This is a genomic window from Humibacillus xanthopallidus (assembly GCF_044793955.1).
Taxonomy (GTDB): Bacteria; Actinomycetota; Actinomycetes; order Actinomycetales; family Dermatophilaceae; genus Humibacillus; species Humibacillus xanthopallidus_C.
The window spans coordinates 57672-114407 of the sequence record NZ_CP084995.1; the positions used below are offsets into that span (position 1 = coordinate 57672).

Here is a 56736-nt window from a genome sequence, read left to right on the forward strand (position 1 = left end):
GACCTGGCTCTCGGTGGCTCTCGGGCTCGTCAGCAAGAGCGTCGAGACGGCGAGCAACCTGCCGATGTTCCTCATCTTCCTGCCCTTCCTCGGCAGCGGCTTCGTGCCCGTGGAGTCGATGCCGGCGGGGCTCGCGTGGTTTGCCGAGCACCAGCCCTTCACGCCGATCATCGAGACCGTGCGCGGCCTGCTCGCCGGCGAGCCGGTGCCGGCGTCGACCGCCTGGCTCGCGGTCGGGTGGTGCCTCGCGATCGCGCTGCTCGGCTACCTGTGGTCCCGGCGGCTCTATGCGACGCGCGCCATGGCGCCGTCGGCTGGCTGACGGGGCAGGGCCTCAGGGCCGCAGGGCCGCAGGTCACGATCGGGTCGCGTCTTCGCGACGGGGTGGCGGTTTCGGGTGATCTGCGGGTGACACTCGGGTGATGAGCGACCTCCGACGTGCCGTTCACCTGTCCACCACCGCCCGGGTATGCCGCGTGGTTGCTGCCACGGGACTGGTGGCCGCCCTCGCCGGGGCGTGCTCCACGGGCAGCCAGGCCCCGACGACAACGGTGCCATCGGGGTCTGGCGTGGCGTCGTCGGCCTCGACGGGCGGGTCGTCCGCCGCGACCTCCACGGCCGCGCCGCTCAGCCCGACGCCCTCCGGGTCCACCAGTGCCGCCACATCGGCCACCCCGAGCCCGTCGCCCAGCACGACGGCCGCGCCCGCCGCCGACCCGGCCTCGATCCAGGCGCTCATCGACCACGCCTACGACGGCCGCAACCTCAAGCTCGGTGCGGAGCGCGGGAGCACGAGCGCCTATCGGCAGTACTACGCGACCTACCAGGGCGACGGCCTCACCATCTCGGGCCGGATCAACATCCCGCGCGGCGACGGCCCCTTCCCGGCGGTCGTGCTCGCCCACGGCTACGTCCCGCCGGCGGAGTACACCAACGGCGAGACGATGCTGCGCGAGCGCGACTACCTCGCGCGACAGGGATACGTCACGCTGCACATCGACTACCGCAACCACGCGCAGTCGAGCAAGGACCCGGGCAACGACGCGAACCTCCGCAACGGCTACACGATCGACGCCATCAACGCCGCGCTGGCGCTCAAGGCGCATCCCGCCGTCGACCCCGAGCGCGTCGCCCTCATCGGTCGCTCGATGGGCGGAGGGGTGGTCTACAACGCCATCGTCGCCCAGCCGGGCGTCTTCCAGGCCGCGGTCGCCTACGCACCCGTCAGCTCCGACAGCGTCGACAACTTCAACAAGTGGGTGCGCCGTGACCCGTCGCGCTCGGGCGCCGCGAGCAAGGTCATCGACCGGCTCGGCACCCCTGAGGCGCAGCCCGCACGGTGGGCCGCCACGAGCGCGCGCACCTACTTCGACCGCATCACCGAGCCGCTGATGATCCACCACGGCACGATCGACGAGGACTGCCCCCTCAGCTGGTCGCGCGAGTCGGTCGCAGCGCTGCAGGCCAAGGGCAAGGAGGTCGACTTCCGCATCTACCAGGGCGGTCGGCACACCCTGACCTCGCCGCAGTGGGACACCTCGATCCGCCGCACCGAGGCGTTCCTCGAGAAGCACCTGTCCTGACCTCCGGCCGCTGACGATCTGCGCGAAACGCCCGAACGTGGCGTGCTGTCTCGCTACCGTCGATGGATGATCTGGCGCTGCCGGGTCACAGGGGTCGTCCAGGGTCGGACGGGCTGGGCGAGCTCTCTTCGTCCAACGACAAGGGGAACGACGCATGAGACTCACAACGAGGTGGGGCGCGGCTGCGGTCGCGACGATCACCGGTCTGGTCCTGTCGGGTGCTCCGGCCCTGGCCGCCGCACCGGGCAACGACACCAGCGGCAGCCCGGACGTCATCGGGTCACTGCCCTACAGCGCCACGATCATCACGAGCGACGCGACGACCGACGCCGACGACGCACAGCTCAACCCGGACGAGTGCGGAGCCCCTGCCACCGACGCGAGCGTCTGGTTCACCGTCACCGCACCCGCGGACGGCTACCTGGCGGCCGACGTCAGCGACTCGAACTACAGCGCCGGCGTCAGCGTCGGGCAGGGCACGCCCGGCGCACTGACGTGGCTCACCTGCGGGTCGGGCGGCACCGCCTTCGAGGTGGTCGCCGGCCAGACCTACACGATTCTCGCCTTCGACGACCAGCTCGACGAGGCGGGCAACGGCGGCACGCTCCAGATCACCGTCGACGTCGCCCCACCGCCGCCGACCATCGATGTCACCGTCGACCCGGTCGGGCAGTTCGACTCGGCCACCGGTGGCGCCTACCTCTCTGGCACGGTGACGTGCGACGAGGGAGCGGACCTCGCGTTCGTCGACCTCCAGCTGACCCAGCGGGTCGGCCGGTTGCTGATCAGGGGCTATGGCGGCACCGAGGCCGTGTGCACGGGCGAGCCCGAGCCCTGGACGGTCTTCATCACAGGTGACAACGGCACGTTCAAGGGAGGCAAGGCGGTCAACGTGACGGTCGGCGTCGCCTGCAACGTCACCGGCTGCGGCGAGTACCTCGCCGACCAGACCGTCCAGCTCAAGGGCAGGAAGTCCTGACCCCCACCGGTCCGAGGTGATTGCGACACCCACGTGGGTGCCGCAATCACCTCCACCCGGGTGTGCGTGCGGGCGCGGGTGTGGGTCAGGCCGCGTCGCCGGTCCACCCGGGGCGCAGCTCGACCGTCTCACCCGGTCCGGAGAAGCTCTCGCAGATCTGCTCCGCGCGCTCCTGGCTGGCGACGTCGATGAGGAAGAACCCCGCGAGGTGCTCCTTGGTCTCCGAGTAGGGCCCGTCGGTGGCGACGCGCTGGCCCGCGTCCCAGCGGTAGAGGCGCGCCTCGGACGGGGCAGCGAGCGCCTCCCCGCCGACGAGCTCCCCCGAGGCCGACAGCTCGGTCAGCATCTGCTCGAACGCGGCGTCGCCCTGCTGGCGCTCCTCGGCAGAGCGGGCCTGCTGCTCGGCGAGGAAGTCACTGGTGGGGTGGCCCCACGGCTGGGGGTTGGAGTGAATGAGGATGACGTACTTCACGACTTCTCCTTCGTCAGGTGACGGCCGCGGGTGCGGCTTCAGAGGTGACGTCGGAGCCGACGCGGCGTTCTCGACATCCTCTGGAGTGACAGTGTCGAGCATCCCGCCGCTCGGCGTGCTCATCGCGGTCTGGGCCTGACGCCGGTCTCAGCTGTCGTCGCGCGACAGCACGTATCACCGCTGCAGGCTGCCGACTCTGGACCCTGATCGGGAAAGGGGGTGGTCGACGTGGCGCACGCGAGCCCGACGCTGCACCTGGAGTCTCCGCGAGACGTCGCTCGCGCGGCCGCCCGGCTCTCGCGGGGTGACGTGGTCGCCCACGGCTTCGCCAACCTCTACGCCCTGACGACGTTGCCCGACGCGACGACCGTGCGCGCGACCAACGTCCTCAAGGGTCGTCCCGCGGCTCAGGTCGGGAGCGTCACGACGACGCCCTCGCGGATGACGACTCTCTGGGACCTGACGGCCCTGCCCCGGGACCTGCCGATCGACGCCGTCCACGCGCTGCTCGACGCGCTCTACGGGCTCGGGCCCTGCGGCTTCCGCGGACCCGCCGCCGAGCAGGTGCCCCGGCACCTCACGAGCGCCAGCGGTGGTCGGGCCACCGTCCAGCTCATCGCGCCGGGGTATGCGTGTCCGTCGAACCGCTTCCTCGCCGCGGCACTCGCGCGGTCGCGGAGCCCCTTCCTGCACATCACGTCAGCCAACCGCTCCCGTCACGTCACGGGAGCGACCGACGAGCCGGCGCACAGCAGGGCGTCGGCCCTGCGCGCCGAGTTCGCCAGCGAGGCCGGTGTCGAGCAGGGCGTCGTGCTCCTGACGCACGACGAGGATGCGGCGCTGGCCCGCTACCCACGGCACGCGCCCATGTCGACGACCGTGCTCGCCCTCGACCGCACCGAGGCGGCTCCCGACGGGCGGGTGGCCCTCGTCATCGAGCGGCACGGCTCGCTGCACGTGGACGACGTGCGCGCCGCGGTGGAGCCGCTGGGCTTCGCCGTCGTGCTCGGCGCCGGTGCGCGGCGCCGGCTCACGGCCCGCACCTACGACTGCCCGGCCGAGGACTCAGCGCGCGTGCGGGCGACGGCCGGTGCGATCTGACCCTGCTCCGCCTCGCGGAGCAGGATGCGAGCGCCTCAGCGTCCCGCCGCCATCAGGGTGGCGTGCGCCGTGATCCCGGCGAGCTGCCCCATGGCCTGGGCCACGACGACGGAAGCCATCGGCATCGGGAAGGCCGGCTGGTGCGCCATGTCGCCCGCGGCATACACCCCCGGGCGGCTCGTGCGCCCGAACTCGTCGATGCGCACCCCGCCCGACGGGTTGAGCTCGAGGCCGAGCTGCGCGGCGAAGGGCGCCGACTGGTGCAGCGTGGGCATGACGAAGAGCACGGCGACCTGCTCGTGCTGCCGCACGCCGTCCGGCCCGGCGAGGGTGACCCGCACTCCCCCGCCGTGGCGCTCGACCGACAGGATGCGCTCGGGCCGGACATCGGCTCCCCCGTGCCACGTGTCGGGCAGGGCCTCACCGTTGGCCAGCACGACGACCTCGGAGGCGATCGGCCCGAGCATGGCGGTCAGGTGCGCCGCCGGCGCGGTGCCGACGATCCCGATGCGGCCGCCGGCGAACTCGTGGGCGTGGCAGAAGGGGCACTGCGCCGCGAGGTCTCCCCAGAGCTCGGCCATGCCGCCGATGGCCGGCAGCTCGTCGCGCACGCCGGTGGCGAGCACGAGAGCGGCGGCGGTCAGCGTGGACCCGTTTGCGAGATGCAGCCGGAAGGTGTCGCCGGTCTGCTCGACCTCGTCGGCGCGGGTCCGCAGCACGGTGAGGGTGTCGTATGCCGCGAGCTCCCGGTGCGCCGTCGCGCGGTAGTCCGCCGGCGGGGTGCCGTCGTTGGTGAGCACGTTGTGCATGTGGCTGACGGTGGCGTTGCGGTAGGTGCCGTCATCGAGCAGGACGGCCCGTCGGTGGATGCGGCTGAGGCTGAGGGCGGCCTGCAGGCCTGCTGGCCCTCCGCCCACGATGGCGACGTCGGTGTGCATGGGGTCTCCTTCTGAGGTCTTCTCCTGCGGTGCTTCTGCTGTCTGACGCCAGCGTGTACCTTCATGTCAACATGAAGGCAAATGAGCAGCAGACGACGTGGACGGTCGGCGAGCTGGCGGCGCGATTCGACCTGCCGACCAACGTGCTGCGGCACTGGGAGTCGATCGGTCTGCTCGCCCCCGAGCGCAACGCCTCGGGCTACCGCCGCTACGGCCCGCGACGACCTCGTGCGCGTCGCCGTCATCGTGCGCAACAAGTCGGCGGGCATGTCGCTGGAGCAGATCCGGGTGCTCATCGACGGGGAGGCCCAGGGTCGGCAGGAGGTGCTGAAGGCGCATCTGCGCGACCTCGACGAGCGCACCCGGGCCATCGAGCGGTCTCGCGAGATGACGGAGCACGCCCTGCGGTGCCGGGCACACGACATCGTCGCCTGCCCGCGCTTCGCCGGGTTCGTCGCCGACCTCACCGAGGGGCGCACGCCGTCCGTGCGGCCCGACGAGTGGCACTTCTGATCTTCCTTCCCCCGGCGCGTTCCACCGAGAGCGGAAACAGTTGGCAGCCAATGGTGGTCAGGGTCAGGATCGCTCCATGAGACTTCTCGTGCTCGGAGGCACCCACCACGTCGGTCGCGCCTTCGTCGAGGCAGGCCTGGCCCGCGGAGACGACGTGACGACGGTGAACCGCGGCCTCACCGGCCCCGACGCAGCCGGCGCCGAGACCCGCCACGCAGACCGCCTCGTGGCCGACTCGCTCGCCGAGGCGCTCGGTGACGACGAGTGGGATGCGGTCGTCGACACGTGGTCGCTCGCGCCGGTCGCCGTGCAGGAGTCGGCCCGGCTGCTGAGCGGGCGAGCCGGCTCCTACTGCTACATCTCCTCACGATCGGTCTACTCCTGGCCGCTCGAGGTGGGGTCCGACGAGAGCGCCCCGGTCGTCGAGGGCGACCCGGGCTCGACCGACGCCGACGACTACGCCGCGGCGAAGCGCGGCGGCGAGCTGGCCGTGCTGTCGGAGTTCGACGGCGACGTGACTCTCGCGAGGGCCGGCCTCATCCTCGGGCCCTACGAGATCGTCGGCCGGATGCCCTTCTGGCTGAACCGGATCGCTGCCGCCGGGCCGGGTGGGCGCGTGCCCGCACCCGGCCCCCGCGACCGACCGCTGCAACTGATCGACTGCCGCGACATCGCCGACTGGGTGCTGGGCTCGCGGCCCGTGGGCACCTTCAACACGGTGAGCCGGCCGGGTCACGCGACCATCGGTCAGGTGCTCGACGCCTCCAACGACGTGACGGGGGCCCAGGCGGATCTCGTGTGGCTCACTCCCGAGACCATCGAGGCGGCCGGGGTCGAGCCGTGGACCGAGCTGCCGATCTGGCTGCCGCCCACCGGGGAGTATGCCGGCCTGCACGACTGCGACGTGTCCGCAGCCCTCGCTGCCGGGCTGAGCTGCCGTCCGATCGAGCAGACGGTGGCCGACACGTGGGCCTGGTTGCAGCGCGAGGGGCTGCCCGAGCGTCCGAAGGGCCGAGTCGGGACGCCGATGGACGCCGCGGCTGAGGCCCGCCTCTGGGCCGCCCACGAAAGGGCCTGACGGGCGCTGACGTCTGGTCGACCGCACACGGACCGGTGACTATCGCCTCCCTGCCGGTTCGCTGGCACGATGGCGAGGTGAGCCGCGGGACCGGGCCTACCATCGGCGAAGAGCTGGCAGCTCGACGGCGACGCCTCTTCGTGGGGCGCGCCGCTGAGGTCGCCCTGTGGCGAGCCGCCCTCGACGACGAGGATCCAGGTTTCCGGGTCCTGCACGTGGCGGGGCCGGGTGGCATCGGCAAGACCGTGCTGCTGGGGGCCTTCGCAGATGCCGCACGGGCCGGCGGCGATCGCGTCGTCGAGCTCTCTGGCCGCGACGTGGAGCCCCTTCCCGTCGCCGTGCTGGCGGCCCTTGCAGAGGTGCTCGACGTCCCCCAGGACGACGGCCCCATCACCACGCGCGACGGCCAACGCCTCATCCTGCTGGTGGACGGCTACGAGCACCTCCTCCCCCTCGACGACTGGGTGCGTGACGGGCTGCTCCCACGGCTGCCGTCCGACGCCGTGGTCGTGCTGGCCGGTCGCGGCCCACCGGGGCCGGGCTGGCGCGCTGACCCGGCGTGGTCCGAACAGCTCCGCGCCATCGCCCTGCGCAACCTCGACGCAGAGGATGCTCGCGACTACCTGGAGCGGCGAGGGGTGCCGCCGGGACGGTGTGACGAGATCCTGCACGTCACCTACGGACACCCGCTGGCCCTCTCCATGGTGAGCGCACTCGTCGCCCGTGACCCGTCCTTCTCGCTCGACCCGCTGCCGGGCGATGTCGTGCGCATGCTGCTGGCGGCGTCGGTCTCCGAGGTCCCCTCGGCGTCCTACCGTGCAGCCCTCGAGACCACGGCGATCGCCCGCTCGACAGACGAAGACCTGTTGCGTCACGTGCTGCCCGACGCGGAGGCTGCGCACGACCGATTCGGCTGGCTGGCCTCGCAGGCCTACCTGGAACCGGTGAGGGACGGGGTCGCGCCGCACGACCTCGTGCGCGACCTGCTGGATGCCGAGGCGCGCTGGCGCGACCGGGACGGCTACCGCGTACGGTTCCGAGCGGTCCAGGAGCACGCGCTCGCCCGCGCTCGCGGTCTCAAGGGCACCGACCAGCAGCGCGCCGTCGCGGACCTCAAGTTCTGCTTCCGCCACGTGCGCAGCGTCGTGGCCCCCGTCTCGTGGGGAGAGTGGCAGGACACCTACCCCGACCCGGCCCGGCCCGAGGACCGTCGGGAGGTCCTCGAGGTCCTGCTCTCGGTGGACGGCCCGGAGTCCGCGTCCCTCGCCGCCGAGTGGTGGGACCGCCAGCCGGAAGCCTTCTGGGTGATCCGGGAGGCCGGGCGCCGTGTCCGCGGCGTTGTCGCCATACTCGACCTCACCCGGGCGACGGCGACAGAGCGTGCCTCCGATCCGGGGACCGCAGCAGCCTGGGCCTTCGCCCTGGCGCAGGCCCCGGCGCGGCCGGGGGAAATGGTGACCCAATGCCGGTTCATCGCCGACATCGTCGCCGGGCAGGGCCCTTCGCCGACCCTCGACGCGGTGCCGATCCTGACCCTGCAGCGACAGCTCTCACTCGTCCACCTGGCGTGGGACTTCGTCACCCTGGCCGATCCGGACCAGTGGGACGAGTTCTTCCTCGCTGCGGACCTCCCCCGGGCGCGCGGGGCCGATTTCACCGTCGACGGACGTCGGTCGGGCCTGTTCGCCCACGACTTCCGCCGCGTGCCGGTGGAGGCGATGGTCCGTCGCTGGACCGAGCGCGCCCTGGCTGACGACGCCATGCTGACGCCGGCAGACACGTCGACCGAACTCTTGGTGCTTGCTCGCGAGGAGTTCGGCGATGCGGTCCGGCAGGGCCTGCGCGACCTGCACCGCCCCGACCTGCTGGCACGCAACCCGCTCCAGCGGACCCGTCTCCTCGCGGAGACGGCGAGCACACGAGACGACTCCGCCGTGGACCCCAACTCGACGACCTCCACCGGGCTGGAGAACCTCTTGCGTGGAGCCGTCGCAGAACTCGCGGAGGACCCTCGGGACGACCCCTTGCTGCAGGCGCTCCGCTGCACCTACCTCGCGAAGTTCAGGACCCAGGAGGCCGCCGCTGCGGCGATGGGGGTGCCCTTCAGCACCTATCGCCGCCACCTTGCGCGCGGTGTCGAGCGCGTCGTCGAGTCGCTGTGGCGACGTGAGCTCGGCCCGCCGCTGCAGAGCACCCGGGCAGGAGCTGAGCAGAAGTGAGCACCAACTGAACTGGTGAGTGAGCACCATGCAGACGCAACCTCGAGGAAAGTCCTGAGGAGGTTGACCATGACCACAACACCCGCCGGCCGCGATCGCGCGGTGGTGCTCGGAGCCGGCATCGCGGGCCTCGTCTCCGCCCTTGTGCTCACCACCTCCTACCGTGAGGTCTGCATCGTCGAGCGGGACCATCTCGCAGACGGCTCGGCGCCGCGGCGAGGCACCCCGCAAGCCCGACACCTGCACGGCCTGCTGGCCCGTGGACATTCCGTCCTGGAGGGCATGCTTCCCGGACTGACATCCGAGCTCGTCGCCGAGGGGGCCGCTATCGGGGACATGCTCGGCGACACTCGACTCTGCTTCGGCGGGCACCGCTTCGCCCGGGGGGATGCGCAGCTCACGGCCCTCTGCGTGAGCAGGCCAGCCCTGGAGGCAGCCATCCGGCGCCGGGTGACGGGTCTGCCCGGGATCCGGGTGCTCGACGGGCGCGACATCGTCGGTCTGACGACCGACCGGAGCTGGACCCGGGTGACCGGCGTGCGCGCCATCGGGCGCGACGACGGCAGCTCCGCCGAGGTGCTCGGTGCGGACCTCGTGGTCGAAGCCACCGGCCGCGGGTCGCGGCTGCCCGTCTGGCTCTGCGAGCTCGGCTACCCGCAGCTGGACACGGACGAGGTCCGGGTCGATGTCGGCTACACCACCCGCCAGTACCGCGTGCCGGTCGGCGCACTCGGCTCTGACCTCGTCGTGCTGTCTGGACCCACCCCTGACGTCCCCCGCGGGGGTGGTGCATCACGCGTCGAGGGCGACCGATGGCTCGTCACCCTGATGGGAGTCCTGGGAGACCACCCACCCATTGACGCTGGGGGCTTCGTCCGTTTCGCCTCCGACCTGGCCCTGCCCGAGATCGGCGAGCTGGTGCGCGAGGCCGAGCCGCTCGATGACCCCGTTCCGCACCGGCACCCGGTCTCTCGGCGGCACCATTACGAGCGGCGGGACCAGCTCCCGGACGGTGTCGTCGTCCTGGGCGACGCGCTGTGCGCCCTCAACCCGATCTACGGCCAGGGGATGACCGTCGCCGCGCTCCAGGCAGAAGCGCTGCGCGCGCACCTGAGCCGCACCGGCCCCCTCGATACCCGTCGCTATCAGCGCCACGCCTCCCGCATCGCCGGCGTCGCCTGGGGCCTCGCGACCGGAGCCGACCTCACCTTTCCCGGGGTCGCCGGAGATCGACACATCGCCAACGGACTTCTCAGCCGCTACGTGGATCGCGTGCAGGCGGCCGCAGAGGAGGACCCGATGGCTGGCCGTGCCTTCCTCCGAGTCACGTCGCTCGTCGACCCGCCATCGGCCCTCTTCCGTCCGCAGCTGCTCGCTCGCGTGGCGAGTGGCAGGTCCCTGAGCCGCGGTGGGCCCCGCCCGGTCGAGGCTGAGGTGTGACAGACACGGGCCCATCGGGCATGGGGTGAGGGCGTCGTCAACCGGCGCGTCCCTCGCCGAAAGGACCTCCCCATGTGGGCTTTCTTCTCCCGCCGCGCCCGACTCTGGCTCATCACGGTGCTCGTCGCACCCCTGGCCAGCATGGTCCTCGGACGACTCGGCACCACGCTCGAGCGTCGCAACGGCCCGAGCACCCTGAGCCGCGCCCTGCAGTCCGGTAGCCGCTTCCTGGGCCGCAAGAAGGCCAAGGCGCAGGCCCGGGCCCGCCGCGCCTGACCCGCCTCGCTGCGCCCGCCCCACCGCCGAGGGCCGACCCGCTGCGCAACACACCGAGCAATCGCCAACTCGACGTGGCACACCGCGTGGAGTTGGCGATTGCTCGGTGTGTTGCGGGGGCGGGGGTCTGGGGGTGGTGGCTCTGGTCGTGGCGCGAGCTCAGGTGCGCGGGGTGAGGTAGGCCTTGCGGATCGTCTCGTGGACGGTCCAGGTGGTGCGCTCTCCGTCGCGAAGCCGCACGACGACGCCCGGACCGAGCTCGATCGTCTCCCCGTCCGCCTCGAAGGTCAGCGTCGCCCGACCTGAGAGCACGACGAAGATCTCCTCGGCCTCGACGTCGGTGGCCGTGCCGGGGGTCATCTCCCAGAGCCCGGCCTCGGCTCCAGTCCCGGCGCCCGTCCCGTCGCCGACCTCACCCAGCGTCGTCACGGCAGCGGTCGGCGAGCCGGCGACCACCCGCTCCCCGGGTGCGACCTGCTCGACGAGCACGTCCGAGAAGGCATCGTGCGCCAGCACCCGCTCGAGACGATCGCCACTCAACCCCGATCGAGAGAGCGATTCGTCCGCTCCGGGGGCGCGCGGATCGCTCTCTCGATCGGGGGTGGGTAGCGGTGGGGGCACGGGCTCGGTGGGCACCTGCGCAGACTAGTGCGCGCCGGCTTGTCCCTCGAGAGGCTGACGCTCGGCGAGCACGTCCGCGAAGGCATCGCCCGCCAGCACGCGCTCGAGCCGGTCGCCACTCAACCCTGATCGAGAGAGCGATCCGCGCGCCCTTCGGGCGCGCGGATCGCTCTCTCGATCAGGGAGGGGCGGTCAGGGGGTGGCCGGCTTGCGCCTGGCCTCCTTGACGCCGAGCAGGGCGAAGGCCAGGGCCGCGAGGGCGACCACGCACAGGAGCATCAGGCCGAAGCCGTAGTGCTCGAACACCAGGCCGTAGGTGGCGCCGAGCACCAGCGGCGGGAAGTAGCCGCCCAGCCCACCGGCAGCACCGACGAGTCCGGTCACGCTGCCGACTCGCTCCGGTGGTGCCAGCTGGGCGACCCAGGCGAAGACGCCACCGGTGCCGAGGCCGAGGAAGAAGGCGATCGAGACGAACGCCGCGCCGGCGGGCAGCTCCAGAGGGGGCTCGAAGGCGAGCACGGCGGCCAGCGCCGCGGTGCCGGCCATCGAGATGGCGACGACCGCCCTCGGGCCGATGCGGTCCGACAGCATGCCGCCGATGGGGCGCGCGACGACCGCCGCGATGGCGAAGCCGGCCGTGCGGGTGCCCGCCGCGGTGAGGTCGAAGGAGTAGACGTCCTTGAGCAGCGTCGGCAGGTAGGTGGAGAAGGCGACGAAGCCACCGAACGCCACGGCGTAGAGGAGCGACATCTGCCAGGTCACCGGCAGCTTGATCGCCGCCGCCAGCTTGGGCACGACGGGGTCGTTGTTGGGCTTCCACACCGGCGAGTTGCGCATCGCGAACCAGCACAGGGCTGCGGTCGCGACGAGCATCAGGGCGATGATGACGTGCGTCATGGTGTAGCCGAACCACGTGACCATGCGCGGGGTGAGCGCCGACGACAGCGCCGTGCCGCCCATGCCCGCGCCGAAGACGCCGGTGGCGAAGCCGCGCCGATCGGCCTGGTACCACGCGTTGACGAAAGGCACCCCGATGGCGAACGTCGTGCCGGCGATGCCTAGGAAGAAGCCGAAGAGCAGCATCAGCGGGAACGACTTGAGGTTGCCGGCCAGCGCGACGAGCAGCACGAACGGCACGCTCAGCAGCGTCAGGACGGGGAACATGATGCGACCGCCGTGCCGGTCGGTGAGCGCCCCGACGGGGATGCGGCCCACCGCGCCGACGAGCACCGGAGTCGCAACGAGCAGCGCCTTCTGGCTGCTGCTCAGCTGCATCTCCGCGGTGTAGCGCACGCCGAGCGGCCCGATGAGGTTCCACGCCCAGAAGGTCACGGCGAACGCCCAGGTCGCGAGGGCGAGATTCTTGCCCTGGCCGTTCAGGTCGACTCGCGGCGCGGCCGCTGTCGGTGCGCTCCTGCTCATGGCTCTCCTCGATCCGTGCGTGGGTCCGTGCGTGCGTGGGTCAGTAGGTCGGTCGGTGCTCAGTCGAGCTCAGACGAGCTCAGCGCTGCCGGTCGCGGTCGGAGGTGCCGATGCCGCTCCAGCCGGGCCGGCTCTCGCGCGAGCCCGACACCTGACGGTCGCGTGAGCGATAGACGATGTAGGGCCGGAAGAGGTAGTTGAGCGGCGCGGTGAAGGCGTGCACGAGCCGCGTGAACGGCCAGAGGGCGAAGAGCAGCATGCCGACGAGCGCGTGGATGTGGAACTGGATGGGTGCCGCCGCCATCGCGGCCACGTCGGGCCGGAAGAGCAGCACCGACCGGAACCACGGAGAGACCGTCTCGCGGTAGTTGTGCGCGTCATGACCGGCCCCGACGCTGACCAGCGTCGTCCAGAGACCGAGCACGATGGCGGCGACGAGCAGGACATACATCAGCTTGTCGTTCTTCGTCGTCGCCATGAAGACCGGCCCGGTCGTGCGCCGGCGGTAGACGAGGATGAGGATGCCGACGAGCGTGCACACCCCCGCGATGCCGCCGAAGAGCAGCGCGTTGAAGTGGTAGATCCCCTCGGTGACGCCGACCGCCTCGGTCCACGACTCGGGGATGAGCAGCCCGCCGACGTGCCCGAAGAAGACGAGCAGGATGCCGAAGTGGAAGAGCGGCGAGCCGATGCGCAGCAGGCGCGACTCGTAGAGCTGCGACGACCGGGTCGTCCAGCCGAACTTGTCGTAGCGGTAGCGCCAGATCGTGCCGCCGACGAGGCTCGCGACGCAGAGGTAGGGCAGGACGCCCCAGAGGAAGGTGCTCATGACGTCACCCCCACGGCCCCAGCCGACGAGACCGGTTGCAGCGGAAGGAGTCTCGGGTCGTAGGGGTCGAGCCCCACGGTCTCGGTCGGGTGCGGCCCACTCATGCCGACCATCTCCATCACCGCCGCGCGGTCGACCGGGGACGGCCCGGGGAGGGTGGCGCACACGGCAACGGTCGCGGCGGCATACGGACTCTCCTTCTCCAGCAAGGCGATTCGCAGCAGCTCGAGGCTCGCTCGATAGTCCTGGAGCAGCTCCGCTCCGGCGGCTGCGTCAGCACACGCCGCGAACTCGAGCACCATGGGAAGGTAGTCGGGCAGCTCACCGTGCGTGTCGACGAGGAAACCACTGCGGCGGTATGCCGTCTTGAACCGTCCCAGCACCTCGCCCCGTCGGCGCGTGTCCCCGTCGGTCCAGTAGGAGAGGTAGAGCGCGTGCTTGCGACTGAGGTCGAAGGTGTCGACGTAGGCGCGCTGCAGGTCCTCGAGCGGGCGGGAGCCGAGGTGCTCGACCAGCGGCTGCAGCTCGCGTGCTCCGGGCGAATCCCCCTGCTCGGCAAGGGCACTCAGCAACGTCGGCAGTGACGCGACGAGCTCCTCACGGGGATAGTCGAGGCAGCGCGCAGCGACGAGGTGCACCACGCGGTGGTCCTGCTGCTCGCGGCGACGCTCGGCCCGGCGCTTCAGCCCGATCATTGCTGCCCCTCCGGTGTCTTCTCCGTCGTGCCGGGGAAGAGCCCGTCGGGCGCACCGTTGCCGTCCCAGTTGAGCAGGTTGACGCGGCCGCGCAGCTCGCCGCTGGACGTCGTCGTCATGGCGGAGTCGGACGTCTGGCGCTGCTTGAGCGCGTTGAACGTCTCGACGGCCACCGGCGCCGGCCGGCCGCTCGCCTCGCCGAACGGGCCGGACTCGTACATCCCCGGCCCCTCGTCGAAGTCGAGCGAGCAGCCGATCTCCTCGAGCTCGTGGGCACGCTCGACGTGGGCGGTCGGGATGACGTAGCGGTCAGCGTACTTCGCGATCGCCATGAGGCGATACATCTCGTAGAGCGTCTCCTCGCTCATGCCGACGGCCGCGGGGATCGCGGGGTCACCGTCACGCCCGAGCGACACGTCTCGCATGTAGGCGCGCATCGCGGCGAGCTTCTGGAGCACCTCGGTGATGATGTCGGTGCGGCCCGCGGTGAAGAGCTCGGCGAGGTAGTCGACGGGGATGCGCAGGCTCTCGATGGCGCCGAAGAGCACGCCGCGGTCCTCGGCGTCGTGACCCTGCGACGACAACACGTCGACGATCGGCGACAGCGGCGGGACGTACCAGACCATCGGCATCGTGCGGTACTCCGGGTGCAGCGGCAACGCGACGCGGTAGGTCTTGGCGAGCGCGTAGACGGGCGACCGCCGCGCCGCGTCCATCCAGTCGTCCGGTATGCCGTCGCGCCGGGCGGCCGCGATGACCGCGGGGTCGCTCGGGTCGAGCAGCAGGTCGAGCTGAGCCTCGTAGAGGTCGCCCTCGTCGGGGGTCGCCGCCGCGGCCGTGACCCGGTCGGCGTCGTAGAGGAAGAGCCCGAGGTAGCGCAGCCGCCCGACGCAGGTCTCGGAGCACACCGTCGGCAGGCCCACCTCGACGCGGGGGTAGCAGAAGGTGCACTTCTCGGCCTTGCCGCTCTTGTGATTGAAGTAGATCTTCTTGTACGGGCACCCGGTGATGCACTGGCGCCAGCCGCGGCAGCGGTCCTGGTCGACGAGGACGATGCCGTCCTCCTCCCGCTTGTAGATCGCGCCGGAGGGGCACGACGCCATGCACGAGGGGTTGAGGCAGTGCTCGCAGATGCGCGGGAGGTAGAACATGAAGGTCTTCTCGAGCTCGAAGCGGACCTTCTCCTCCGACTCGCGCCGCACCGAGGCGTTGAGCTTGGCGACGATCGGGTCGAGCTCACCCATCTCGCTCGAGCCGCCGAGGTTGTCGTCCCAGTTGGCCGACCACGTGATCTTCGTGTTCTCGCCGGTGATGAGCGACTTCGGCCGCGCCACCGGGAAGTCGTCGCCGAGCGGCGCCTCGATGAGCGTCTGGTAGTCGTAGGTCCACGGCTCGTAGTAGTCGGCGAGCTTGGGCTGCACCGGGCTGGCGAAGATGCCGAGCAGCTTCTGCACCCGGCCGCCGGCCTTGAGCTTGAGGTTGCCGCGGTTGGTCAGCGTCCAGCCGCCCTTCCACGTCTCCTGGTCCTCGTAACGCCGCGGATAGCCCTGCCCCGGCCGCGTCTCGACGTTGTTGAACCAGACGTACTCGGTGCCGGCGCGGTTGGTCCACGCCTGCTTGCACGTGACCGAGCACGTGTGGCACCCGATGCACTTGTCGAGGTTCATCACCATGCCCATCTGGGCCATGACTCGCATCAGTACGTCACCTCCTGCGAGCGCTTGCGGACCGTCGAGACCATGTCGCGCTGGTTCCCGGTCGGTCCGAGGTAGTTGAACGTGTAGGACAGCTGGGCGTAGCCGCCGATGAGGTGGGTCGGCTTGACGAGCAGCCGCGTCACCGAGTTGTGGATGCCGCCGCGACGGCCGGTCGCCTCGGACTTCGGGACGTCGATCGTGCGCTCCTGGGCGTGGTGCACGAAGACCACGCCCTCCGGCATACGACTGCTGACGATGGCCCGCCCGACGAGCACGCCGTTGGTGTTGAGGCACTCGACCCAGTCGTTGTCCTTGACGTCGATCGAGGTCGCGTCCTGCGGGCTCATCCACACCGTCGGCCCACCGCGTGAGAGCGAGAGCATCAGCAGGTTGTCCTGGTACTCCGAGTGGATCGACCACTTGGAGTGCGGCGTGAGGTAGCGGACCGTCACCTGCTTGGAGCCGTCGGGCCCGAGCTTCGGCTCGCCGAAGAGGCGATGCATGTCGAGCGGTGGTCGATAGATGGGCAAGGCCTCACCGAGGTCCTGCATCCAGTCGTGGTCGAGGTAGAAGTGCATCCGACCCGTCAGGGTGTGGAAGGGCTTCAGTCGCTCGATGTTGACGGTGAAGGGGGCGTAGCGCCTCCCGCCGGTCTCGGAGCCCGACCACTCCGGCGAGGTGATGACCGCGACCGGCGCGCTCTGCGTGTCGGCGAAGGTGACGTGCTTCTCCTCCGACCCCTCGGCGAGGTCGGCGAGCTTCTTGCCGACGCGCTCCTCGAGAGTGCGGAAGCCCTGCACCGCCAGGTGGCCGTTCGTCGTGCCCGAGAAGGTGAGGATCGCCTCGGCCATCTTCTCGTCCGTGTCGATCGCCGGCCGGCCGTCACCGGCGCCGCCGAGCATGACGCCGTTCTTGGCGGCGAGACGCGCCACCTCCTCCTCGACCCGGTAGGTGACGTTCTTGACCGTGAAGCCGAGCGTGTCGGCGAGCGGGCCCACGGTGGCGAGCTTCTCGCTGATCGCCGTGTAGTCGCGCTCGACGAGCGCGAAGACCGGCATCGTCTTGCCCGGCGTGCCGGGCCGGCCGGACGCGCGCCAGTCGACCGCTCGTCCACCCGGCTGGGCGGTCTCACCGGGCGTGTCGTGCATGAGCGGCACGCTGACGAGGTCCTTGCGCACGCCGAGGTGGGTGCGCGCGAGGTCGGAGAGCTTCTCGGCCAGCAGGTGGAAGAGCTCGAAGTCGCTCTTGGCCTCCCACGGCGGGTCGATGGCGGGCGTGAAGGCGTGCACGAACGGGTGCATGTCGGTCGAGCTGAGGTCGTGCTTCTCGTACCACGTCGCCGCGGGCAGCACGATGTCGGACAGCAGCGTCGTCGACGTCATGCGGAAGTCGGCCGAGAGCAGCAGGTCGAGCTTGCCCTCGGGCGCCTCCTCGTGCCACTTCACCTCGGAGGGCCTTGGTGCCATGGGGTTCTCGCTACCGAGGACGTTGTGGTGCGTGCCGAGCAGGTTGCGCAGGAAGTACTCGTTGCCCTTGGCCGAGGAGCCCATGAGGTTGCTGCGCCAGAGCACGAGGGTGCGCGGCCAGTTCTCCGGGGCGTCGACGTCCTCGATCGCCGCGGTCAGCGTGCCGTCGTGGAGGGCACCGGCGACGTATGCCGCCGGGCTGGCGGCGGTGCCCGCGTCGACGGCGGCCTGGGCGTCCTCCGCCACCTGGAGCGGGTTGGTGCCGAACTGCGGGTAGAAGGGCATCCACCCCATGCGGGCGGACTGCGCGATGGTGTCGGCGGTGTGCTTTCCGGCCAGATGCCCTCTGGCCAGAGGAGAGTTGAGCGAGTCGGCGGAGTAGCCGTCGTTGCGCCACTGGTCGGTGTGCATGTACCAGTACGACGTGCCGGTCATCGTGCGCGGCGGCCGCCCCCAGTCGAGGGCGTTGGCGAGCGAGATCCAGCCGGTGATCGGCCGGCACTTCTCCTGGCCGACGTAGTGGGCCCAGCCGCCGCCGTTGCGGCCCATGCACCCGGTGAGGATGAGCAGCGACAGGATCGCGCGGTAGGTCGCGTCACCGTGGAACCACTGGCAGATGCCCGCGCCCATGATGATCATCGAGCGGCCTTGCGACTGCTCGGAGTTCGTGGCGAACTCGCGGGCGATGCGGATGCACTGCTCGGCGGGCACACCGGTGATCTCGGCCTGCCACGCCGGCGTATAGGGCGCGGTCACGTCGTCGTAGCCGGTGGGCCAGCTGCCCGGGAGGCCCGGACGCTCGACGCCGTACTGCGCGAGCATCAGGTCGTAGACGGTCGTCACGAGGTAGCCGCCGACGCGCCGAGCCGGCACGCCGCGTCGCAGCACCGACCTGGTGCCGTCGGGCTCGACGAAGGCCGGCAGCAGCACCTCGACCGGCTCGGCAGCCTCACCTGACATCGTCAGTGCGGGGCTGACGCCGTCGAGGTCGAGATTCCACAGCCCCTTGCCCGAGTCGGCGTAGCGGAAGCCCATCGAGCCGTTCGGCACGACCGGCTGACCGGTCGCATCGTCGAGCAGCACTGTCTTCCAAGCGTCCTCGTCGGGCACGCTCGCGCCCTCGTCGGCGAGGTCGGCGGCGGTGAGGAACTTACCGGGCACGAGAGGTGCGGTGGCCCCGTCACCCCACGGGGCGGCATACCCCTCCTCCGGCGGGTCGAGGCGGATGAGGAAGGGCAGGTCGCTGTAGGTGCGCACGTAGTCGGTGAAGAAGGAGACCTCGCGGTCGACGAAGAACTCCTTGAGGAGCACGTGGCCCATCGCCATCGCCAGCGCCGCGTCGGTTCCGGCCTGCGCGGGCATCCACTCGTCGGCGAACTTCGTGTTGTCGGCGTAGTCGGGGCTGACAGTGACGACCTTGGTGCCGCGGTAGCGCACCTCGGCCATCCAGTGCGCGTCGGGCGTGCGGGTGACGGGGACGTTGGAGCCCCACATCATGAGGTAGGTCGCGTCCCACCAGTCGCCCGACTCGGGCACGTCGGTCTGGTCACCGAAGACCTGCGGGCTCGCAACGGGCAGGTCGGCATACCAGTCGTAGAAGCTCGTCATGACGCCGCCGATGAGCTGAATGAAGCGGGTGCCGACGCAGTGCGACACCATCGACATCGCGGGGATCGGCGAGAAGCCGGCGACGCGGTCGGGGCCGTACTCCTTGATTGTGTGCACGTGCGCGGCGGCGGCGATCTCGACGGCCTCGCCCCACGACGCGCGCACGAGCCCGCCCTTGCCGCGGGCGCTCTGGTAGCGGCGGCGCTTGTCGGGGTCGGTCGTGATCTCGTGCCAGGCGTCGACCGGGTCGCCGAGGCGGGCCTTGGCCTCGCGATACATCTCGAGGAGGACGCCGCGCACGTAGGGGTAGCGCACGCGGGTGGGCGAGTAGGTGTACCAGGAGAAGGCGGCACCTCGCGGGCAGCCACGGGGCTCGTACTCCGGGCGGTCGGGGCCCACGGAGGGGTAGTCGGTCTGCTGCGTCTCCCAGGTGATGATCCCGTCCTTGACGTAGACCTTCCACGAGCAGGAGCCGGTGCAGTTGACGCCGTGGGTCGAGCGGACGACCTTGTCGTGGCTCCAGCGGTCTCGGTAGAACACATCGCCGGCGCGGCCGCCCTCGCGGTAGACCGCTCTGCCGTCGGCGGACTCGTCCCACCGGGTGAAGAAACGGCCGGCCTTGAGCAGGGCCGCCGAGGCCGACCCGTCCACACCCGGTGCCGAGCCCGCAGACGGGCGCGCTCGCTCAGCCATGGTCGACCCTCCCCGTGCGTCGTTGCACTGACAGGACACCCGCGTCGCTTGCCATGCCCAGCACCATGGCACGGCTGTGACGCGTGTGACTAGACCTACGACTGCACGTAGTTTTCATCAGGCGACTCCTCGGGCTGTCGTGGTAAGGCGATCGACCTCGTCCCATTCGGGGCCTCCGAGGTGGATCGCGGCAGCGGGGAAGAGCCCGTTGTCCTCGCGGTCGATGTGCTCGCGCAGCGCGTCCTCGAAGCGGGCGTAGAGCGCCACCTCGCCGTCGGCCACGCGCGCGAGCAGCTCGTCGAGTTCGTCGTGCTCGGCGCACAGCCGGGAGATGTGATCGGTGAAGAGCTCGTCGCGCGCCATGACGGTGAAGATGCCGGCCTCCTCTGCGTCGACGTGCGGCGTGAGGTGTGCTGCGAGCGCCTCCGCCGCTGCCCGACGGCGCACGGGGTCGTCGAGACCTCCGCGCAACGCTCCGAGGTGGTTGACGATGTGCTCGTGCTCGGCCATGAGGCGACCGACGACCTCGAAGTCCGCACATCCGCAGTAGCTGCACATCATCGGGTCCGATCGTCGAGGGTGGTCACGGGCGCACTCGCACGATGCCGTGCGCCCCGCGTTCGGCGTCCGCCATGACGTGGCTGACGAAGGGGTAGTGACCCGCCTCCGGGAAGCGGGTCTCGACGAAGCCGCCCTGGGCGGCACCGAGGGCCAGGGTCTGGCTGCCGCCCGAGGAGCCGGGCCGCAGCCGCCAGTCCCCTTCGGCCCAGACGGCGTCGAACTGCGCGCCGACGACATGGAAGCTCGTGGCGCGGTTGGGTCCGGCGTCGAGCACCCAGAAGCGCACGCGCTCGCCGACGCGCGCGGTCAGGGGCGACGAGTCGTACTGGTAGGCAACGCCGTTGAAGGTGACCCCGTCAGGGGTCGCGGCCTGCGCCTTGTCGGCGTCGACCTCGCCCGCCGAGCCACGGGCTGTGCTCGCACCGAGGAAGAGCTCCGACTGCACGAGCAGGAAGCTGCGGTCTACGGCAGGCAGGTCGGCGGGCTCGATGACGACGGCTCCTGCCATGCCCGCGCCGATGTGGGCCGACATCGGCATCGTCGAGCAGTGATACATCCAGATGCCCGCCCGGGCCGCGGTGAAGCGGTAGGTGAGGCTGGCCCCCGGTGGCACGGTGCGCATGACCTCGTCCGGTGCGCGGGCTCCGGCGTGGAAGTCGATGGAGTGCCCGATCGTGCCGTGGTTGACGAGGGTGACCTCGAAGACGTCACCGACCCGACCGTGCAGGGTGGGTCCGGGCGACCTGCCGTTGTAGGTCCAGCGCCGCTGCCACGTGCCGGGCGCCACCTCGACCTCCACCTCTTCGACGGTGAGGGTGACGCGGCGGACGCGCTCGGGCGTCAGCGGCGCCAGCTCAGGGTCGTATGCCGTGAAGTCGGCACTGAGGTCGCCCTGGCCCAGGTGCCCGGTGGCGTCGTGGCCCGACGGGGCGGGCTCCTGCGCCGACTGCCCGGTCGTGCCGCCCATCGCGCCGCCCATCGCACCCTGCGCCGTGCCCGGGGGGGCTGCGGCACCCGTGACGAGCACCTGCAGGACCATCCCCATCTGCCGATGGCCGACGACGGAGCACCAGCCCTCCATCGGGGCGCTGACCACTCCCACGTCGACCTGCCCCGTCGCCCCGGGGGCGAGTCGGGGCGTGTGCTGGCCCGCGTCGAGGACGAGGTCGTGGGTCGTGGTGCGGTCGCGGTTGGTCAGCCGGATGACGAGCCGGTCGCCCGCCGGCACGGTCACCGAGGCCGGGGTGAAAGCCATCCCGTCGGCCACGACGTCGACGGTCGTCGTGTGCCCGGTGGGGGCGACGTCCCCTGCCCCTGCGCCGGCGGAGGCCCCAGACAGGGCGAGGCTGGTCGCGACGACGAGCGCCACGACGGACCCGGCCACGGCGAGCTGCGTGGACGTCCAGAAGGCGCGCTCGGGCGCGGGGCCCCGGCCGATCGTCAGGAGCTCGGGCGGAGCAGCGGCTCCGGCCGATCCGGCAGACCCGGCGGCGGCAGCTGACCGGCGCGCTCGCACCGACTCGCGCACGGACAGCCCGGCGAGGGGCAGGAAGCTCGCGACGGCGAGCCCCACGAGGACGGCGAGCGCAACCCGGGTGGGCTCGGGAAGCGGGAGCAGCCACAGCACGAGTCCGAGGTTGAGCACGACCACCCGGAAGGGGGCGGCCCGCTCGAACCAGTCGAGACCGGCCCGCAGGGCTGCCGGCCCACCGCCGAGCACGCTGGGCACGAGGTGGCTCAGCGCGGCCAGCACGAGCTGCAGCGCGAACCCGACCGCGAGCGCAGCCGCGACACGGTCGTAGCGGGCGCCGACACCGGCCCAGTCCGGCGTGACGGCCACCAGCACGGCAACGCCGAGGACGCTGGCCGCGAACCAGCAGAGCGCGCACGCCGCGGAGACCGTCGTGAAGCGGCGCGGCAGGCTGCGCCGAGCGGGAGCGATGAGCGCCCTTCCCCACCAAGCCAGCCCACCGGCATACGTGACGAGCCCGAGTGCGGTCAGCGGGCTCAGCCCGATGAGGGCACCGGCGACGGAGACCAGAACCCCACCGATCAGGATCGGAAGCGCCTGGCGCGCAAGGGTTTCGGCGCGGTCGTCCATGCGAGCGCGCAGCATCGTGGCCCAGAAGGTGACCAAGGTGCCCGTCACCGTGAGACCGAGCCAGCCCAGCGCCATCATCAGCGAGTGCGCGACGACCAGCCGGGCGTGCCACGGGTCTGCGGGCTGTCGGGCGAGCAGGACCCCGAAGGTGGCGCCCACCGGCATGCACGCGGCGGCGGCGAGGTAGTAGCGGATGGTGATGCGGAAGCGTCCCGGGAGGGCGGACCGGAGACGGCGCCACAGCTGCAGGCCGTGCCACACCACCGCCCCGGCTGCGCAGGTCGCGCCGGCCAGGGTCAGCCACCACCAGCCCGACGGGACGCCGACGAAGACGAGCGTCGAGCCGGCGAGCAGCAGCGCCAGCCGCCGGCCCTGCTGTCGGCGGCTGTCGAGCGTGGCCGGCGTCTTGAGCAGCGCCTGGGCGAAGTGGGTGCTCCACACCATGACGGCGTGCGTGACTGCGCCGAGGACGACGAGGTGCAGGACCAGCCAGTCCGCCGCCGGCAGGCTGCGACCGACGGCAGCGACCACGAGGGCGGCCGTGAGCCAGAGCGTCGTCGGGTGGTCGCGCAGCGGCCACGCCCCACGCCCGGTCAGGGCGGAGGCGGCCGGCCGTTCGACCTGACGGGTGCTCACGGGTGGCTCACGCGTTGCTCATGGGGAGGTCACGGTGCGTCGTGGCGTCGGGGGCGTCGCGTCGTCAGCTGCGGCGTGTGAGGCGCAGGGTCCAGGCTTCCGGACCGCGCACGAGGTAGGTGACCTCGATGGTGCCCGCCTCGCGCTCGGCGATCTGCCCGAGGAGCGGCTGCGGGTCGTGCGGTGCGACCAGCCGCAGGGTCCCGCCGGCCGGCACGGCTCCGAGGGCGCCGAAGACCGTGGCGTGGCGGATGGCGTGCGGGATGGACCGCACGTCGAGCTCGGGCTCACCCGCGTCCACGCAGCCGCAGGAGCACTCGGCGACGCTGACGTCCGAGACGGGGATCGGGTCGTGGATGGTCACGGTGGCTCCTCGGGGTGCGTCGGCGGCAGCGATTTAATACACTGCCCATGTGAAAAATAGCCCACGTGCTGCCTCGGTGCCAACCCGGGTGACGGAGCCGACACCCGTCGACGGTCCGACGGCCCTCCCGGAGGTGCCTGCCGCCCGCGAGCGCGTGCTCGAGGCGCTCGCGAGCCACGGCATGGACGGCGCGCCTGCGGCGAGCGCTGGGGAGGGGTCGGCGACGGCTCGTGGGTGGCAGGAACCGCTCCGGCCGGCGACGATCGGCGACCTCGTCGACGTGCTCGGCGGGCACCCCAACACGACGCGCGCGCACCTGGCCCGGCTCGTCGACAACGGCCTCGTGATGCGGACGGCGCTCGAGGCCGGCACCCGTGGCCGTCCGGCCCTCGGCCACCAGCTGACCGACCGGGGGCGACTGGTGCTCGAGTCCCTCCGCGTGGCCCGTCCCGTCGCGACCGACGAGCTCGTCACGGCGATGGCCGAGCACCTGGAGACCACCACGGACCCCGACGTGCACGCCCGGGCGATCGGTCGTCGCTGGGCGGCCCAGCTGACTGAGGCCCCGTCCGGCAGCCAGTCCCCCGGACGGCGTGCGCAGGGCTCGGGCGGACCGGCGCGCCGCGACCCCACCCCGGTCGAGACGGTGGTCGGCCTGCTGACGACTGCGGGTTTCTCGCCACAGCTCGCTCCCGACGGCGGCATCGAGCTGCGCACGTGCCCCGTGCTCGCCTCGGCGCGGGCGCACCCTGGCGTGGTCTGCACGATGCACGAGGAGATGCTCCGGTCGGCGCTCGACCGGGCCGGCGACGGCGGCGTCGGGCTGCGCCTCGTCCCCTTCGCCCGCCCGGGCGCCTGCCTCGTCGAGCTGGGCCCCGACAGGCGCTGAGCGGGTCCTATGGTGCTGTCGCTCTCGACGACAGTTGCCTTCACCCCGCGGCGAACCTTCAGGATGGACGGGTGAGCACTCATGACAGCCAGCACGCCCCTGCCGCAGAGCGGCCCGTCGGCAACGACCGCCCGGGTCACGGCCACGCCGACTGGGAGGAGCGGTATGCCGGTGCACCCGTGTGGAGCGGCAAACCCAACGTCGCCCTCGTTGCCGAGGTCTCGGACCTGGCGCCCGGTCGCGTCCTCGACGTCGGGTGCGGTGAGGGCGCCGACGCCATCTGGCTGGCGAGCCGCGGCTGGCGCGTGACGGCGATCGACGTGGCGACCAACGCCCTCGGGCGCAGCCGGGCTGCAGCCGAGGCGGCCGGCGTCCACGTCGACTGGGTCTCGTCGGGGCTGGTCGAGCTGCCCGAGCGGGACGGCTGCTTCGACCTCGTCACGGTCTTCTACCCCGCGCTGATGCGCACGCCCGACAGCTCGGCGGAGGCCGCACTCCTCGGCGCCGTCGCCCCGGGCGGCACGCTGCTCGTCGTGCACCACGCCGAGATCGACCGGGCGGTGGCGCAGAGCCACGGCTTCGACCCCGACGACTACGTCGGCCACGACGACGTCGTCGCCGCCCTCGGGGACGGCTGGGTCATCGAGGTGAAGGAGCAGCGGGAGCGCGACGTCACCGAGGGAGCCGGCGCGCACCACCATCACGACCTCGTCGTGCGAGCGCGCCGACTCCCCCTCTGACCTGACCCTCACCCGGTTCGAGGTGATCGCGGCACCCACGTCGGGCCCGTGATCACCTCGAACCACGCTGATTTCCCCTCCGGTTCGAGGTGATCGCGGCACCCACGTCGGGCCCGGCATCACCTCGAACCAGGCTGATTTCCCCTCCGGTTCGAGGTGATCGCGGTACCTACGTCGGGCCCGGCATCACCTCGAACCGGGAGGAGCGCGCGGGGGTGAGCGCTGCCGTCCCCCGCGTTCGGCTGCGGGGCCGCGGCGCACCGGAGGTGCGATCGGCGCCACCGTCCTCCGGCGGCCGTGTCGCGGGCTCGGCCGCTCGGGCCACGGCAGCCCCGCCGACGAGCGTGGAGTCGCGGGCCAGTTCGCCTCGATGATCGCCTCGAACTCGGCACGGAGCAGGTCGTCGTCGGCGCAGACGAGCTCGACGAACGCGTCGTCCGTGTCGCGCAGGACCTCGGCTGCGACCTCGCCCGAGACCTCGTCACGAGGCCCGACCAGGGGCTCGAGCAGCTCGGTGGACATCGCTGTCACCTGACCTCAGGCGCCGATGGCCTGTCTCGGCTCGTCCTTGGTCGAGATGGCGATCTTGCGCGGCTTCGCCCTCTCGGCCACCGGGATGGCCAGGGTCAGCACGCCGGTGTCATAGCTCGCCTCGATGTGCTCGGTGTCGAGGTTGTCACCGAGGACGAGCTGCCGGCTGAAGACGCCCCGCGGGCGCTCGGCGGCGATGAGCTCGGCGTCGCTGGCCCGATTCGGCCGCTCGGCCCTGACCGTCACGACGTTGCGCTCGACGTCGAGATCGATCGAGGCGGGGTCGACCCCCGGCAGGTCGAACTCGACGTGGAAGGTGTCCCCATCGCGCCACGCGTCCATCGGCATGACCGAGGGTCGGGCGAGGGTGCCGTTCGTGCCCAGCATCTGCTGGGCGAATCGGTCGAGATCACGGAAAGGGTCAGTGCGCATCAGCATCGTCTTCACCTCCATCGTGTCCTGGGATGCTCCGAAGTGGCCACGACCGCATCTCACGATCTGTGGCATGCGCTGTAGATTTTTTGTATCACTGCGAGGATGCTGGTGCAAGAGCCATCCGTAGATTTTCCCGAGGAGGTGAGGAGCCATGGCAGCGAGCCCCCCGACGCCGGACGGCGACCAGGGCGTCTACGGCATCTCGGTGGCCGCCGAGCTCGTCGGCCTGCCCGCGGCGAACCTCCGCCTCTACGAGGCGCGCGGGCTGCTCGAGCCGGCCCGCACCGACGGTGGCACCCGGCGCTACAGTGCCAACGACCTGACCCGGCTGCGTCGCATCTCCGACCTGCTCGACGCGGGCGTCAACCTCACCGGCATCGGCCTGCTGCTCGACCTCCAGGACGAGAACCAGCAGCTGCGCGACCAGATCGACGCCGACACGCCACCCACCACCTGACCGAGCCCCCGACCGAACTCCCCACCACGAAGGACCCGACCGTGAGCGTCGACGTCATGACCGACACCGTGATCAACCGCCCGATCGCCGAGGTCGCGGCCTTCGCCTCCGACCCCGGCAACGCCCCGGAGTGGTACGCCAACATCAGATCGGTGGAGTGGGAGACGCCGCCGCCGGTCGCACCCGGCTCGCGGATGGCGTTCGTCGCGACCTTCCTCGGGCGCACGCTGTCCTACACCTACGAGGTCACCGAGCTCGTCCCCGAGCAGCGACTCGTCATGCGCACGGCCGAGGGTCCCTTCCCGATGCAGACGACCTACACCTGGGAGGCCCAGCGCGCAGACCGGACCCGGATGACCCTGCGCAACACCGGCGATCCCAAGGGGTTCGCCCGGCTCGGCGCACCGGTCGTCGCGGTCGCTATGCGCCGCGCCATGACGAAGGACCTCGCGAGGCTGAAGCAGGTGCTCGAGGCCCGCTGACCCCGCCCGATCGGCAGCGCGGGCGCGCCTGCCGACGGGCGCGCCTGCCCTACGACCGGGCCCCCTCGACGGAGGCCAGGCCCGCGCGGATGTCGGCCGCCGAGCGTCGCACCGAGTCTGCGGCGTGGTCCTCCACCTGGGTCTGCGACTCGCGCTCGGCCCGCACCCGCTCTCGGAAGGCGCCGACCTCCAGCTCGGCAGCGTCGTCGTCCCAGCCGAGCAGCGGGCCGACGAGTGCAGCGACCCCACGAACGGCCTCGAGCCCCCGGTCGGCGACCTCGATCGAGATGCGGGTCCGCCGGGTGAGGATGTCGTCGAGGTGCAGGGCACCCTCGTGGGTGACGGCATAGCGGATCTCGGCCCGGAGGTACTGGTCGGCACCCTCGAGCGGCTGGAGGAGGGTCGCATCCGTGCGGGTGGCCTCGAGCACCTCGGTCACGAGGCTGCCGTAGCGGTCGAGCAGCCGGCGCATCCGCCACGGGCTGAGCGACCACTCGGCCGCCAGTGCCTCGACGGAGTTGCTCAGCGCCTCGAACCCCTCCGCCCCGAGGATCGGGGTGCGGTCGGTCACCGACGGCGCCACCGGTCGACCGAGGTCGCCCACCGCGGCATCGACGGCGTCCCGGGCCATGACGCGGTAGGTCGTGTACTTGCCCCCGGCCACGCTGATCAGACCGGGCAGCGGCCGGGCCACCGCGTGCTCGCGGGAGAGCTGGCTGGTCTCCTCCGACTCGCCTGACAGCAGGGGCCGCAGCCCGGCATACACCCCGAGGATGTCGTCGTGGGTCAGCGGCGTCGTCAGGACGGAGTTCACCTGCGACAGCAGGTAGTCGATGTCGGAGCGGCTGGCCGCCGGGTGCGCCTTGTCGAGCATCCAGTCGGTGTCCGTCGTGCCGACGAGCCACTGGTTGCCCCAGGGGATGACGAAGAGCACCGACTGCTCGGTCCGCAGGATGAGCCCCGTCTCGGAGTTGATCCGGTCGCGCGGCACGACGAGGTGCACGCCCTTGGAGGCCCGCACGCGGAAGCGACCACGCGTGTCGGCGAGCTCCTGCACGTCGTCGGTCCAGACGCCGGTGCAGTTGATCACGACGGAGGCGCGGACCGACGCGGTGCGGCCGGTCTCGACATCGAGCAGGTCGGCGCCGACGACGCGCCCGCCGTCGCGCTGGAGCCCCACGACCTTCGTCGAGGAGCGCACGACGGCGCCGTAGTGCGCCGCCGTCCGGGCCACCATCATCGTGTGACGGGCGTCGTCGGCCTGCGCGTCGTGGTACTGCAGCGCCCCGACCAGCGCGTCGGGTCGCAGGGCCGGGCACAGGGCCCGGGCCTGGGTGCGGGTCAGGTGCCGGTGGCGCGGCACGCTGCTGCGCCCGGCGAGCGCGTCGTAGAGCGCGAGGCCCGCACCGACGTAGGGCCGCTCCCAGACCCGACCCTTCAGCGGGTAGAGGAAGGGCACCGGCCGCACGAGGTGCGGCGCCAGGCGGGTGAGCATGAGCTCGCGCTCGTGCAGGGCCTCACGGACCAGGCGGAAGTTGAGCTGCTCGAGGTAGCGCAGGCCGCCGTGGAAGAGCTTGCTCGAGCGCGAGGAGGTGCCACTGGCGAAGTCGCGCATCTCGACGACGGCGGTGCGCAGGCCGCGGGTCGCGGCGTCGAGCGCCACCCCGGCGCCGGTCACCCCGGCGCCGATGACGAGCACGTCGTAGGCGCCGTCCTGCAGCTGGTCCCACGAGGCTTCGTGGTGGGCACGGTCGATGGTGTCTCGGGCGTTCACGCGTTCTCCTTGACGAGCTGGTCGGACGGGGCCCAGTCGAGTGACCGGTCGACGGCGCGGTTCCACTCGCGCCAGCCGGTCGTGGGCAGGGCAGAGGCGGGGTCGGGTCGCCAGCGGCGGCCGCGGTGGCACACGGCCGCGACGGACTCGAGGTCGTCCCACACCCCGACGGCCAGGCCCGCGGCGAAGGCGGCGCCGAGCGCCGTCGTCTCGGTCACCGCGGGCGCGCTGAGGGGCACCTGGAGCGTGTCGGACTGCAGCTGCATGAGCAGCGAGTTGGCGACCATGCCCCCGTCGACGGTCAGCTCGTCGATCGGGTGGCCGGTGTCGGCGCGCATCGCCTCGACGACCTCGCGGGTCTGGAAGCAGGTGGCCTCGAGCGCCGCGCGCACGAGGTGCGCCTTGCAGGTGTATGCCGTGAGGCCGGCGATGACGCCCCGGGCGTCGGGTCGCCAGCGGGGGGCCAACAGGCCGGAGAAGGCGGGCACGACGTAGGCGCCGCCGCTGTCGGGCACGCTCGCGGCCAGTGACTCCACCTCCGCGACGTCGCGGATCAGCTCGAGGCGGTCGCGGAGCCACTGGATGAGGGATCCGGCGACGGCGACCGATCCCTCGAGGGCGTAGCAGGGCGGCCCGTCGTTGAGCTGGTAGGCGACCGTCGAGAGCAGGCCGTGCTCGCTGCGCACGATCTCCTCACCGGTGTTGCACAGGAGGAAGCCGCCGGTGCCGTAGGTGCTCTTCGACGAGCCCGGCTCGAAGCAGCCCTGCCCGACGAGGGCCGCGTGCTGGTCGCCGAGCGCCGCGGCCACCGGCACGCCCGGCAACGGGCCGTCCCCGTGCCCGAGCCCATAGACCTCGGACGAGCGGTGGATGCGGGGCAGCACCTCGACGGGCACGTCGAGCCGGGAGGCCAGCTCGGGGCTCCACTCCAGCCGTCGCAGGTCCATGAGCAGCGTCCGCGAGGCGTTGGTGACGTCGGTGACGTGCTGGCCACCCTCCGGCCCGCCCGTGAGCTTCCAGATGAGCCACGAGTCGACCGTGCCGGCCAGCAGGTCGCCCCTTCCCGCGCGCCCCCGGGCGCCCTCGACGTGGTCGAGCACCCAGGCGATCTTGGGTCCGCTGAAGTAGGACGACAGCGGCAGCCCCGTCACCGCACGGAAGAGACTGTCGGTCTCGGGGTCGGCGGCCAGCCGTGTGCAGGTCGCCTCGGTGCGCGTGTCCTGCCAGACGATCGCGGGGTGCACGGGCTCGCCCGTGACGCGGTCCCAGACGACGACGGTCTCACGCTGGTTGGCGATGCCGCAGGCCGCGAGGTCGGTGGCCTGCAGCCCGGCGTTCTCGAGGGCCTGCTCGACGACGTGCACGGTGTTGCGCCAGATCTCGAGGGGGTCGTGCTCGACCCAGCCCGGCTGCGGGTAGTGCTGCGCGTGCTCGACCTGCGCGGTGGCGACCACGCGCGCCTGGTCGTCGACGACGAGGCACCGGGTGCTCGTCGTGCCCTGGTCGATGGCGGCCACGAAGGACCGTCCTGAGCTCAGGGCCGGCCGTGGTGGAGCGGTCACCATGCGAGGACTCCTTTGACGACGGTGAAGGTGGCGCCGGCCAGCGCCAGCCCGATGGCGAGGCGCCGGGCGAGCTCGTGGTCGACCCGACGCGAGAGGAACTCCCCTCCGACGAGCCCGACGGCCAGCGCCCCGAAGGAGATGACGAGCGCCGCGGGCGAGACCTGTGGCAGCCCACCCTTGGCGGCGAGCGAGGCCACGTTGACGAAGATCGAGTAGAACTGGAAGGTCGCGACGAACTTGCGGTGCTCCCAGGCGGTGCTCACGGCATACAGCACGATGGCCGGCCCGCCGACGCCCGCGGTGACGTTCATGAAGCCGCTCGCCCCGCCCGCGACCACGGCCCCTCCGGTGCCGCGGAGCACCCGGGCGCGCTCGCTCAGCACGACGGCCCCGAGCGCGATGATGACGGTGACGCCGATGATGACCATCAGCGGTGCGGGCGGCACGTTGCGAGCGACCCACGCACCGAAGGGGATCGCGACGAGGGCTGGGACGACGAGAAGCAGGCCCTTGCGCCACTCCGTGTCACGCCACAGCGTCACGAAGACAACGATGCTGACGGCGAGCCCGAGCAGGTTGGACAGCACGACACCCTCGAACGGCCCGGCGATGAGCACCAGCAGAGGCGCGCACACGAGCGCGAATCCGATCCCGGTGATCCGCTGGGTGAGCGCGCCGGCCACCACCCCGAGGGGCAGCAGCACCAGCTCGGTCGTCATGTCGTCCTCTCCCGCCGTGCCTCGTCGCGACCGGTCACAGACCGAGCGAGAGGTAGCGGACGTCCTCGAACTCCTCCAGGCCGAGGTCCGCACCCTCTCGCCCGAGGCCGGACTGCTTGACGCCTCCCATCGGGGCGAAGGCCACCGACGGCAGGGCGTTGTTGACCCCGACGATGCCCGCCTCGAGCCGCTCGGCCGTGCGCCAGCAGCGCGAGATGTCACGCGACCAGACGTAGGCGGCGAGCCCCATCTCCGTGCGGTTGGCCCGCGCGACCGCCTCGTCGAGGTCGCGGAAGCGGAAGACGGCGGCCGCGGGGCCGAAGACCTCCTGCGTGGCGATGTCGGCCGTGTCGGGGACGTCGGTGAGCAGCGTGGGTGCCACGAAGGTGCCGCGCTCGGGCAGCTCACGCTGCCGGGTCAGTCTGGTCGCGCCGAGCGAGATCGCTTGGTCGACAAGGGAGTTGACGGCCTCGACCCTCGTCGTGTCGATGACCGGCCCGAGGTCGGGGCACTGCTCGGCCAGACCGTCGCCGATGCTCATGGCGTCGATCCGTGCTGTGAGTCGCTCGACGAAGGCGTCGTGCACGTCCTCGTGCACGAGGAAGCGGTTGGCGGCGATGCAGGACTGACCCGTGTTGCGGAACTTGGCCAGCATCGCCCCCTCGACGGCGGCGTCGAGGTCGGCGTCGTCGAGGACGACGAAGGCGGCGTCGCCACCCAGCTCGAGCAGCGGCCGCACGACCCGGCGGGCCGCGCCCGCCATGATCTCTCGTCCGACCGGGGTCGAGCCGGTGAAGGTGACGGCGCGCACGGCCTCGTGGTCGAGCAGGGCCTGCGTGACCTCGCGGGCCGGCCCGTGCACGAGGTTGACGACCCCGGCGGGCACTCCGGCGTCGGTGAGCGCGCGGATCATCTCGGTGGCGGCCAGCGGGGCCTTCTCCGAGACGCGGGCCACGACGGTGCAGCCCGCCGCCAGGGCGGGAGCGAGCTTGCGGGCCTGGATGGAGCAGGGGAAGTTCCACGGGGTCAGCGAGGCGACGACGCCGACCGGGCGGCGCACGGTGACGTGTCGCCGGTCGCCGGCCTCGTGCGGGATGACCTGCCCGCTGGGTCGGCGGGCCTGCTCGGCGAACCACCGGAAGTACTCGGCGCTGAAGGCCAGCTCACCGACCGCCTCGGGCAGCCGCTTGCCGGCCTCGCGGGCGAGCAGCGTGCCGAGGTCTTCGGCGCGCTCGGCGATGAGGCGGGCCGCCTCCATGAGGATGTCGGAGCGGCGCCGGGCGGGCAGGTCGGACCACTCGCCGAACGCGCGGGCGGCCGCATCGGCGGCCCGACGGGCGTCCTTCGCGCCTCCCCACGCGACGTGGCCGACGGTCGACCCGTCGGCGGGGTTGGTGACCTCGAGGGAGGAGTCTCCGTCCTCCCAGGCGCCGTCGATGAGCTGGCTGGGCATGGTGGTCACTGCGTCTCCTTGATGGGTCAGCCTGCGGCGCAGGCGAGTCGGCTGTAGTGATGCGTCGGACAGGTCAGGGCACGAGCACGTCGGGGCGTTGCCGTCCGCCGACCTGGACGCTGGGCCAGCGCCCGTCGGCGACGAGTGGGCGCGGACCGTCGGGCAGCACGAGGGTCGTGTCCTCGACCTTCCAACCGGCGCCGCTGGGGTTCCACGCGACGACCGCGCCGTCACCGAGCACGACGTCGCTCGAGGCGTGCGCGGGGAACTCGCGCGGGGCAAAGCCGCTCAGTCCCCCTTGGTGGTGCCGGTGCCACTCGTCGGGGTCGAAGCCCTGCTCCCCGTATGCCGCGCAGCCGGCTGCCGCGACGTCGCCGAGGCGCGCTCCCACGCGGGAGCCGTCGAGGAAGACCTGCTCCACCTGCAGCAGGCGGGCGTAGGCGTCGCGCTGCTCGTCGTTGAGCGGGGCGAACGAGACGATCCGGCTCACGCTGGCCACGAGGCCGTGCCTGCGCCCGCAGGCGACGAGCAGGGCCCGCGGGCCGACGGGCTCGGCGAGCGGCAGCGGGTGGCGGTGCGCGTCGAGGTGGTCGGTGCCGCCCACGAGCAGCACGATCGGGTCGAGCTGTCGCTCGAGCAGCTGGCGAGCCAGCTCGCCGGCGGCGGCATAGCCCGTGGTGCCGGGAGTCATAGTGAGCGCGGCGGCAGTTGCGGCGGAGGCGGCGTCACGGCATACGTCGGTGAGCAGGTGCTGCTGGTGGGTGGTGAGCCGGCGACGCAGCGCAGCCAGGTCGGCTCCCACGGCAGCAGAGTCCGGGAGCGCTCGGTCACAGCGGACCCGCGGCCCGGTCGGCAGCTGCCCGTCGCGTGGCTCCCACCACGGCACGACCGCCCAGCTCAGGTCGCACGCCTCGCCCAGCCCGGCCAGCTCGGTGTCGCGCAGCCGCGGCGCCTCGATGGCGTTGGTGACGACGGTCAGCGCGGCGGGCGCGTGCCCGCCGTCGAGGTGCACCACGACGTCGAGGCAGGCGGTGTCGAGGGTCTGGGGCACGTTGACGCGGGCGCCGAGCAGCCAGGCCAGGTTGGCCGGCTCGCGCAGCACGACGGTGTCGAGGTCGAGCGTGCGAGCGAGGTCGGCCAGCCGGGCGAGCTTGTCGCCCAGGTCGATCCAGCGCGTGCCCTCAGGCGCCACGACATCAGGACCCATGCCGCACCACCTCGTCCGCGACGACCGCGGGGCGGGAGTCGAAGTCGAGGAGCTCGGGCCCGGACCCGGACCCGACGACGTCGCCGTAGGCGTGCAGTGTCCAGGGCCGTCCGTGCAGGTCCTCCACCGATCGCACGGTCTCGTCGACCTCGACCCGTGGGATGACCGCGCCGCCGCGCACGAGCACCGGCATGCGCTCGAGCGGCACCTCGACGGTGTGGAAGCCGGGACCCTCGTAGCGGGTGTCGTCGTGCAGGTCGAACCACTCACCCTCGGGCACGTAGAACGTGCGCTGCACCGGGGCGGCGCCGTCGTCGAAGACCGGCACGACCAGCAGGTCGCGGCCCAGCAGGAAGCTGTCGTCGACGCTGCGCGCGACGCGGTCGTCGGGGTGGTGCAGGCCCAGGGGGCGCAGGACGGGCCAGCCGTTGGAGGCAGACTCGCGCGCCACCTGCCACAGGTAGGGCAGCAGGGAGTAGCGCAGGCGCACCCAGTCCCGGCAGATGTCGAGGGCCTCCTCGCCGAAGGCCCACGGCTCGCGCGGCCGGAGGCCATGGGCCCGCATGAGCGGCGAGAGCGCACCGAGCTGGGTCCAGCGGACGTAGAGGGCGGGGGTCAGCTCGGGACCGAAGAACCCGCCGATGTCGTGGCTCCAGAAGCCCGGGGCGCTCATCGCATACGACAGGCCGCCACGGACGGTGGCCTGCATGCCGGCGACGGTCGACTCGGCGTCGCCGCCCCACTGCCCGGGGTAGCGGTGCGACCCCGCCCAGCCGCTGCGGCCCCAGACGAGCGGCGGGCGGTCGGTGAACTCGCGGATCGCGTCGGAGACCGCTCCGTTGTAGCGCAGCGGGTAGAGGTTGTGCGCCTGGTTGGCCGGTGTGCCGTCGAAGAGCGCGACGTCGTCGGGCAGGGCCTCGCCGAAGTCGGTCTTGAAGACGGCCACGCCGTCGTCGAGGAAGTCGCGGTGCATCTCCTGCCACCACCGCTTGGCAGCAGGGTTGGTGAAGTCGATGAGGGCACGCATCCGGCCGTCGGGCGTCGGCGTCTTCTGGATGCCCGCGAGACTGCCGTCGGTGCGGCACACGAGATAGCCCTCGCGCTCGGCCTCCTCGAAGATCGGCGACGCGGGGTCGAGGTAGGGCAGCTCCCACACCGACAGCCGCAGCCCGAGCTCGCCCAGGTCGCTGACGAACTGCTTGCGCTCGCCGAATCGGCTGGTGTTCCAGATGAAGTCGGTGTTGAGGCGGTCGACGACGAGCCAGTCGGGGTCGAGGTGCAGCACGTCCATCGGCACCCCGTGGGCGCGCGCGGCGCGGCCGACCTCGAGCATCTCCTCGCTCGTGTGGTAGCGGCACCGGCCCATCCAGTAGCCGAAGGCCCAGGGCTGGGGCACGTCGGCACGTCCCGTCAGGGCGGTGTATGCCGTGAGGCGGGCTGTAGGGTCGGCGCCGGCGAAGACGTAGAGGTCGATCGCGGCGTCGTGCAGACCCAGCGAGAGCACTGACGGGAACGAGTGGCCGACGTCGGCGGTGACGACCGCTCCGGTGTTGACGAAGCCGGTGTAGCCGCGCGACGAGTGCCACACCGGGACCGGCTTGTAGGCCAGGCCCGTCCCGGTGCCGCAGGCGTCCTCGCTGCGCAGGGTCAGCAGCTGGCCGTTCTTGACCAGCCGGCCGAACTGCTCGCCGAAGCCGAGCACGTCCTCGTCGGGTGCGAGCTCGAGGTTGAGCGTCGTCGTCTCGTCGTCGACGACGACCGACGGAGCGGTGAGCAGGCCGGCGACCTGGCGGAGCCGGTCGGCCGTGCGCAGCAGGGTCGCGCCGCTGCTGCGGTCGACCAGGCGCAGGGTGAACGGCGCGCGGCCGACCTCCAGGCGCAGTGACCCCGTGCTGACCGCGACGTGCGTGTCGGCCTCCTCGACGGTGAGCGACTCGGGCGCGGGCGACGGGTCGACGACGATGCCGAGCCCGGTGCCGTCGTCGCCCAGCACTGCCGCGCCGGCCGGAGCGAGGGTCAACCTCAGGCAGTCGGGCTGCGGTGCGCTGATGCGCAGCTCGAAGGCCGTGACGTCGGTCGGCGGCAGCTCGAGGTCGGGCAGGTTGGGCATCTGCGTCTCGACGCCCTGTGCCTCGAGGGGCTCCCCGGTGAGCCAGCCCGGCATGACACCGAGCTGCACACCCGGCAGGGCGTCGACCGCGAGCCTGACGGTGTCCTGCGTGCCCTGCTGGACCTGCTGGACCCGGCGGAGCAGGAGGGTCTGGGTCGGGGTCGATGAGGACTCGTGCATGGTCACCCCTTCACCGCGCCGGCGGTGATGCCGGCGACGAAGTAGCGCTGGAGGAAGACGTAGGCGAGGACGATCGGCGCCGAGGCCACGACGACACCCGTGAAGAGCAGCGGGTAGTCGGTGAGGAACTCGCCCTGGAAGGACAGCAGCGCGACGGGGATCGTGCGCTTCTCTGCGTCGTTGATGAAGAGCAGCGGGTAGAGCAGGTCGTTCCAGTGGATGACGAAGAGGAAGATCGCGGTCGCCGAGAGCGACGGCACCGACACCGGCAGCACCACCGAGCGGTAGGTGCGCCACGGCCCCGAGCCGTCGACGGCAGCAGCCTCGAAGAGCTCCTTGGGGAGGGTCTTCAGGAAGCCGGTCATGATGAAGACCGCGATCGGCAGGGTCGTCACGATGTTGATCAGCACGAGGCCGAGCAGCGAGTTGGTGAGCCCGAAGGTCTCGAACTGGACGTACTGCGGGATCATGTTGGCCTGGGCCGGCACGGCCATGCCGAGCACGATGAAGCCGAAGAGCAGCGCGCTCTTCCATCCCGTCGTGCGGGCGATGCCGTAGGAGGCGAGGCTCGCGATGAAGAGGGTCAGCGGCACGGAGAGCCCGGTGACGATGACGCTGTTGCGGAAGGCGACGCCGAGTCCGGACTCGCCGACGACCTGCTGGTAGTTGCCTCCCTGCCAGTCCGTGGGCAGGCCGAACGGCGAGGCGAACAGCTCTTGGCTGGTCTTGAAGCTGCCGAAGATCACGACGACGAGCGGCACGATCACCAGCACGGCATAGATGCCGAGCACGGTGCGGCGGGTCAGTTGGTAGCTCATGGTGCTCTCCTCACGCGTCCGGGTTGCTGGCCTTGACGGCCCGACGCTGGATCCAGGTGATGGCGGCGATCAACGCCATGAAGACGAGCGACTCCGCTGCGGCATAACCGAACTGGGAGTTGGCGAAGCCGGAGTAGATGCGGGTCGACAGGATGTCCAGCGACCCCTTGGGTGGGTTGCCGCCGAGGCCGAGGATGAGGTCGAAGGCCTTGAACGACTGGACCGTCGTGTAGGCCATGACGATGGCGGTGGCCGGGGCCACCATCGGTAGCGTGATGTGGCGGAACTGCTGCCACCTGCTCGCGCCGTCGGTCTGGGCCGACTCGTAGAGCTCCTGCGGGATCTGCTGGAGCCCGGCGATGTAGATGATCATCATCTGGCCGACGTGGAACCAGACCTGCGTGATCGCGACCCAGTAGATGGCCTGGGAGTCGTTGCCGAGGAAAGCGCTCTGGAACTGGTCGAGCCCGACGTAGTCGAGCACGGAGTTGATGAGCCCGAAGTTGGGGTCGTAGACGAACTTCCAGATGAAGGCGACCGAGACACTCGAGAGGATCGTCGGGAAGAAGAAGATCGAGCGCAGGGCAACCGACGACTTCGAGTTCTTGGTGAGGAAGACGGCCAGCACCAGCGAGAAGATCGTCTGGAAGATGACGACGACCAGCATGAACTTGAGGTTGTTGCCGAGCGCGTTGCGGAAGAGGTCGTCGTTGGTGAAGATCGTGACGAAGTTGTCGAGTCCGACGAATTCCGCCGTCGGGCTGAAGCCGTCCCAGTCGGTCACGGAGTAGACGACGCCCTGGATCGTCGGGATGACGAAGAAGGCGACGTAGAGCACGAGCGCCGGAACGGGGAAGAGCCACAGCGCCGGGTGCGCCGCCATGGGGCCGCGGCCGGCCGAGGGTGCCTCGACGGTCGGGTTGGGCTCCGCCTCGGGGGGCCTCGGCGGGGTGAGGGTGGTCGACATGGTCACTTCCTCTGGTCGATGATGACCTGGGCCTGCTCGGCGGCCTGGTCCGGCGAGGTGCCGCCGACGACCGCGACGCAGGACGCCTCGACGGCGGCCCGGATGTCGAGGTTGTTGAACTGGAAGCGCGGAGCGAGCAGCGTCTTCTTGGCCAGCCACGGGGCGTTGTGCTTGAGGTCGGCGTTGGTGTAGTCGACGTTCTTGACCGTGACGTGCTGCGAGGTGCCGTTGGCATAGACGGCCGCGTTGACCGGGTCGGAGAGGAACTCCACCCACTTGAGCGCGGCGTCCTGGCCGGTGCCCGCGCTGTTGACACCGAGGATGAAGGTCGCGTTGTAGATGCCTTCGTACTTCGCCTTGTCGGCGGCCACCGTGATCGGGGCGATGAGCCCGATCGGGAACTCTGCGCCGAGCTTGCGGACGGCGCTGATGTGGAAGGACCCGGTGGCGAGCATGCCGGCCTTGCCACTGGCGAAGAGCTGCTGCAGCGGCTCGGAGCTCGTGCCCGTGGAGTTGGCCTCGAAGAAGGGCGCCAGCTGCTGGTACTGCTTCAGGGTCTCGAGGAACCAGTCGTCGGTGACCTTGCGCGTGCCGGCCTCGATGTCGGCGAACGCCGTGTCGGTCGGCATGTTGTTCATGACCATCGAGTTGATGAGCTGGCCGGAGTTGGCCGGCTCGCCGCCGGGCCAGGCGATGGGGGTCAGGCCCTTGGCCTTGAGGGTCTCGCAGAGGGCGAGGAAGCCGTCCCAGTCGGTCGGGAGCGAGCTGACGCCGGCTGCCTCGAAGGCGTCCTCGTTGAAGATCGGCATGTTGAAGACGAGCTGGTAGGGCAGGCCCATCTGGGCCCGGCTCGGAGCCTGACCCGCCTTGATGAGCTCTGCGAAGTAGCCGTCGACGAAGGGCTGCGCGCCGAGGCCGGCGTAGAGCCCGGCCTTGTTCATGTTGGTGAACTGCGCGCCGCGGAAGGCGACGAAGGCGGTGCCGATGGTGCCGCCCTTGACCTTCTGCAGAGCCGTGCTCTGGTAGTCGTTCGAGGGCGCGATGTCCTGCTCGACGGAGGCCTGCGGATTGGCCTTGACGAACGACTCGATGAGTTTGTCGAAGACCTCCTTGTCCTCCGCACGCCAGTGGGCGAAGGACACCTTGCCGGTGGCCGGCGAGCCGTTGACGGCGGGCAGCACCTGCGCGTCCGCGCCGCCCGACGCGGAGCCGCTGCCCCGCGAGGTGATCGTCGGCCCGACGCAGGCGCTGAGCGCGCCCCCGATGCCCACGGCCCCGAGCCCGTGCAGGAATCGGCGGCGGCCGATGGTGGTGTTCTGGTCAGACATCGTTGTCTCTCCTTCAGATCCTGCTGGGACTACCAGTCGACGACAGTGATCCCCAGGAGGTCGGCGGCGGCACGCAGCTGCGGGCGCACGTCGGACCACGCGAGGACGGTGTGGTGGGGGAAGCCGCCGGTCACGAGACCGGTGACGAACTGCGTTGCGTCGCCGTCGAGCCGGACGGCGGCGGTGTTGCCCTGGAAGCGGTTGGGCTCGGGCATCGACTCGCCCGAGGCGAGCAGCAGACGGAGGTTGCCCGGCTGCGCCGGGTCCTCGGTGAGGCGGGCCATGATGACCGGCCCGGTGCGCAGCGGGAAGTTGCCCGCCACGCCCAGCTTGCGGTTGCAGTGGGTGAACTGCGTTGCGTCCAAGGGGTTCGCGGCGAGGGAGGTGGCGGCCGCGCCGCAGTGCCAGAGGCGCACGACGTTGCTCTCGCCGTCGAGGTCGACCGTGTCGACGAGGTAGGTGGTGCCTGACCCGAGAGCCTCCATGAGCAGCATGGTGATCGCGCCGTAGACGTCGCGCTCGCAGGCGGTCGGGGTGCCCTCGTCGGCCACACGCGAGAGGGACGAGCACGGGCAGGCTCCGAGCTGGGTCGGGAACTCGGGCCAGCAGCGGATCGCCATGCCCGACAACGACTCCCCGTCGCGCCAGCCGCGCATGGCCGTCGTGATGCGCGCGGAGGTGAGCGCCTGCCCGCCGTCGACCGAGGCCAGCGAGGGCTGGGCCGCGACAGCAGCGTCGTGCTCGGCCTCGGCCTCGCCGTCGGCCACGTCCTCGACGCGGTCGAACATCGCCTCGACGGGGGTCTGGGCGATCTCGATGCCGAAGAGTCGCTGCACGAGGTCGCCGTCGTACTGGCTCGGCGTGAAGCCGGGGGGCGCGTCGCCCACGAGCCCGAGCCGGCGACCGCGCAGCGCGCCGAGGGCGGTCGCGACGTCGGCGCTGTCGGCGCGCGGCCCCTGGGCGGTGGGTGCCGGCACGGCCGCAGGGAGCTGGCCCGCGAGGGCCGCCTCGAGGGTGCGCCGGGTGGCCGGCTCGTCGGGGTTGCCGTAGAGCAGGCGCGGGGTGCGCTGGGCGTGCACCACGAGGGCGTGGCCGAAGAGGTTGGCCCCGCACATCGAGTTGAGCCAGAGCCGGTCGCCCACGGGTCCGGGCTCGCGGAAGGACCAGAGCAGCACCGGCTGCTCGAGGTCGCCGTAGAGCTCGAGCGCCGGGGTGGCGTCGGAGAAGGACGCGCAGACGTTGATGACGAGGTCGGCCTCGCCGGAGACGAAGTGCTTCGCTGCCGCGACGTCCTCGGGTGTCATGACGAGCTCGTCGGGCCCCGTCACCTCGGCGCCGAGCTCGACGAGCAGGGCGCGGGCCTCGTCGGCGAGGCGGCGCGCCACGTCGACGGCGAAGGTGGGCCGGGCCGTCGGCACGAGGACAACGCGCGGGCCGGTGGTGCGGGCGGTGGTGGTGTCGGCGGTGGTGCTCATGCCTGCACGACCTCGTCGACGATCTGGCCGAGGCGCTGCAGGCGCGGGATCGAGACCTCATGCAGGTCGCGCTCGACGTCGTCGCTGCCGATGACCGACGCCCAGACGGCGCGACCGGCGAGGAAGCCCGAGGCGCCCTCGCGGCAGGCCAGCTCGACCGACCGCGGGAAGAGGTCGGCCGGCACGCCGGACGACAGGACGACCCACGGGGACGAGACTGCCTCGGTGATCTGGGCGCAGGCCCGGCGGATCTGCTCCTCCGTGCCCTGGCCCTTGTAGGGCACCTCGGCCTTGTAGAGGTCGGCGCCGAGGGAGCCGAGCTCCTGCGCGGCCTCGATGATGCAGGCCTCCGCGTCCCACGCGCCGCCGGCCCGGGGTGCCTTGGCGACTGGTTCGATGATGCTGACCAGCCCTGCCGCGCGGCACCGGTCGACGAACTCCTCCACCATCTCGATGCGCCCAGAGGCGGCCTCGTCGGGGCGGTGGATGACGAGCAGCTTCATCGCGACGGCGCCCTGCTCGCGGACGGCGGCCGGGTCGACGTCGTGGTCGATATCGACGGCGGTCACGAACTCGCCGTTGCCGGCGACGAAGTGGTCGGCGGCGGCGATGAGTCCGCAGGTGGGGGCGACCACGTCGGCGTCGACCACGGCGTCGAAGGCGAACTGCTTGTCGACGAGCACCGCGGAGGCGAAGGGAGTGAGCACCCGCGTGGCGGCGACCTTGAAGTCGGTCAGCTGCTGGTCGGTGACCGGTGCGCTCTGGTGCTCGGCGAACATCGCGCGCATGGCCTCGCGCTGGTCGACGGCCAGCATGGCGAAGCCGCCGCTCGGCCGTGCCACGTCGGCCAGGCCGTAGCGCCTGCTCGTCGGGGTCTCGTCGGTGATGTCGGTCATGTCGGTCACGGGGCTTCTCCTGCTGAGGTGGACGGCTCGGACGGGTGGTGGGTGGTTCGGCGGTTCAGCGGGTCGGTGCGACGGTCACGCCGGTCGCGTCGTCGACCGGGTCGGGCGAGATGGCTGCGAGCACCTCGGGGAGGTGCGGGATGCTCGAGCGGCCGTCGAGCCCGCGGCACGACAGGGCGGCGGTGGCGTTGGCGAAGGCGAGCCGGGAGGCGAGGGGCAGTCCGCGCACCACCGCGGCGACCAGCGCGCCGTGGAAGACGTCGCCCGCACCGAGCGTGCTCAGCACGTCGACGGCGTGGGCAGGGGCGTGGGCGCGGTCACCGTCCGCGGTCAACGCATACGACCCCTTGGAGCCGTCGGTGGCCACGACGACGCGGCACCCCTGCGCGATGCTCGCGGTGAGCAGCTCGTCGACCGAGAGCGACTCCCCGTGGATGAGGCGCAGGGCCTCGACGGTCGGCACGTAGAGGCCGACCCCGCGCGGGTCGAAGCCCGGGATCGGGTTGCCGGCGTCGACGGACAGGACGCCCTGGTCGCGGACGAGCCCGGCGCGGTGCACCGGCTCCCAGCCCGCGTGGTCGACGTGGACGAGCGGAGCTGCGGTGATGAGGTCGGCGCCGGCGGAGACGTCGATGCGGGGCGCGGGGCGGTTGCAGATCGCGCGGGTGCCGCGGCTGCGGTCGACGATGACGACGCTGGCGGCGGTGGACTCCCCCGCAGCGACACTCACCCCGGTGACGTCGACGCCCTCGGCCTCGAGGCCGGCGAGCACCGCGCGTCCGTTGGCGTCGTCGCCGACGGTGCCGACGAAGGCCGTGCGCACTCCGAGTCGGGCAGCGGCCACGGCGGAGGTCGCGGCAGGGCCACCACCCGCATACGACACCTCGTCGGCGACGAGCCGCTCGTCGGGGCTGGGGAAGGAGGGGACGAGCGCGATGGCGTCGAGCGTGGCCACTCCGACGAAGACCGCTTCGATGTCGTGTCGTGACGTCATGCGCTGCTGCGCTCCTTCGGGCCGCTCCATTGGGGATGTTGATACGCTAACAGCAAATGTTGGAAAGTCAACACCTTCGTGGGGAGAATTTCGCGTCCTCCCGTATGCTGTGGACGTGCGAGACCCGGCCATCGACGCAGTGAGCGACAGCTCCTCCCTGCGCTACGACACGGCTCCAGAGCGTCGCCAGAGCATCCTCGACGCGGTGGAGGGCGCCGGCTTCGTCTCCGTCAGCGAGCTGACCCGCCGACTCGGCGTCTCCGACATGACCGTGCGGCGTGACCTGCGCAAGCTCGCCGTCGACGGCCGGGTGCGCATCGTCCACGGCGGCGTCAGCGCGCTGCGCCCCGCGCTGCACTCGCCGGAGTTCACCGGACGGGCCGGCGAGCACGCCGAGAGCAAGCAGGCGATCGGTGAGGCCGCCGTGCGGGGCCTCGACGCGCGGGCGACCGTGGCCATCGACGCGGGCACGACGACGTATGCCGCCATGCAGGCGCTGCCCCCGGACTTCCAGGGCACGGTGGTGACGCACTCGGTGCCCGTCATGCAGCTCGCGCTGACGCGCGGCCTCGGTCGGGTCGTCGGGCTCGGCGGCGAGCTGCTGCCCAGCAGCCAGGCCTTCGTCGGTCCGCGCACCGTCGAGGCCACCAGCGGGCTGCGGGTCGACACGCTGCTTCTCGGGGCGGCCGCGGTCGACAAGCACGGCATCTACGTCTCCACCGACAACGAGCGCCCGACCAAGCTGGCCCTCATGGGCATCGCCGAGCGCATCGTCCTGCTCGTCGACGCCAGCAAGTTCACGACCTCGGCGCCCGTGCTGCTCTGCGGCTGGGACGCCGTGACGGGTGTCGTCAGCGACGCCGCCCCGCCCCCCGACATGGCCCGGCGCCTGGCCGCGCTCCCCGAAGGCGTGCAGATCGTCCGGTGACGTGGCGCAGACCGCGTGTCAGCAGGCCTCCCCGGGGCTAGCGTGAACGTGGCGACTCGGAGAGTCCGGGTGCTTCGTCCGAATCGAGGAACCATGGCCAACCACGTCTACGCGATCTCCGAGGTCGTCGGCACCTCCCCCGACGGCATCGAGGCGGCCGTCGGCAACGCCGTCACCAAGGCCAGCTCGACGCTGCGCCACCTCGACTGGTTCGAGGTGCAGGACATCCGCGGCCAGCTCGTCGACGGCGCGGTCGCGCACTGGCAGGTCACCGTCAAGCTCGGCTTCCGCATGGAGGACTGAGCCTCCGGAAACGACGCCGCCGGGCGGCATACTCCTGCGTTGGTATGCCGCCCGGCGGCGTTCTCGGGTGCTGCGCGGACTCAGCTGCTCCAGTAGACGGTGCCGCCGACGCCGGTCACGTAGGCGCTGGCGCCGCAGCTGGCGGTGGCGCGGTAGCCGTCACTGGTCCAGGACGAGGAGCGCCAGAAGCTGCCGCCCTGTCCGGCGCTGTACCAGGAGCACTGCACCTGGAAGTAGTACTTCGCGCCGGGCGGGTTGCAGACGACGCTCATCTGGTGACGGTCGGAGGAGATAGTGCGGCTCCAGCAGTCGTAGATGCTCGACTTGCCGGTGGCGGCCTGCGCTTGCGTGGCGCCTGCCACCGGGAGGGCGAGCGCAACCGCGAAGGCGGCTGCGATGGTCATGATCCGTCGCTTCATGTGAGATCCCCTGAGGTTGTTGGTGGGTCGTGCAGGCACACCCTAGCCACAACGGGACGATCCGGGCCTCGGGTCCTGGCGGGATGGTCACCCCGGCAACGGGTGGCGCGTGCTAGCCGTGGCGCGGCTCGCGCACGGTGAAGACGACCTCGGACTCGGCAGAGCTGTGACCGTCGTCCACGCGCAGGACCAGGTGGTGCTCACCGACCGACAGGGGCGCCGGCACCCACGCGTCGGCGCCACGGGCGACGGTGTCGCCGTCGAGTGCCCACTCGAGTCGCTCGTCGTCGACCGGGTGGCCGTCGCAGGACGTGGCCACTCCCCACAGCCGCAGCGGGGCAGCGGGGTCGACAGGCGCCTCGGCCCGCGGCCAGAGCACGGCGGCGCTGGGCGGGCGCCACGGCACCTCCATGAACGCGGGCTCGCTCGTCACGGTGTGGAAGCCGTCGCTGACGACGACGTGCACGAGCACCGGACCGGGCGGCAACGGGCCTGCGGCGCCGACGAATTCGTCCTCGTCGACCCCGAGGGCGAGAGTCTGCCAGGTCTCACCGTCGTCGCCCGACCAGCGCACGAAGCGATCGAGGCGCGCGGCATCGTCAGCGGCGCTCGACTGCCAGCGCACGATCACCTGGTCACCGTCCACGCCGGCCTCGACCCCTCCCAGCTCGGGTGGCCGCGCAGGAGCCTGCCTGCTCCACACGGTCCTGCCGTGCTCGAGCAGTCGCACCCCCGCGACCCGAGCGGCCTGCTCGGCCCCGGGGTGCGGCACCTTGGCGACGACCATGCGGGCGGGGTCGCCGTCCGTCTGGCGGCGGGCGGTCCCGCCGCAGCCTCCACACCCGCCGCAGCCGCAGCCGCGGCTGCCGTGGGGCGTCCCGTCCTGCCCGTGGTCGCCGCCGCACGCCCGGGTGGGCACGACGTGCACCGGCGCCCGAGCGATCACCTGCTCCTGGTCGTCGACGAACTCGACGACCTGACCCCTCAGCCGTGGGCCCGTGACGCCCGGCAGCAGGTCGAGCTGCAGCACGTGGCGCACGTCGACGCGGCCGGCCGTCTGCATGCCGACGACGACCCAGGCCGGCTCGCGGGTCGGGGGGCGCACGGCGTCGACGAACGGACCCCAGGGGTCGTCGGGTGGGACCGGCAGACCGGGAGGCCACTCGGCCGGTCCCTCCTCGATGACGGGTGGGAAGGCGTCTGCCGGGAGCGGCACGTGGACGGGGTGGAGCATGGGGTGCCGGATGAGGCGGCGGTGCTGGTAGGGCGAGACCCAGCGGCCCGGGCCGTAGCCCATGAAGTCGGTGCACCAGTTGGGGCTGCGCACGGACGTGGTCGTGACGTCGAGGCCGTACTCCCCGATGGTGCCGGTCCGCATGGTCTCGGAGTCGTAGGGCTCGTAGGCGGGGTAGGCCGGGTCCCACTCGTCGTCGTCGGGCGGGAGGCTGCCGCGCACGTGGTCGAAGCCGAGCACGTGCCCGAGCTCGTGCGCGAGGGACACGCCGCCGTTGCCCCCGAGGAAGCCGGCCCCGACGGCGCCCGGCGCCCCACACCCGCCGGTGTCGCCGACGGGCACCCCGTTGGGCAGCAGCGCGTAGTAGAAGCGGTCGTCGAGGTCGCCGTCGAGGTAGCGGGCGATGGCGAGCCAGAAGAGCAGGTCGCTCCAGCTGTCGGGGCAGTCGCCCCCGGCCATGTTGCCGGTCAGCGGGTTGCTCCACGTGAAGGTGCCGGCGAGCGTGACGTCAGGGCGCGGGGAGACGGGCCACGCGTTGCAGATCCACGCGCACTCCCGCTCGAAGTCGGCCTGGGTGGGCGCCGCCAGTCGGGTCGGGTTGCCCGCAGGGTCAGGGCCCCAGTAGCGCACGGGCACACCCCGCAGGCGCAGGGTCTGGCGCAGCGTCGCGTGCACGATCACGTTCAGCTCGTCGTGCACGTCGGGCTGCGCGGTCTGCTCCACCCTGACCCTCAGGCGCATCCGGCCCTGCATGTCTCGGCCCGGCACCGAGAAGTTGAGCGAGCCGAGCATCGAGCCGCGGGTGCTCTCGAAGGGTGCGTCGCGGAACGCGGTGGTCACCCCTGGCGCGATCACGGCCAGGTGGTCGGTGTCGACCCAGAGGCCGAGGCGTTGCCGCTGCACCATGACCGTGCCCCGCACCCCGGTGAGGTCGCGCAGGCCACCGCGCACGTAGACGCGCACGACGGCGGGCTTGTCGGCGACGAGCGCGAGGGAGTTGTCGGGGCGGCGGTCGCGCTCGTCCGTGAGGTGCTCACGGGCCCGACAGTGCTGGATCGCCTGGGTCACCTCGACGCCGACGATCTGCAGCGGTTGCATGATCGAGGTCAGCGCGGGCCCGAGCTCGGTGGCAAAGTAGCGGGCAAGAGCGGTCAGATCTGCCATGGACGGGCCCCCAGCGACGACGACGAAGCGCGACGTCACCACGCTAGGGCAGCGGCGCGAGGCCCGTCGGGCCTTTGGCCCTCGACTTCGAGCTCAACGCGTGGGGCGGGCGCCCTCGTGCTCGGCGGTCGTCGCGTTCGTCTCGTTTGCAGCCGCCGCAGCAGAGGTTGCCGCGTTCGTCGCGCTCCACGAGGCGAGCAACGCGAGCGCGTCGGCGGTGGGCGACGCGGGCTCGGCGGCATAGATCGTGAGGGTGAGGCCCGGCTCGGAGATCATGTCGACGCTCTCGTAGGCCAGGTCGAGGTTGCCGACCGCGGTGTGGTGGAAGTGCTTGCTGCCGGCGCCGTGCAGCCGCACGTCGTGGTTGCTCCACCGGCGCCGGAAGTCGCGGCTGCGAGTCGCCAGCTCGCCGACGAGGTCGTGCATGTGCGGGTCGTGCGGGTCGCGGCCCGCCTCGGTGCGCAGGATCGCGACGCACGTGTCGGCAGCGGTGTCCCAGTCGGCATAGAACCGCTGGGAGTCATCGTCGAGGAAGGTGTAGCGCGCGAAGTTGGGCACCGGCCCGGCTGCCCGTTCGTAGAGCGAGGAGTGCATCGCCCGGCCGAGCGCGTTGGTGGCCAGCAGGTCCATCCGGCCGTTGCGGACGATGGCCGGGCCGCCGGTGATGGCGTCGAGCACCCACTGCAGCGCGGGAGGCGGCGCCCACGGCCGACGTCGTCGGCGGGGACGCAGCAGGGCGCTGGATCCGTCCGCGGCGTGCGCGAGGTGGAAGAGGTGGAGCCGCTCCGCGTCGTCGAGCTGCAGGGCCCGGGCGATGGCGTCGAGCACCGACGCGCTGACGCCGCCGAGCGCGCCCCGCTCGAGCTTGGAGTAGTACTCCACGCTGACCCCGGCGAGGGCGGCGACCTCGCCGCGGCGCAGGCCGGGGACGCGGCGCTGCCCGACGTCGGGCAGTCCTACGTCGCGGGGGGTGACCTTCGCACGGCGCGTCGTGAGGAACTCGCGCACCTCGGCTCGGCTGTCCATGCACCCCACGGTAGGGCGTGGTTCGGCGCCGAGGGATGCCCTGTCGGTACACGTCAGAGCAGTGACTTCCTCGTGTGCGCGGCGCGCGATCTCATGGCGGGGTGCCCCCCTCCCTCACTCCCGAAGGCGAGCCGATGACCGTCGACCGACCGCTCGCGCCACCGCACCCGGTGACGCCCTCCACGTCCTCGGCCACGTCTCAGCACCGCACCGTGGGCCTGTCCAGGGCCGTCCTCGCGACGGTCGTGCTCGTCAGCACGATCGCGCCGCTCGCCACCGACATGTACGTTCCCGCATTCCCTCAGGTCAGCGCCGACCTGGGCGCCGGGGCCACCCAGGTGCAGCTGACCCTCACCACCTTCTTCGTCGGGATGGCCCTCGGACAGCTCGTCGGTGGGCCCGTGTCGGATGCCCGGGGACGGCGCCCACAGCTGCTCGTGTCGCTGGCCGTGCTGACGGTGGCGTCGCTCGCCTGCGCCATCAGCCCGTCGATCGAGCTGATGATGCTGGCCCGCTTCGTGCAGGGCCTCAGCGGAGGGTGGGCGATGGTCATCGCCCGTTCGGTCGTCGTCGACCTGACCGAGGGTGAGCGGATGGTCCGCAGCCTCAACCTGATGGCCGGCGTCGGCGGCATCGCCCCCATCGTCGGCCCGTTGGTGGGCGCGGTGATCCTCCAGCTGACCCACTGGCGGGTCTCGTTCTGGGTGGTCGCCGGCCTCGGCGCCGTCATGCTCGCGGCGGCGGCCGCCTGGCTGCCGGAGTCGCTCCCCGCCGACAGACGCCACCAGGGCGGGCTCATCGCGCTCGCGCGGTCGGCCCGTCGCGTCACCGGCAACCGCGAGTTCGTCGGCTACCTCGTCGTCATGGCGCTGTCGATGGGGGTGACGTTCGCCTACGTCGCCACGTCGGCCTTCCTGCTCCAGGGGATGAACGGCCTGTCGCCCATCGCCTACTCGATCGTCTTTGCTGCCAACGCAGTCGGCCTCATGCTGGCGACCCTGGCCGCCGCCCGCCTGGCCGGTCGCGTGCGCACCCGCGTCGTCATCGGGGTCGGTCTTGTCGCGACCGGCCTGGCCGGCCTGCTGCTCCTCGCCGGTGCGCTCTGGTGGGGCATGCCGCTGCCGGTGGCGGTCGTCGGCTTCTTCGTCCTCATGAGCGCCCAGGGCCTTGTCGGCGCCAACGCTGGCGCCCTGGCCTCGGCCGCGGTGCCGGCTCACCCGGGCACCGGGTCGGCGCTCCTCGGCTTCTGCCAGTGGTGCGCGGCCGGGGTCGTCGCCCCGATCGCGGGGCTCGGGGGCGACCGCACCGCCGTGCCCATGGCCCTCATCGTCATCGTGCTGACCGCAGCGTCGGCGGTCGCCCTGCTCGTCGTGGCTCGGCGCCCCGAGACCCAGCTGCCGTATGCCGCCATCCCCCGCCTCGCGGCATACGGCGACGGTGAGCGAGGGTGACGTGACGACAGCGCCCGGAGTCGAGGACCCCGGGCGCTGCGGTCACGGATGAACGCTCGGAGCGTCAGTTGTAGTCGTAGGCCCCGCGATCGACGATCTTGTTGCCTTGTCCGTCGAACATGACGGCGTGGTAGTCGTGCAGGCCGGGGGGACGGTAGGTGTAGACGCTGTAGGCATAGTTGCCATCGACCGTGCGGGTGCCGACGTTGAGCGTCTTCACCGTGAGCTTCATGTACTTGACGACACCGGCGTAGGGCCCGCGGGCGTAGAGCGTGGCATTGCCCGCGACGTTGTGCACCGGGGCGCAGAGGGTCGCCACCACGCGGCCGCCGTGGCTGAAGCTCCTCTGGAAGTAGGCGTTGCCGGCGATCCTGCTCGCGCAGAAGTCGGCGGCCTGGGCCGGCGGTGCTGCTGCGGCGGTGATGCCGATGGCCAGGAGCGCGCTCGCGCCTGCTGCCGCTGCTCTCTTCGTCTTCATGATCTCCCCTGATCTGGTTTTGCGGTGGTTTGTCACGTTCGTGACGTGCGCCTGTCTACCACGCGGGCCCCTCGTGACGGGGGCGGAGCAGCGACTCGAGAGCGAGCGCGGCGCAGAGGGGGCGGCACGCGCCACCGGGCCCGACGGCATACGCCATCGGGCCCGGCAGGGCTGCGCTGGGGAGCTCAGACGAACGCGTGACCACGCACGGCCGCGAGCTCGCCCACGACGAACTCGGCGAAGGCCTCCCCGAGCGGCATGTCCGACATGCCCTCGACGAAGAGGAACTGGCCCTGCGGGTTGACCTCGAGGAAGACCGGCTCACCGTCGGGCCGCAGCTTGACGTCGAAGACGCCCATGCGCAGCCCCAGCCGCGAGGTCACCTCGCGCAGCCGGTCGCCGAGACGCGCGTCGATGACGACGGGCTCGACTTCCATGTCACCGGCCAGGCGCCAGTCGAGCTCACCGCTGCGGATGCGGGCAGTGTGGACCCTGTCGCCGAAGACCATGACGCGCAGGTGGTCGGTGCCGGGGATCTCCTCCTGGTAGACGGTGGCCGAGACCGTGATCTCGTCGTCGTCGCCCAGCGAGTCGAGGGTGACGCGACCCGCCTCGAGCGAGGTGCCGAGCAGGCCGGTCAGCGTCTTGGCGATCACGGTGCCGCCGTGGGCCCGGGTGAAGTCGCGCACGGCCGCGGGGTCCGTGCTGATGAGCGTGCGCGGCACCGTCAGCCCGACACTGCGGGCGACGCTGAGCTGGAGGATCTTGTTCTGCGCGCGCTCGGTCGCGTAGGGGTCACTGATCCACGTGCCGGTGAAGCCGGCCAGGAGCAGGCCACGCAGGCCGGCCCGGTTGTCCTTGACGACCAGCTTGCGCATCTGCGGGTCGGTCACGGCGTCCGGGACGGTCGGCCGCCCGTGGCACCGACGCCACCAGACGAGGTCGAGGTCGGCGACCGCGATGGTCCCGCCGTCCTCGGTGGGCAGGGTCAGGTCGACCCCTGCCACGTTGCTCCACGTGAGTCCCCCGGCGGCCGAGAGAGTGTCGGAGGCGACGACGGCAACGTCGACGTCGTGCACCTCCTGCAGCTGCCTGCGGATGACGCGAGCGTGCAGGTCGCCTGCAAGGGTGACGATCGCTACTTTGTGCATGAAGTCCTTCTCCTGTCGTCTCTCTGTCGCCGGGGTCTCAGGTCACTCGTCGCAGTCGTCCCAGCCGTCGTCCGAGCCGGAGATGGAGCCGCCGGGCCAGCGCATGGCCTCGAGCTCCGGGCCCATGACGGCGCGCTCCCAGGCGTCGAGCTTGGCGGGGTGCTGGTATCCCTTGTGGCTGCGCGTGAAACGTGCGGCCATCGGTGCGAGCTGCTTCATGATGCTTCCCTTCCGTGGATCGGCCGGATGTCCGTCATCCGGCACCATCGGCAGGAGCGCTGGGGCCTCGGGGTGATACGGCGCGGGCACTGATTTGGTATCGGATACCTAGACGCGGGCGCTCTGGCCCGGGCGGGAGCCGATGCCGGGTGCGGGCCACTGCGCGGGCTACTGCGAGGTCATGCGCACAGTGGTCATCGGTGGCACCGGCCACATCGGCACCTATCTGGTGCCGAGCCTCGTCCGGGCAGGGCACGACACCGTCGTCATCAGCCGCGGGTCGCGGCGGCCCTACCGTGAGGACCCGCTCTGGCGCGAGGTCGAGATGGTGACCTGCGACCGAGACGCCGCCGAGAGCGACGGCGCGTTCGGCACGCTCGTGGCCGGCCTGAGGGCGGATGCGGTCGTCGACCTCACGTGCTTCACGGTGGAGCAGGCGCGGCAGCTCGTCGAGGCGCTGGACGGTCAGCACGTCGTGCACACCGGGAGCATCTGGTCCTACGGGCCCAGCACGGTCGTGCCCATGAGCGAGGCCTCTCCCAAGCACCCTTACGGCGACTACGGCGTCGCCAAGCTCGCGATCGAGCGCTACCTCATGGGGCAGGACCGGGTTCGCGCCAGCGTCGTGCACCCCGGGCACATCAGCGGGCCCGGGTGGATGCCGATCGGCCCCGCCGGCAACGTCGACCCGGCCGTCGTCGACGGGCTCCGAGCTGACGGCTCGTGCGTGCTGCCCGACCGTGGCCTCGAGACCATCCAGCACATCCACGCCGAGGACGTGGCCGGTCTGCACCAGGCCTGCCTCGAGCAGCCCGACGCCGCTGCCGGCGAGAGCTTCAACAGTGTCTGCACGGAGGCGCTGACGCTGCGCGGCTATGCCGAGCTCGTCGCGCGTCACTTCGGTCACGAGCCCCGGCTGGAACTCGTGCCCTGGGCCGAGTTCGTCACCCGGGTGCCGGCGGAGGATGCCCACACGACGCTGGAGCACATCGGGCGGGCCCCGATGTTCTCGATGGACAAGGCCCGCACGCTGCTCGGCTTCGTGCCGCAGCACAGCGTCACCGACACCGTGCTCGAGGCCATCGATGCCTGGGTGGACGCCCAGCAGGGCTGACGTTCTTCGCCCGTATGCCGTGGGGCTCGGTAGGCGTGAGTCGCCGGGTCTCGGGCCGACAGGGGCCGACGACGATGCGACCCGTGACGTTGCGCTAGGTGGCCGGTGCGGACAGCCAGCCGCGCAGCGACCGGCCCAGGGCGGAGCCCACGAGCAGGCCGAGCGAGATCGCGATGACGACCCCGAGCACGCCGAGGGCGACGTCGGTGGCCGACTCGCGACCGGCGGCGAGCTCGGTCACGCCGACGAGGCCAAGGCTGCCGGGCACGAGCAGCCAGAAGGCCGGGAGGAAGAGCACGAGACGGGCCAGCTGAGGCCGACGCAGCTCGACCACGCTCGCCCCGAGGCTGGCGGCGATCGCCCCGACGAAGCCGCCGAGGGCGATCGAGCCGAAGTGCTGCCCGGCGACCTGGGCGCCGAAGGCGAGGCTCAGCACGAGCAGCACCCAGCCCTGCATCCGCAGCGGCACGCCTTCCATGAGGCAGATGCTCGACCCGATGAGCAGCAGGCCGACAGGAGCGCCCACCCAGCCGATCTCGTCGACGCGGAGGTTGGTCAGCGTCGAGGACGGCACGCGGAGCAGGGCGGTGGCCATGAGCAGCCCGACGGCAAACAGGCCCAGCTGGACGAGGCCGTAGGTCAGCCTGGCCGACCCCGCCTGCATGTGCCCGGCAGCGAGCTCTGACATGCCGTTGACGACGAGCGCTCCGGGGAGCAGGACCGCCAGCGGCGGCAGGACGGTGCGCAGGGGGCCTTCGAGCAGGCCGGCGTTGGCGGCTCCGAAGACGGCCAGCGACACGAGGAACGCGGCCAGGGTCGGCAGCAGCGCCTTGACCACCTGGTAGCGCTCGGCCAGCTGGACGAGACCGAAGACGATGACGGCCCCCACGGCGGCTGCAACCACGTTGGCCCAGCCGGGCTGCAGGATGAGCGCGATGCCGACGGCGAGCACGGGCCAGGCGAGGGCGACCATCCACAGCGGGTGCCGGACCGGACGACGCGCGACCTCGGCGAGCTGCTCGCGGGCAGCGGCGGGCGAGAGATCGCCCGAGACCAGCTGGTAGCGGATGCGGCGGACGCTCGCGGACTGGTGCAGGCGCAGACCGGGCGGCGCCGACCGCTGCGTCGAGGCGCCTCCCTCGGTCAGGGTGACGACCAGGCCCGTGGGGCCGACGGCCGTCTGCACGTCGGGGTAGCCGAGGTGCACCCCCACCTCGGTCAGCTCCTCCTCGATCTCCTGCACCGGCTGGCCGGTCGCGATCATGGCGGTGCCGAGGTGCGCCAGCAGGGCGCGGATCTCGGTGTCGTGGTCGACCGTGGGGTGGCTCTTGGTGGCGTCGGCGGAGCGGGCGTCAGTGGAGTGCGCGTCGGAGTCGCTCGGTGGGGACGTCACGGCTCAGCGCGCCATCGGCGACGGTGCCGGGTGGGCGACGTGGACGGATGCGAGCCTTCCGGCCGAGTGCTCTCGGCTGGCGCTGGACCGGTGTCGCGTCATGCGCGTCATCATGTCAAGGCGGGCGACCAAGCCGCAGCAACCCGGCGGGCGAGCGCCCTATGGTGGATCGATGGCGTCGGTCAAGCAGGTCCAGGTCACCTTCGACTGTGCAGCACCTGAGCGCGTGGCTCGCTTCTGGTGCGAGGTGCTGGGTTACGTCGTGCCACCGCCACCGGAGGGCTTCGCCTCGTGGGAGGACTTCGATCGTGAGCTGCCGGCGGAGCGGCAGGGGTCGGCCTTCGCGTGCGTCGACCCCTCGGGGGTCGGGCCTCGCCTGTTCTTCCAGCGCGTCCCCGAGGGCAAGGTGGCCAAGAACCGGGTGCACCTCGACGTCCGGGTCGGCACGGGCCTGGTGGGCGCCGAGCGTCTGGACGCACTCGAGGCGGAGTGCGCACGGTTGATCGCGCTCGGCGCGACGCGCGTGCGGCTGCTGCGCGCTGATGGCTTCAACGAGTCGTGCATCGTGATGCAGGACATCGAGGGCAACGAGTTCTGTCTCGACTGAATCGAGACAGACTTCGAAGTCGACCCTGCTATTCCGCGACCGGGGTCAGAGAATCGCGGTCCACTTGGTGGAGCCCGCGGTCTCCTTCCAATAGAGATTGGCATACCAGGCGTGCTGGTAGGTCGGCCGGTAGAAGTTGACGGTGAAGATAGGCGCGGTGCCCTGCGGCACCTTCTGGTAGAAGGTCGACTGCATGTCGGACACACCGCCCACCTTCGCGGCATGCCAGCCGGCCCCGGAAGCGCCGTTGTAGTAGCGACTGACGGTGTAGCCACTGCACACGGTCGGCGTCACCGACGCGGAGAAGGGCCCAGCCGAGACACCCACCTGGAAGGACGAGCTGCACGAGCTGTTGCTCGTGTAGGACTTGGTGGAGCCGAAGACGTTGCCGGACGCGGCTCGGTTCGAGTTGAGCTGCTGGTAGGCCGGCGCGGACAGGGAGGCGGAGCCAGCCGAGCGGCTGTAGTCGGACGACCCGTAGACCAGGTAGTAGTCGTAGTAGGGGTCGCTGTCTGCCATGCGGTACTTGTACGCGCAGAACTTCACGGAGCCGCGCGGCCACGAGGCAGACGCATACGAGGTCGAGGGATTGGCGCCCGCCCACGACACGGTGCTGCTGCATTGCGAGGCCCGGAACGAAAGGCTCACCGACGCGGAGACGCTTGCTGAGGCCGGAATGGCCGCGGCCGCTGTCATCGCAATCGCCACGCCCGTGGCTCCAGCGCCCCTCAGCAGGCCTTTCGAAATGTCAAACATGCGCAGCCCTCTCGTGGGTCCACCTGTTGATGGGCCTGAAGGTAACAGCGCCGTCGGACGCGTATGCAGGGTTTCGATTGTTTTGGTCCGAGGGCGCGGCTCCACCCTGAGTGGCGGGACGCATTTGCACTTTCGAGTGTTGCGGCGATCGGACCGAGCGAGCGCCCACGAGCAACCGGTGGCACGACAGGATGGGTCGGGTGAGGGCTGTCATCTATGAGGAGTACGGCGGTGTGCCGGCGCTGACCGACGTGCCCGAGCCAGACTGTCCCGAGGGCGGAGTCGTCGTCGCGGTGCGCGCCACGGGCGTATGCCGTTCGGACTGGCACGCGTGGAAGGGCCACGATCCCGTGTCGTTGCCTCACACCCCCGGTCACGAGCTGGCCGGTGTCGTGGCCGAGGTCGGGGTCGGGGTGCGCGACTGGCAAGTGGGCGACCGCGTCACGGTCCCCTTCGTCTGTGGGTGCGGGCGGTGCACGTGGTGCGAGGCCGGCGAGGCGCAGGTGTGTCCCGAGCAGACCCAGCCGGGCTTCACCGGCCCCGGGTCGTTCGCGGAGCGGGTGGCCATCCACGGCGCCGACACCAACCTGGTGCGGCTGCCGGAGGCGGTGGACTTCGTGACAGCGGCGTCCCTGGGGTGCCGGTTCGCGACGGCGTTCCGAGCCGTCGTGACTCACGGGCGACTCGGGGCAGGTGACTGGCTGGCCGTGCACGGGTGCGGCGGGGTCGGGCTCTCAGCCGTGATGATCGGGGTGGCCCTCGGTGCGCGAGTCGTGGCTGTCGACGTGAATCCCGCTGCGCTGGAACGGGCTTCGGCGCTTGGAGCTGAGTCGCTCGTCGATGCTGGGAGTGTGGCGGACGTGGCGGCGACGATCCGCGAGGTCACCGGTGGCGGCGCGCACGTGTCCATCGACGCGTTCGGCTCGCCCCAGCTGGCGGTGGCCTCGGTGCGCAGCCTGCGTCGGCGCGGCCGGCACGTGCAGGCCGGGCTGCTGCTCGGCCCCTCGTCGACGCCACCGCTGCCGATGGACCTCGTGGTGTCGCAGGAGCTGGAGATCTACGGCTCCCACGGCATGCCTGCCCGCGACTACCCCGCGATGCTCCGCATGATCGAGGACGGCACGCTCCGACCCGGCGACCTCGTCGGCCAGGTCATTGGACTGGAGGACGCCGGAGCGGCCCTCGCGGCGATGGACCACCCGTCGGCCACCGGCATGACGGTCGTGCGCCTATGACCTGTCGGACGGCGACGTCGCCGCACGAGCGGACGCGATCGGTCACGCGCTCCCCGACCGATGGAGAGCGATGACGAGACAACCAACTCTGTTTCTGACCGTCGGGCTCCCCTCGACGGGCAAGACCACGGCCGCGCGCCGCATCGAGATCGAGCGCGACGCGCTTCGTCTCACGAAGGACGAATGGGTGAAGGCCCTTTACGGCCAAGAGAATCCGGCGTCAGCGCAGGACGTGATCGAGGGGCGGCTCATCGAGATCGGTCTGCGGGCACTCGAGCTCGGGACGAACGTCGTCATCGACTTCGGCCTGTGGGGCAGGGACGAACGCTCCGCGCTCCGGCAGGCGGCGGCAGAGCGCGGCGCACTTGTGGAGATGCAGTACTTCGAGATCACGCCGGCCGAGCAGCGCAGACGACTCGATCGCCGCCAAGCCGAAGCGCCACACACGACGTGGCCGATGTCCGACGAGGAGCTCGCCGAGTGGGCGGCCGTCATCGAGATCCCCACCCCGGGTGAGCTCGACGGCAGCGAACTGATCGACGAGCCACCGGCCGGGTTCGCGACCTGGGACGAGTGGCGCAGGCATCGCTGGCCCCCGTCGGTCTCCTGACACCCGGCCACCGCCGGGGTCGATCCGGCACGTGAGCTGACCGTTCAGGTCCTAGGAGGGGAAGTGCTTCCAGTGCCCTTCTGACACGACCTCGACCGCGCCGTCGACGACCTTGATGGCCGTCTGGTCGTCCATCGCATACGCCGGACCCGAGATGCCCGCCGCCCATTGCTCCGCCTCGTCCATGGAGTTGCCCGGCATGCCGTCGGGAGCCAGGTGGGGGCAGATCGAGAAGTCGACGACGCCCAACGTGCTGTCGTCCCCGGTCGGCGGTCTCCACTGGATGAAGTCCTCCCCGACCTCGGGGGTCATCACCATGCTCCCGGC

General features: G+C 71.5%; 54 protein-coding genes and 1 pseudogene (2 of these 55 running past the window's edge). 21 read left to right on the plus strand and 34 right to left on the minus strand.

The window, feature by feature from the left end:
* The 3 genes from LG278_RS00255 to LG278_RS00265 form a co-directional block, all read left to right on the plus strand.
* Window positions 1-322, plus strand: partial view of an ABC transporter permease gene (locus LG278_RS00255; RefSeq protein WP_404389767.1) — the 3' end only. It extends 458 nt beyond the left edge of the window; only the last 322 of its 780 coding nucleotides appear in the window; its start codon lies beyond the left edge, outside the window; its stop codon occupies window positions 320-322.
* Between the two features lie 100 nt (window positions 323-422).
* Entirely contained in the window at window positions 423-1583 is a 1161-nt protein-coding gene (locus tag LG278_RS00260; protein ID WP_404389769.1) for an alpha/beta hydrolase family protein, read from the plus strand.
* A 154-nt stretch (window positions 1584-1737) separates the two neighbouring features.
* Window positions 1738-2562 carry a DUF6299 family protein gene (locus tag LG278_RS00265; RefSeq protein WP_404389771.1) on the plus strand — a complete coding sequence of 275 codons (825 nt, stop codon included), beginning with the start codon at window positions 1738-1740 and terminating at the stop codon, window positions 2560-2562.
* Between the two features lie 85 nt (window positions 2563-2647).
* On the opposite strand, the gene LG278_RS00270 is transcribed toward LG278_RS00265, so the two are convergent.
* A complete protein-coding gene (locus tag LG278_RS00270; protein WP_404389773.1) occupies window positions 2648-3034 on the minus strand; it encodes a YciI family protein in 387 nt (128 codons plus the stop codon).
* A gap of 228 nt (window positions 3035-3262) precedes the next feature.
* Here LG278_RS00270 and LG278_RS00275 point away from each other — a divergent pair, with 228 nt between their 5' ends.
* Entirely contained in the window at window positions 3263-4135 is an 873-nt protein-coding gene (locus LG278_RS00275; protein ID WP_404389775.1) for a hypothetical protein, read from the plus strand.
* A gap of 35 nt (window positions 4136-4170) precedes the next feature.
* On the opposite strand, the gene LG278_RS00280 is transcribed toward LG278_RS00275, so the two are convergent.
* Window positions 4171-5073 (minus strand): NAD(P)/FAD-dependent oxidoreductase, encoded by a 903-nt coding sequence (locus LG278_RS00280; RefSeq protein WP_404389777.1) that lies wholly within the window; start codon window positions 5071-5073, stop codon window positions 4171-4173.
* 71 nt (window positions 5074-5144) lie between these two features.
* On the opposite strand from LG278_RS00280, the pseudogene LG278_RS00285 reads away from it, so the two are divergent.
* The 6 genes and pseudogenes from LG278_RS00285 to LG278_RS00310 form a co-directional block, all read left to right on the plus strand.
* Window positions 5145-5237 (plus strand): annotated as a pseudogene (locus LG278_RS00285) (MerR family transcriptional regulator); the annotation flags it as partial.
* A 64-nt stretch (window positions 5238-5301) separates the two neighbouring features.
* A complete protein-coding gene (locus tag LG278_RS00290) occupies window positions 5302-5586 on the plus strand; it encodes a MerR family DNA-binding protein (RefSeq protein WP_404389779.1) in 285 nt (94 codons plus the stop codon).
* A 76-nt stretch (window positions 5587-5662) separates the two neighbouring features.
* Entirely contained in the window at window positions 5663-6664 is a 1002-nt protein-coding gene (locus LG278_RS00295) for an NAD-dependent epimerase/dehydratase family protein (RefSeq protein ID WP_404389781.1), read from the plus strand.
* A gap of 77 nt (window positions 6665-6741) precedes the next feature.
* Window positions 6742-8883, plus strand: coding sequence for a hypothetical protein (locus tag LG278_RS00300; RefSeq protein WP_404389783.1), 2142 nt, complete (start codon window positions 6742-6744; stop codon window positions 8881-8883).
* 69 nt (window positions 8884-8952) lie between these two features.
* Window positions 8953-10323, plus strand: coding sequence for an FAD-dependent oxidoreductase (locus LG278_RS00305; protein ID WP_404389785.1), 1371 nt, complete (start codon window positions 8953-8955; stop codon window positions 10321-10323).
* Between the two features lie 72 nt (window positions 10324-10395).
* Window positions 10396-10599, plus strand: coding sequence for a hypothetical protein (locus tag LG278_RS00310; RefSeq protein ID WP_404389787.1), 204 nt, complete (start codon window positions 10396-10398; stop codon window positions 10597-10599).
* 159 nt (window positions 10600-10758) lie between these two features.
* Here the strand turns inward: LG278_RS00310 and LG278_RS00315 are convergent, their stop codons facing one another.
* The 9 genes from LG278_RS00315 to LG278_RS00355 form a co-directional block, all read right to left on the minus strand.
* Window positions 10759-11115, minus strand: a complete 357-nt coding sequence (locus tag LG278_RS00315; RefSeq protein ID WP_404389789.1) for a cupin domain-containing protein — start codon at window positions 11113-11115, stop codon at window positions 10759-10761.
* 297 nt (window positions 11116-11412) lie between these two features.
* A complete protein-coding gene (locus tag LG278_RS00320) occupies window positions 11413-12642 on the minus strand; it encodes an MFS transporter (RefSeq protein ID WP_404389791.1) in 1230 nt (409 codons plus the stop codon).
* Between the two features lie 79 nt (window positions 12643-12721).
* Window positions 12722-13471 carry a respiratory nitrate reductase subunit gamma gene (narI, locus tag LG278_RS00325; protein ID WP_404389793.1) on the minus strand — a complete coding sequence of 250 codons (750 nt, stop codon included), beginning with the start codon at window positions 13469-13471 and terminating at the stop codon, window positions 12722-12724.
* A complete protein-coding gene (gene narJ, locus LG278_RS00330) occupies window positions 13468-14166 on the minus strand; it encodes a nitrate reductase molybdenum cofactor assembly chaperone (RefSeq protein WP_404389795.1) in 699 nt (232 codons plus the stop codon). Before narJ ends, narI begins: the two co-directional genes overlap by 4 nt.
* On the minus strand, window positions 14163-15863 hold the full coding sequence (narH, locus tag LG278_RS00335; RefSeq protein ID WP_404389797.1) for a nitrate reductase subunit beta: 1701 nt from the start codon (window positions 15861-15863) through the stop codon (window positions 14163-14165). Before narH ends, narJ begins: the two co-directional genes overlap by 4 nt.
* The gene (locus LG278_RS00340; RefSeq protein ID WP_404389799.1) at window positions 15863-19630 is read right to left on the minus strand and encodes a nitrate reductase subunit alpha; all 3768 of its coding nucleotides are present in this window, start codon (window positions 19628-19630) and stop codon (window positions 15863-15865) included. Before LG278_RS00340 ends, narH begins: the two co-directional genes overlap by 1 nt.
* 117 nt (window positions 19631-19747) lie before the next feature.
* Window positions 19748-20191, minus strand: coding sequence for a hemerythrin domain-containing protein (locus LG278_RS00345; protein ID WP_404389801.1), 444 nt, complete (start codon window positions 20189-20191; stop codon window positions 19748-19750).
* A gap of 22 nt (window positions 20192-20213) precedes the next feature.
* Entirely contained in the window at window positions 20214-22928 is a 2715-nt protein-coding gene (locus LG278_RS00350; RefSeq protein ID WP_404389803.1) for a multicopper oxidase domain-containing protein, read from the minus strand.
* Between the two features lie 64 nt (window positions 22929-22992).
* Window positions 22993-23292, minus strand: coding sequence for a DUF2249 domain-containing protein (locus tag LG278_RS00355; RefSeq protein WP_404389805.1), 300 nt, complete (start codon window positions 23290-23292; stop codon window positions 22993-22995).
* A gap of 88 nt (window positions 23293-23380) precedes the next feature.
* Between LG278_RS00355 and LG278_RS00360 the strand changes: the two genes are divergently transcribed.
* On the plus strand, window positions 23381-24181 hold the full coding sequence (locus LG278_RS00360) for a helix-turn-helix transcriptional regulator (protein WP_404389807.1): 801 nt from the start codon (window positions 23381-23383) through the stop codon (window positions 24179-24181).
* 71 nt (window positions 24182-24252) lie between these two features.
* A complete protein-coding gene (locus LG278_RS00365; RefSeq protein WP_404389809.1) occupies window positions 24253-24921 on the plus strand; it encodes a class I SAM-dependent methyltransferase in 669 nt (222 codons plus the stop codon).
* Between the two features lie 186 nt (window positions 24922-25107).
* Here LG278_RS00365 and LG278_RS00370 read toward each other — a convergent pair whose 3' ends face one another.
* On the minus strand, window positions 25108-25443 hold the full coding sequence (locus tag LG278_RS00370) for a hypothetical protein (RefSeq protein WP_404389811.1): 336 nt from the start codon (window positions 25441-25443) through the stop codon (window positions 25108-25110).
* Window positions 25444-25458: 15 nt separating this feature from the next.
* On the minus strand, window positions 25459-25890 hold the full coding sequence (locus LG278_RS00375; protein WP_404389813.1) for an Hsp20/alpha crystallin family protein: 432 nt from the start codon (window positions 25888-25890) through the stop codon (window positions 25459-25461).
* 148 nt (window positions 25891-26038) lie between these two features.
* On the opposite strand from LG278_RS00375, the gene LG278_RS00380 reads away from it, so the two are divergent.
* Both LG278_RS00380 and LG278_RS00385 read left to right on the plus strand, forming a co-directional pair.
* Complete coding sequence (locus LG278_RS00380) at window positions 26039-26344, plus strand: MerR family transcriptional regulator (RefSeq protein ID WP_404389815.1); 306 nt, start codon at window positions 26039-26041, stop codon at window positions 26342-26344.
* Between the two features lie 41 nt (window positions 26345-26385).
* Window positions 26386-26826 (plus strand): SRPBCC family protein, encoded by a 441-nt coding sequence (locus tag LG278_RS00385; protein ID WP_404389817.1) that lies wholly within the window; start codon window positions 26386-26388, stop codon window positions 26824-26826.
* A 49-nt stretch (window positions 26827-26875) separates the two neighbouring features.
* Here LG278_RS00385 and LG278_RS00390 read toward each other — a convergent pair whose 3' ends face one another.
* The 12 genes from LG278_RS00390 to LG278_RS00445 form a co-directional block, all read right to left on the minus strand.
* On the minus strand, window positions 26876-28600 hold the full coding sequence (locus tag LG278_RS00390; RefSeq protein WP_404389819.1) for an FAD-dependent oxidoreductase: 1725 nt from the start codon (window positions 28598-28600) through the stop codon (window positions 26876-26878).
* A complete protein-coding gene (gene glpK, locus LG278_RS00395; RefSeq protein WP_404389821.1) occupies window positions 28597-30165 on the minus strand; it encodes a glycerol kinase GlpK in 1569 nt (522 codons plus the stop codon). Before glpK ends, LG278_RS00390 begins: the two co-directional genes overlap by 4 nt.
* Window positions 30159-30884, minus strand: coding sequence for a TSUP family transporter (locus LG278_RS00400; RefSeq protein ID WP_404389823.1), 726 nt, complete (start codon window positions 30882-30884; stop codon window positions 30159-30161). The genes glpK and LG278_RS00400 overlap by 7 nt, the downstream gene beginning before the upstream one ends.
* A gap of 34 nt (window positions 30885-30918) precedes the next feature.
* Window positions 30919-32337 (minus strand): NAD-dependent succinate-semialdehyde dehydrogenase, encoded by a 1419-nt coding sequence (locus LG278_RS00405; protein ID WP_404393485.1) that lies wholly within the window; start codon window positions 32335-32337, stop codon window positions 30919-30921.
* Between the two features lie 73 nt (window positions 32338-32410).
* The gene (locus LG278_RS00410) at window positions 32411-33544 is read right to left on the minus strand and encodes a M24 family metallopeptidase (protein ID WP_404389825.1); all 1134 of its coding nucleotides are present in this window, start codon (window positions 33542-33544) and stop codon (window positions 32411-32413) included.
* Entirely contained in the window at window positions 33534-35834 is a 2301-nt protein-coding gene (locus tag LG278_RS00415; RefSeq protein ID WP_404389827.1) for a TIM-barrel domain-containing protein, read from the minus strand. Before LG278_RS00415 ends, LG278_RS00410 begins: the two co-directional genes overlap by 11 nt.
* Before the next feature lie 2 nt (window positions 35835-35836).
* Window positions 35837-36652 carry a carbohydrate ABC transporter permease gene (locus tag LG278_RS00420; protein WP_404389829.1) on the minus strand — a complete coding sequence of 272 codons (816 nt, stop codon included), beginning with the start codon at window positions 36650-36652 and terminating at the stop codon, window positions 35837-35839.
* 10 nt (window positions 36653-36662) lie between these two features.
* Entirely contained in the window at window positions 36663-37619 is a 957-nt protein-coding gene (locus tag LG278_RS00425; protein ID WP_404389831.1) for a carbohydrate ABC transporter permease, read from the minus strand.
* 2 nt (window positions 37620-37621) lie between these two features.
* The gene (locus LG278_RS00430; RefSeq protein ID WP_404389833.1) at window positions 37622-38947 is read right to left on the minus strand and encodes an ABC transporter substrate-binding protein; all 1326 of its coding nucleotides are present in this window, start codon (window positions 38945-38947) and stop codon (window positions 37622-37624) included.
* Between the two features lie 29 nt (window positions 38948-38976).
* Window positions 38977-40422, minus strand: a complete 1446-nt coding sequence (locus tag LG278_RS00435) for a hypothetical protein (protein ID WP_404389835.1) — start codon at window positions 40420-40422, stop codon at window positions 38977-38979.
* Window positions 40419-41318 (minus strand): aldolase, encoded by a 900-nt coding sequence (locus LG278_RS00440; protein ID WP_404393487.1) that lies wholly within the window; start codon window positions 41316-41318, stop codon window positions 40419-40421. The genes LG278_RS00435 and LG278_RS00440 overlap by 4 nt, the downstream gene beginning before the upstream one ends.
* Window positions 41319-41382: 64 nt before the next feature.
* Complete coding sequence (locus LG278_RS00445; RefSeq protein ID WP_404389837.1) at window positions 41383-42321, minus strand: PfkB family carbohydrate kinase; 939 nt, start codon at window positions 42319-42321, stop codon at window positions 41383-41385.
* Between the two features lie 115 nt (window positions 42322-42436).
* Between LG278_RS00445 and LG278_RS00450 the strand changes: the two genes are divergently transcribed.
* Together LG278_RS00450 and LG278_RS00455 are read left to right on the plus strand one after the other, a co-directional pair.
* Window positions 42437-43249, plus strand: a complete 813-nt coding sequence (locus tag LG278_RS00450; protein ID WP_404389839.1) for a DeoR/GlpR family DNA-binding transcription regulator — start codon at window positions 42437-42439, stop codon at window positions 43247-43249.
* A 93-nt stretch (window positions 43250-43342) separates the two neighbouring features.
* Window positions 43343-43552, plus strand: a complete 210-nt coding sequence (locus tag LG278_RS00455) for a dodecin (RefSeq protein ID WP_404389841.1) — start codon at window positions 43343-43345, stop codon at window positions 43550-43552.
* Window positions 43553-43632: 80 nt separating this feature from the next.
* Here LG278_RS00455 and LG278_RS00460 read toward each other — a convergent pair whose 3' ends face one another.
* The 3 genes from LG278_RS00460 to LG278_RS00470 form a co-directional block, all read right to left on the minus strand.
* Window positions 43633-43971 carry a hypothetical protein gene (locus LG278_RS00460; protein ID WP_404389843.1) on the minus strand — a complete coding sequence of 113 codons (339 nt, stop codon included), beginning with the start codon at window positions 43969-43971 and terminating at the stop codon, window positions 43633-43635.
* Between the two features lie 112 nt (window positions 43972-44083).
* Window positions 44084-46369 carry a hypothetical protein gene (locus LG278_RS00465; protein WP_404389845.1) on the minus strand — a complete coding sequence of 762 codons (2286 nt, stop codon included), beginning with the start codon at window positions 46367-46369 and terminating at the stop codon, window positions 44084-44086.
* A 93-nt stretch (window positions 46370-46462) separates the two neighbouring features.
* The gene (locus tag LG278_RS00470; RefSeq protein WP_404389847.1) at window positions 46463-47395 is read right to left on the minus strand and encodes a helix-turn-helix domain-containing protein; all 933 of its coding nucleotides are present in this window, start codon (window positions 47393-47395) and stop codon (window positions 46463-46465) included.
* 134 nt (window positions 47396-47529) lie between these two features.
* Between LG278_RS00470 and LG278_RS00475 the strand changes: the two genes are divergently transcribed.
* Window positions 47530-48846 (plus strand): multidrug effflux MFS transporter, encoded by a 1317-nt coding sequence (locus LG278_RS00475; protein ID WP_404389849.1) that lies wholly within the window; start codon window positions 47530-47532, stop codon window positions 48844-48846.
* Window positions 48847-48910: 64 nt separating this feature from the next.
* Here the strand turns inward: LG278_RS00475 and LG278_RS00480 are convergent, their stop codons facing one another.
* The 3 genes from LG278_RS00480 to LG278_RS00490 form a co-directional block, all read right to left on the minus strand.
* Complete coding sequence (locus LG278_RS00480; RefSeq protein WP_404389851.1) at window positions 48911-49324, minus strand: hypothetical protein; 414 nt, start codon at window positions 49322-49324, stop codon at window positions 48911-48913.
* Window positions 49325-49509: 185 nt separating this feature from the next.
* A complete protein-coding gene (locus LG278_RS00485; RefSeq protein WP_404389853.1) occupies window positions 49510-50475 on the minus strand; it encodes a RimK family alpha-L-glutamate ligase in 966 nt (321 codons plus the stop codon).
* A 42-nt stretch (window positions 50476-50517) separates the two neighbouring features.
* A complete protein-coding gene (locus LG278_RS00490) occupies window positions 50518-50694 on the minus strand; it encodes a hypothetical protein (protein WP_404389855.1) in 177 nt (58 codons plus the stop codon).
* A 181-nt stretch (window positions 50695-50875) separates the two neighbouring features.
* On the opposite strand from LG278_RS00490, the gene LG278_RS00495 reads away from it, so the two are divergent.
* A complete protein-coding gene (locus LG278_RS00495; RefSeq protein ID WP_404389857.1) occupies window positions 50876-51808 on the plus strand; it encodes an NAD-dependent epimerase/dehydratase family protein in 933 nt (310 codons plus the stop codon).
* Between the two features lie 94 nt (window positions 51809-51902).
* Here LG278_RS00495 and LG278_RS00500 read toward each other — a convergent pair whose 3' ends face one another.
* On the minus strand, window positions 51903-53201 hold the full coding sequence (locus LG278_RS00500; RefSeq protein WP_404389859.1) for a threonine/serine exporter ThrE family protein: 1299 nt from the start codon (window positions 53199-53201) through the stop codon (window positions 51903-51905).
* A 172-nt stretch (window positions 53202-53373) separates the two neighbouring features.
* Here LG278_RS00500 and LG278_RS00505 point away from each other — a divergent pair, with 172 nt between their 5' ends.
* Window positions 53374-53808: a VOC family protein gene (locus LG278_RS00505; RefSeq protein WP_404389861.1), complete on the plus strand. Its 435-nt coding sequence runs from the start codon at window positions 53374-53376 to the stop codon at window positions 53806-53808.
* A gap of 45 nt (window positions 53809-53853) precedes the next feature.
* Here LG278_RS00505 and LG278_RS00510 read toward each other — a convergent pair whose 3' ends face one another.
* On the minus strand, window positions 53854-54327 hold the full coding sequence (locus tag LG278_RS00510) for a hypothetical protein (protein WP_404389863.1): 474 nt from the start codon (window positions 54325-54327) through the stop codon (window positions 53854-53856).
* Between the two features lie 437 nt (window positions 54328-54764).
* Between LG278_RS00510 and LG278_RS00515 the strand changes: the two genes are divergently transcribed.
* Complete coding sequence (locus LG278_RS00515; protein ID WP_404389865.1) at window positions 54765-55799, plus strand: zinc-dependent alcohol dehydrogenase family protein; 1035 nt, start codon at window positions 54765-54767, stop codon at window positions 55797-55799.
* Window positions 55800-55869: 70 nt separating this feature from the next.
* Complete coding sequence (locus LG278_RS00520; RefSeq protein WP_404389867.1) at window positions 55870-56409, plus strand: ATP-binding protein; 540 nt, start codon at window positions 55870-55872, stop codon at window positions 56407-56409.
* Window positions 56410-56460: 51 nt separating this feature from the next.
* Here LG278_RS00520 and LG278_RS00525 read toward each other — a convergent pair whose 3' ends face one another.
* Window positions 56461-56736, minus strand: partial view of a Type 1 glutamine amidotransferase-like domain-containing protein gene (locus LG278_RS00525; protein WP_404389869.1) — the final stretch only. 396 nt of this gene lie beyond the right edge of the window; the window shows 276 of its 672 coding nt (coding positions 397-672); the start codon falls outside the window, past its right edge; its stop codon occupies window positions 56461-56463.

Bases quoted from the DNA above. Each gene is read 5' to 3' on its own strand.
- LG278_RS00380 (WP_404389815.1), top strand. From the start codon at position 26,039: ATGGCAGCGAGCCCCCCGACGCCGGACGGCGACCAGGGCGTCTACGGC.
- LG278_RS00410 (WP_404389825.1), bottom strand. From the start codon at position 33,544: ATGGGTCCTGATGTCGTGGCGCCTGAGGGCACGCGCTGGATCGACCTG.
- narH (WP_404389797.1), bottom strand. From the start codon at position 15,863: ATGCGAGTCATGGCCCAGATGGGCATGGTGATGAACCTCGACAAGTGC.
- LG278_RS00260 (WP_404389769.1), top strand. From the start codon at position 423: ATGAGCGACCTCCGACGTGCCGTTCACCTGTCCACCACCGCCCGGGTA.
- LG278_RS00415 (WP_404389827.1), bottom strand. From the start codon at position 35,834: ATGCACGAGTCCTCATCGACCCCGACCCAGACCCTCCTGCTCCGCCGG.
- LG278_RS00340 (WP_404389799.1), bottom strand. From the start codon at position 19,630: ATGGCTGAGCGAGCGCGCCCGTCTGCGGGCTCGGCACCGGGTGTGGAC.
- LG278_RS00455 (WP_404389841.1), top strand. From the start codon at position 43,343: ATGGCCAACCACGTCTACGCGATCTCCGAGGTCGTCGGCACCTCCCCC.
- LG278_RS00430 (WP_404389833.1), bottom strand. From the start codon at position 38,947: ATGTCTGACCAGAACACCACCATCGGCCGCCGCCGATTCCTGCACGGG.
- narJ (WP_404389795.1), bottom strand. From the start codon at position 14,166: ATGATCGGGCTGAAGCGCCGGGCCGAGCGTCGCCGCGAGCAGCAGGAC.
- LG278_RS00265 (WP_404389771.1), top strand. From the start codon at position 1,738: ATGAGACTCACAACGAGGTGGGGCGCGGCTGCGGTCGCGACGATCACC.
- LG278_RS00435 (WP_404389835.1), bottom strand. From the start codon at position 40,422: ATGAGCACCACCGCCGACACCACCACCGCCCGCACCACCGGCCCGCGC.
- narI (WP_404389793.1), bottom strand. From the start codon at position 13,471: ATGAGCACCTTCCTCTGGGGCGTCCTGCCCTACCTCTGCGTCGCGAGC.
- LG278_RS00375 (WP_404389813.1), bottom strand. From the start codon at position 25,890: ATGCTGATGCGCACTGACCCTTTCCGTGATCTCGACCGATTCGCCCAG.
- LG278_RS00280 (WP_404389777.1), bottom strand. From the start codon at position 5,073: ATGCACACCGACGTCGCCATCGTGGGCGGAGGGCCAGCAGGCCTGCAG.
- LG278_RS00320 (WP_404389791.1), bottom strand. From the start codon at position 12,642: ATGAGCAGGAGCGCACCGACAGCGGCCGCGCCGCGAGTCGACCTGAAC.
- LG278_RS00465 (WP_404389845.1), bottom strand. From the start codon at position 46,369: ATGGCAGATCTGACCGCTCTTGCCCGCTACTTTGCCACCGAGCTCGGG.
- LG278_RS00425 (WP_404389831.1), bottom strand. From the start codon at position 37,619: ATGTCGACCACCCTCACCCCGCCGAGGCCCCCCGAGGCGGAGCCCAAC.
- LG278_RS00510 (WP_404389863.1), bottom strand. From the start codon at position 54,327: ATGGCAGACAGCGACCCCTACTACGACTACTACCTGGTCTACGGGTCG.
- LG278_RS00445 (WP_404389837.1), bottom strand. From the start codon at position 42,321: ATGACGTCACGACACGACATCGAAGCGGTCTTCGTCGGAGTGGCCACG.
- LG278_RS00345 (WP_404389801.1), bottom strand. From the start codon at position 20,191: ATGATGTGCAGCTACTGCGGATGTGCGGACTTCGAGGTCGTCGGTCGC.
- LG278_RS00470 (WP_404389847.1), bottom strand. From the start codon at position 47,395: ATGGACAGCCGAGCCGAGGTGCGCGAGTTCCTCACGACGCGCCGTGCG.
- LG278_RS00405 (WP_404393485.1), bottom strand. From the start codon at position 32,337: ATGCCCAGCCAGCTCATCGACGGCGCCTGGGAGGACGGAGACTCCTCC.
- LG278_RS00295 (WP_404389781.1), top strand. From the start codon at position 5,663: ATGAGACTTCTCGTGCTCGGAGGCACCCACCACGTCGGTCGCGCCTTC.
- LG278_RS00475 (WP_404389849.1), top strand. From the start codon at position 47,530: ATGACCGTCGACCGACCGCTCGCGCCACCGCACCCGGTGACGCCCTCC.
- LG278_RS00420 (WP_404389829.1), bottom strand. From the start codon at position 36,652: ATGAGCTACCAACTGACCCGCCGCACCGTGCTCGGCATCTATGCCGTG.
- LG278_RS00460 (WP_404389843.1), bottom strand. From the start codon at position 43,971: ATGAAGCGACGGATCATGACCATCGCAGCCGCCTTCGCGGTTGCGCTC.
- LG278_RS00480 (WP_404389851.1), bottom strand. From the start codon at position 49,324: ATGAAGACGAAGAGAGCAGCGGCAGCAGGCGCGAGCGCGCTCCTGGCC.
- LG278_RS00505 (WP_404389861.1), top strand. From the start codon at position 53,374: ATGGCGTCGGTCAAGCAGGTCCAGGTCACCTTCGACTGTGCAGCACCT.
- LG278_RS00310 (WP_404389787.1), top strand. From the start codon at position 10,396: ATGTGGGCTTTCTTCTCCCGCCGCGCCCGACTCTGGCTCATCACGGTG.
- LG278_RS00520 (WP_404389867.1), top strand. From the start codon at position 55,870: ATGACGAGACAACCAACTCTGTTTCTGACCGTCGGGCTCCCCTCGACG.
- LG278_RS00485 (WP_404389853.1), bottom strand. From the start codon at position 50,475: ATGCACAAAGTAGCGATCGTCACCCTTGCAGGCGACCTGCACGCTCGC.
- LG278_RS00370 (WP_404389811.1), bottom strand. From the start codon at position 25,443: ATGTCCACCGAGCTGCTCGAGCCCCTGGTCGGGCCTCGTGACGAGGTC.
- LG278_RS00490 (WP_404389855.1), bottom strand. From the start codon at position 50,694: ATGAAGCAGCTCGCACCGATGGCCGCACGTTTCACGCGCAGCCACAAG.
- LG278_RS00495 (WP_404389857.1), top strand. From the start codon at position 50,876: ATGCGCACAGTGGTCATCGGTGGCACCGGCCACATCGGCACCTATCTG.
- LG278_RS00440 (WP_404393487.1), bottom strand. From the start codon at position 41,318: ATGACCGACATCACCGACGAGACCCCGACGAGCAGGCGCTACGGCCTG.
- LG278_RS00400 (WP_404389823.1), bottom strand. From the start codon at position 30,884: ATGACGACCGAGCTGGTGCTGCTGCCCCTCGGGGTGGTGGCCGGCGCG.
- LG278_RS00305 (WP_404389785.1), top strand. From the start codon at position 8,953: ATGACCACAACACCCGCCGGCCGCGATCGCGCGGTGGTGCTCGGAGCC.
- glpK (WP_404389821.1), bottom strand. From the start codon at position 30,165: ATGGTGACCGCTCCACCACGGCCGGCCCTGAGCTCAGGACGGTCCTTC.